General features: G+C 35.3%; 49 protein-coding genes and 4 pseudogenes. 38 read left to right on the forward strand and 15 right to left on the reverse strand.

All coding sequences use genetic code 11. The features are described 5' to 3' along the window. Positions 1–108 precede the first annotated feature (108 nt). On the forward strand, positions 109–489 hold the full coding sequence (locus DRF58_RS13200; RefSeq protein WP_317124866.1) for a site-specific integrase: 381 nt from the start codon (positions 109–111) through the stop codon (positions 487–489). A gap of 129 nt (positions 490–618) precedes the next feature. On the opposite strand, the gene DRF58_RS13205 is transcribed toward DRF58_RS13200, so the two are convergent. From DRF58_RS13205 to DRF58_RS13235, 8 genes and pseudogenes are all read right to left on the reverse strand, one after another. Further along, complete coding sequence (locus tag DRF58_RS13205; protein ID WP_116036131.1) at positions 619–1,266, reverse strand: MarR family winged helix-turn-helix transcriptional regulator; 648 nt, start codon at positions 1,264–1,266, stop codon at positions 619–621. Between the two features lie 40 nt (positions 1,267–1,306). Continuing rightward, the gene (locus DRF58_RS13210) at positions 1,307–2,005 is read right to left on the reverse strand and encodes an SDR family NAD(P)-dependent oxidoreductase (protein ID WP_116036133.1); all 699 of its coding nucleotides are present in this window, start codon (positions 2,003–2,005) and stop codon (positions 1,307–1,309) included. Between the two features lie 12 nt (positions 2,006–2,017). Beyond that, positions 2,018–2,299 carry a TIGR03643 family protein gene (locus DRF58_RS13215; protein ID WP_116036135.1) on the reverse strand — a complete coding sequence of 94 codons (282 nt, stop codon included), beginning with the start codon at positions 2,297–2,299 and terminating at the stop codon, positions 2,018–2,020. Positions 2,300–2,454: 155 nt separating this feature from the next. Continuing rightward, positions 2,455–3,171 carry an FAD-binding domain-containing protein gene (locus tag DRF58_RS19150; RefSeq protein WP_379883731.1) on the reverse strand — a complete coding sequence of 239 codons (717 nt, stop codon included), beginning with the start codon at positions 3,169–3,171 and terminating at the stop codon, positions 2,455–2,457. 12 nt (positions 3,172–3,183) lie between these two features. Further along, positions 3,184–3,776, reverse strand: a pseudogene (locus DRF58_RS19155) (cryptochrome/photolyase family protein); the annotation flags it as partial. 19 nt (positions 3,777–3,795) lie between these two features. Further along, positions 3,796–3,938: pseudogene (locus DRF58_RS13225) on the reverse strand (DUF2256 domain-containing protein). Next, a complete protein-coding gene (locus DRF58_RS13230) occupies positions 3,939–5,261 on the reverse strand; it encodes an ABC1 kinase family protein (protein WP_116036136.1) in 1,323 nt (440 codons plus the stop codon). It lies immediately after the preceding pseudogene. Between the two features lie 3 nt (positions 5,262–5,264). After that, positions 5,265–5,921 carry a TetR family transcriptional regulator C-terminal domain-containing protein gene (locus tag DRF58_RS13235; RefSeq protein ID WP_116036137.1) on the reverse strand — a complete coding sequence of 219 codons (657 nt, stop codon included), beginning with the start codon at positions 5,919–5,921 and terminating at the stop codon, positions 5,265–5,267. 97 nt (positions 5,922–6,018) lie between these two features. Between DRF58_RS13235 and ribA the strand changes: the two genes are divergently transcribed. From ribA to DRF58_RS13415, 35 genes are all read left to right on the forward strand, one after another. Beyond that, positions 6,019–6,609 (forward strand): GTP cyclohydrolase II, encoded by a 591-nt coding sequence (ribA, locus tag DRF58_RS13240; protein ID WP_116036139.1) that lies wholly within the window; start codon positions 6,019–6,021, stop codon positions 6,607–6,609. Positions 6,610–6,646: 37 nt separating this feature from the next. Further along, entirely contained in the window at positions 6,647–8,080 is a 1,434-nt protein-coding gene (locus DRF58_RS13245) for an SDR family oxidoreductase (protein WP_116036140.1), read from the forward strand. 664 nt (positions 8,081–8,744) lie between these two features. Then, entirely contained in the window at positions 8,745–9,323 is a 579-nt protein-coding gene (locus DRF58_RS13250) for a Crp/Fnr family transcriptional regulator (protein WP_116036142.1), read from the forward strand. A gap of 395 nt (positions 9,324–9,718) precedes the next feature. After that, positions 9,719–10,774, forward strand: coding sequence for an MFS transporter (locus DRF58_RS13255; RefSeq protein ID WP_116036207.1), 1,056 nt, complete (start codon positions 9,719–9,721; stop codon positions 10,772–10,774). A 13-nt stretch (positions 10,775–10,787) separates the two neighbouring features. Next, positions 10,788–13,019 carry a molybdopterin oxidoreductase family protein gene (locus tag DRF58_RS13260; RefSeq protein WP_116036144.1) on the forward strand — a complete coding sequence of 744 codons (2,232 nt, stop codon included), beginning with the start codon at positions 10,788–10,790 and terminating at the stop codon, positions 13,017–13,019. Between the two features lie 13 nt (positions 13,020–13,032). Beyond that, positions 13,033–13,608, forward strand: a complete 576-nt coding sequence (locus DRF58_RS13265; RefSeq protein ID WP_028122325.1) for a 4Fe-4S dicluster domain-containing protein — start codon at positions 13,033–13,035, stop codon at positions 13,606–13,608. Positions 13,609–13,618: 10 nt separating this feature from the next. Beyond that, positions 13,619–14,146: a QcrA and Rieske domain-containing protein gene (locus tag DRF58_RS13270; protein WP_116036145.1), complete on the forward strand. Its 528-nt coding sequence runs from the start codon at positions 13,619–13,621 to the stop codon at positions 14,144–14,146. Between the two features lie 154 nt (positions 14,147–14,300). Next, positions 14,301–14,585: a DUF6755 family protein gene (locus DRF58_RS13275; protein WP_028122323.1), complete on the forward strand. Its 285-nt coding sequence runs from the start codon at positions 14,301–14,303 to the stop codon at positions 14,583–14,585. Then, entirely contained in the window at positions 14,569–15,567 is a 999-nt protein-coding gene (gene moaA, locus DRF58_RS13280) for a GTP 3',8-cyclase MoaA (protein WP_034981160.1), read from the forward strand. The genes DRF58_RS13275 and moaA overlap by 17 nt, the downstream gene beginning before the upstream one ends. A gap of 70 nt (positions 15,568–15,637) precedes the next feature. After that, the gene (locus DRF58_RS13285) at positions 15,638–16,219 is read left to right on the forward strand and encodes a molybdopterin-dependent oxidoreductase (protein ID WP_116036147.1); all 582 of its coding nucleotides are present in this window, start codon (positions 15,638–15,640) and stop codon (positions 16,217–16,219) included. A gap of 91 nt (positions 16,220–16,310) precedes the next feature. Then, positions 16,311–17,507 (forward strand): molybdopterin molybdotransferase MoeA, encoded by a 1,197-nt coding sequence (locus tag DRF58_RS13290; protein WP_116036148.1) that lies wholly within the window; start codon positions 16,311–16,313, stop codon positions 17,505–17,507. Continuing rightward, complete coding sequence (locus DRF58_RS13295; protein ID WP_116036150.1) at positions 17,495–17,836, forward strand: winged helix-turn-helix domain-containing protein; 342 nt, start codon at positions 17,495–17,497, stop codon at positions 17,834–17,836. The genes DRF58_RS13290 and DRF58_RS13295 overlap by 13 nt, the downstream gene beginning before the upstream one ends. A 13-nt stretch (positions 17,837–17,849) precedes the next feature. Continuing rightward, positions 17,850–18,419 (forward strand): molybdenum cofactor guanylyltransferase, encoded by a 570-nt coding sequence (locus DRF58_RS13300; RefSeq protein ID WP_116036151.1) that lies wholly within the window; start codon positions 17,850–17,852, stop codon positions 18,417–18,419. Further along, on the forward strand, positions 18,416–18,940 hold the full coding sequence (locus DRF58_RS13305; protein WP_116036153.1) for a TonB-dependent receptor plug domain-containing protein: 525 nt from the start codon (positions 18,416–18,418) through the stop codon (positions 18,938–18,940). Before DRF58_RS13300 ends, DRF58_RS13305 begins: the two co-directional genes overlap by 4 nt. Next, complete coding sequence (locus DRF58_RS13310; protein WP_116036155.1) at positions 18,937–19,215, forward strand: hypothetical protein; 279 nt, start codon at positions 18,937–18,939, stop codon at positions 19,213–19,215. The genes DRF58_RS13305 and DRF58_RS13310 overlap by 4 nt, the downstream gene beginning before the upstream one ends. A gap of 153 nt (positions 19,216–19,368) precedes the next feature. Beyond that, complete coding sequence (locus tag DRF58_RS13320; RefSeq protein ID WP_034981158.1) at positions 19,369–19,602, forward strand: MoaD/ThiS family protein; 234 nt, start codon at positions 19,369–19,371, stop codon at positions 19,600–19,602. Between the two features lie 14 nt (positions 19,603–19,616). Then, positions 19,617–20,708 carry a HesA/MoeB/ThiF family protein gene (locus DRF58_RS13325; RefSeq protein WP_116036160.1) on the forward strand — a complete coding sequence of 364 codons (1,092 nt, stop codon included), beginning with the start codon at positions 19,617–19,619 and terminating at the stop codon, positions 20,706–20,708. Between the two features lie 80 nt (positions 20,709–20,788). Then, positions 20,789–21,226: a molybdenum cofactor biosynthesis protein MoaE gene (locus tag DRF58_RS13330; protein WP_116036163.1), complete on the forward strand. Its 438-nt coding sequence runs from the start codon at positions 20,789–20,791 to the stop codon at positions 21,224–21,226. 57 nt (positions 21,227–21,283) lie between these two features. Then, entirely contained in the window at positions 21,284–22,189 is a 906-nt protein-coding gene (gene moaCB, locus DRF58_RS13335) for a bifunctional molybdenum cofactor biosynthesis protein MoaC/MoaB (protein WP_116036165.1), read from the forward strand. A gap of 164 nt (positions 22,190–22,353) precedes the next feature. After that, positions 22,354–23,310, forward strand: a complete 957-nt coding sequence (locus DRF58_RS13340; protein ID WP_116036168.1) for a DUF438 domain-containing protein — start codon at positions 22,354–22,356, stop codon at positions 23,308–23,310. Positions 23,311–23,389: 79 nt separating this feature from the next. Next, positions 23,390–23,821: an RrF2 family transcriptional regulator gene (locus tag DRF58_RS13345; RefSeq protein ID WP_116036170.1), complete on the forward strand. Its 432-nt coding sequence runs from the start codon at positions 23,390–23,392 to the stop codon at positions 23,819–23,821. Between the two features lie 117 nt (positions 23,822–23,938). Beyond that, positions 23,939–24,973, forward strand: coding sequence for a copper-containing nitrite reductase (gene nirK, locus DRF58_RS13350; protein WP_116036173.1), 1,035 nt, complete (start codon positions 23,939–23,941; stop codon positions 24,971–24,973). Between the two features lie 372 nt (positions 24,974–25,345). Further along, complete coding sequence (locus tag DRF58_RS13355; RefSeq protein ID WP_245955456.1) at positions 25,346–26,038, forward strand: formylglycine-generating enzyme family protein; 693 nt, start codon at positions 25,346–25,348, stop codon at positions 26,036–26,038. A gap of 15 nt (positions 26,039–26,053) precedes the next feature. Beyond that, positions 26,054–26,617, forward strand: coding sequence for an SCO family protein (locus tag DRF58_RS13360; RefSeq protein WP_116036178.1), 564 nt, complete (start codon positions 26,054–26,056; stop codon positions 26,615–26,617). Positions 26,618–26,628: 11 nt separating this feature from the next. After that, entirely contained in the window at positions 26,629–27,054 is a 426-nt protein-coding gene (locus DRF58_RS13365) for a c-type cytochrome (RefSeq protein ID WP_116036181.1), read from the forward strand. Positions 27,055–27,268: 214 nt separating this feature from the next. Then, positions 27,269–27,994, forward strand: a complete 726-nt coding sequence (ric, locus tag DRF58_RS13370) for an iron-sulfur cluster repair di-iron protein (protein WP_116036183.1) — start codon at positions 27,269–27,271, stop codon at positions 27,992–27,994. A 13-nt stretch (positions 27,995–28,007) separates the two neighbouring features. Continuing rightward, a complete protein-coding gene (locus tag DRF58_RS13375; protein ID WP_116036185.1) occupies positions 28,008–30,254 on the forward strand; it encodes a nitric-oxide reductase large subunit in 2,247 nt (748 codons plus the stop codon). A gap of 153 nt (positions 30,255–30,407) precedes the next feature. Next, the gene (locus DRF58_RS13380) at positions 30,408–30,860 is read left to right on the forward strand and encodes a hemerythrin domain-containing protein (RefSeq protein WP_116036186.1); all 453 of its coding nucleotides are present in this window, start codon (positions 30,408–30,410) and stop codon (positions 30,858–30,860) included. A 32-nt stretch (positions 30,861–30,892) separates the two neighbouring features. Then, positions 30,893–31,117 carry a hypothetical protein gene (locus tag DRF58_RS13385; RefSeq protein WP_034981154.1) on the forward strand — a complete coding sequence of 75 codons (225 nt, stop codon included), beginning with the start codon at positions 30,893–30,895 and terminating at the stop codon, positions 31,115–31,117. A gap of 160 nt (positions 31,118–31,277) precedes the next feature. Next, on the forward strand, positions 31,278–32,024 hold the full coding sequence (gene modA / locus DRF58_RS13390) for a molybdate ABC transporter substrate-binding protein (protein WP_245955457.1): 747 nt from the start codon (positions 31,278–31,280) through the stop codon (positions 32,022–32,024). Continuing rightward, positions 32,025–32,708, forward strand: coding sequence for a molybdate ABC transporter permease subunit (gene modB / locus DRF58_RS13395; RefSeq protein WP_116036187.1), 684 nt, complete (start codon positions 32,025–32,027; stop codon positions 32,706–32,708). Beyond that, positions 32,705–33,328: an ATP-binding cassette domain-containing protein gene (locus DRF58_RS13400; protein ID WP_116036189.1), complete on the forward strand. Its 624-nt coding sequence runs from the start codon at positions 32,705–32,707 to the stop codon at positions 33,326–33,328. Before modB ends, DRF58_RS13400 begins: the two co-directional genes overlap by 4 nt. A gap of 54 nt (positions 33,329–33,382) precedes the next feature. Continuing rightward, entirely contained in the window at positions 33,383–33,547 is a 165-nt protein-coding gene (locus tag DRF58_RS13405) for a DUF2149 domain-containing protein (protein WP_206605223.1), read from the forward strand. Between the two features lie 30 nt (positions 33,548–33,577). Continuing rightward, the gene (locus tag DRF58_RS13410; RefSeq protein ID WP_116036192.1) at positions 33,578–34,783 is read left to right on the forward strand and encodes a hypothetical protein; all 1,206 of its coding nucleotides are present in this window, start codon (positions 33,578–33,580) and stop codon (positions 34,781–34,783) included. 250 nt (positions 34,784–35,033) lie between these two features. Continuing rightward, the gene (locus tag DRF58_RS13415) at positions 35,034–36,836 is read left to right on the forward strand and encodes a hypothetical protein (RefSeq protein WP_116036194.1); all 1,803 of its coding nucleotides are present in this window, start codon (positions 35,034–35,036) and stop codon (positions 36,834–36,836) included. Between the two features lie 9 nt (positions 36,837–36,845). On the opposite strand, the gene DRF58_RS13420 is transcribed toward DRF58_RS13415, so the two are convergent. The 6 genes from DRF58_RS13420 to DRF58_RS13445 all read right to left on the reverse strand — a co-directional run bounded on the left by DRF58_RS13420 (position 36,846) and on the right by DRF58_RS13445 (position 42,084). After that, positions 36,846–37,283, reverse strand: coding sequence for an RrF2 family transcriptional regulator (locus DRF58_RS13420; RefSeq protein ID WP_051259615.1), 438 nt, complete (start codon positions 37,281–37,283; stop codon positions 36,846–36,848). Between the two features lie 175 nt (positions 37,284–37,458). After that, positions 37,459–38,745 (reverse strand): alginate export family protein, encoded by a 1,287-nt coding sequence (locus DRF58_RS13425; RefSeq protein ID WP_116036196.1) that lies wholly within the window; start codon positions 38,743–38,745, stop codon positions 37,459–37,461. Between the two features lie 6 nt (positions 38,746–38,751). Next, positions 38,752–38,901 carry a cytochrome c gene (locus DRF58_RS13430; protein ID WP_116036197.1) on the reverse strand — a complete coding sequence of 50 codons (150 nt, stop codon included), beginning with the start codon at positions 38,899–38,901 and terminating at the stop codon, positions 38,752–38,754. Between the two features lie 66 nt (positions 38,902–38,967). Further along, entirely contained in the window at positions 38,968–39,216 is a 249-nt protein-coding gene (locus DRF58_RS13435; RefSeq protein WP_116036199.1) for a hypothetical protein, read from the reverse strand. Positions 39,217–39,237: 21 nt separating this feature from the next. Beyond that, positions 39,238–40,569: an MFS transporter gene (locus tag DRF58_RS13440; protein WP_116036201.1), complete on the reverse strand. Its 1,332-nt coding sequence runs from the start codon at positions 40,567–40,569 to the stop codon at positions 39,238–39,240. A 27-nt stretch (positions 40,570–40,596) separates the two neighbouring features. Then, positions 40,597–42,084: an MFS transporter gene (locus DRF58_RS13445; protein ID WP_116036204.1), complete on the reverse strand. Its 1,488-nt coding sequence runs from the start codon at positions 42,082–42,084 to the stop codon at positions 40,597–40,599. Between the two features lie 703 nt (positions 42,085–42,787). Between DRF58_RS13445 and DRF58_RS19260 the strand changes: the two are divergent. After that, a pseudogene (locus tag DRF58_RS19260) lies at positions 42,788–42,964 on the forward strand (IS982 family transposase); the annotation flags it as partial. Positions 42,965–43,230: 266 nt separating this feature from the next. Here the strand turns inward: DRF58_RS19260 and DRF58_RS19160 are convergent. Next, entirely contained in the window at positions 43,231–43,356 is a 126-nt protein-coding gene (locus DRF58_RS19160; RefSeq protein ID WP_379883732.1) for a hypothetical protein, read from the reverse strand. Here DRF58_RS19160 and DRF58_RS18760 point away from each other — a divergent pair. Beyond that, positions 43,298–43,801 (forward strand): annotated as a pseudogene (locus DRF58_RS18760) (IS982 family transposase); the annotation flags it as partial. The gene DRF58_RS19160 and the pseudogene DRF58_RS18760 overlap by 59 nt on opposite strands.

A 43,801-nucleotide genomic window follows, 5' to 3' on the forward strand; every position in this document is an offset into this window, starting at 1 on the left:
GGTTTTAAATGTTGGATCATAGATTTTTCTCTCTCGTTTCATAGGTTAAAAATAAGGTTTTATGCTTAACTTTAACTGGACGCTAAATTACTACATCCACTAATTAAAATTGAAAGAACTAAAACTAAACTCTTAGCGCGAATACCTTTACTTCCGACTGCTAAAGAAATATTAGACAAATATAAGTCTCATCCAAAATGTTGTGATACAGAAAAACTTTTACCTGTATACAGTAATCAGAAAATAAATGAATATTTGAAAGAAATTGGCGATATCTGTAATATAGATTTTGATATCACGTTTCATACAGCAAGACATACGTTTGCAACAACCATAACATTAAATAATGGTGTGCCAATAGAAACTGTAAGTAAAATGCTAGGACATAGTAATATTAGAATGACGCAACATTATGCTAAGATTCAAGAAGCAAAGATTTGTGAGGATATGCAACTTTTAAAAAAGGTTTTGGAAGAAAGAAAATTATAGATTGTTAATTTTTAAACACATAGTCCTGTTAAGTGAACTTGACAGGACTCTATACAAACCATTTGTTGGAAGATATAGATAATACTTTGAAGGTATTAAGTGATATCTAAGTATATTATTAACTAAAATTCATCCGAAAATTTTAACAATCATATTAATATCAGCGCTTTTATAGTCAGCATAGATATGCGAATGAAATTCATTTAGTTTTTTCAAAATCCTCAGAAGTTCATTCTTTTCATCTTTTTCAAGCTTTCCGGATAAAATTTTTGAAGTTAAATTCACATCTGATAACGAGGCGTGGAAAATTTCTTCGCCTTTTTTAGTCAAATTAAGTCGTTTGCTGCGCTTATCGTCTTTATCATTTTTCTCCTCCAAAAATCCTGCTTCCAAAAGTCTTTTGATGATTTGAGTTCCGGTCTGCTTCTCGTGACCGTTTTTTTCGATCAACTGAATTTTCGTTAAAAAAGGTTCGTCTTTCAATCGGTACAGATAAGTAAATTCTTCATTCGCTAACTCAGGAAAATCTCCCAAACCTTTTCTTATCAGTAATTTAGAATATCGTCCTAATAAGAGAACCTGTTTGCAAATTTCATTTTCGATAAATGAAACCTGATGTTTTTCATTCTTAAAAAGTTTGGTCGGACTCTCGTCGTAATATTTTTTATCATTCATCCAAATGCGGAAATCATCAACGGTAGAGTTGGGTTTGCAAGCATCAGAATTTTCAAATTCTTTGACTTGATGAAGTAATTCTATGATAAAATCAGTTTGCATCGCTGTAATTTATGGTAAAGATATTAGTTTTTGGGAATGGTTACAATTTGATGTTACCCATTCCGCCGTCAATACCGATGATCTGTCCTGTGATCCACGATGAATTTTCATCTAATAAAAACTCTACCATTTTTGCGATTTCGTCGGCAGTCCCCACTCTTTGCAACGGATGTCTCTTTCCGGATGCTTCCCGTTTTTGAGGTGTTGAAAGAAGTGTTGAAGCGAGATTGGTATCCGTTAAAGAAGGTGCAATTGCATTCACTCTTACTTTCTGAGCAGACAATTCTGCGGCCAGACTTTTCGTTAAGCCTTCAACAGCACTTTTACTTGCAGAAATCGAGGCGTGAAAAGGCATTCCCAGCTTTGCAGCCACTGAACTGAACAATACAACAGAAGCACTTTCCGACTTCTTCAAATTAGGCAACAGTTTCTGAATCGCTTTCACTGCACCCAAAACATTGACTTCGAAATCGTTCTCAAAATCTTCAATCGAAAGACGGTTAAATGGTTTTAAATTAATGCTTCCCGGCGCATAGACCAATCCGTCAATAACTTCAGGGAATATAATTTCATTCAGATTCCCCGAAAGGATATCCATTGGATGAAATTGAATATTTAAATTTTTAATTTCAGTATTTTCTGTTCTTGAAATGCCGATTACATTGTGATTTTCCGACAGTATTTTTGCAGCAGCAAACCCAATTCCCTGTCCGCAACCGATAATGACTATGTTTTTCATTTTTGTAATATTTTACCGTTTTGAAATCTTATTATGACTGATTGCCTTTTGTCTCGTACATTTAAACCTGCTAATCTCAGGATTTCTCTTCATCAAATGTTTCTGGCTAGTTCCCGAATTTACTCTCTTTCTCCAGAGCCGAAAACTTGATGGTTTCAGTTCTGTCCTCATCATTTCAATCACTTGAGATTCAGAAATACCAAACTGAAATTCTATCGCTTCAAACGGCGTTCGGTCTTCCCAAGCCATTTCAATGATACGGTCTGTCTGTATTAAATTAAATTCTTTCACCATTATTTTAAATTTTTAATCGTACGTTTCGCAATTTTAAAATATTCGGATTTTTTCTGATCCGTCATTTTGTCTAAAGTTCGCAACATCATTCCCAATCTCGGATTTGTTTTGAAAAATTCCTGTTTGTCATTCACAAAATTCCAAAAGAGGGCATCTCATTTTTCCGTCCAGTCGCCATCGGTGTAATCGCTCATTTTTTTAATGTAATTGCTTCCGCTGATGTACGGTTTTGTACTCATTTTTCCCCCGTCAGAAAAACTGCTCATTCCATAAACGTTCGGAACCATTACCCAATCGTAAGAATCGATGAACATTTCCATAAACCATTGATAAACGTCGTTGGGATTAAGATTCAACAAGCTCATAAAGTTGGCGAAAATCATTAAACGTTCGATGTGATGCGCATAACCGGTCTCCAAAACCTTTTTAATTGTGCTGTCAATCGGTTTAATTTCCGTCTTTCCAGTATAAAAAGATTCGGGGAGTGGATTATGATGTTTCCAATAATTTTTATTCCGCTGAAAAGTTCCCTGATAGAGATAAATTCCCCTCACGAACTCTCTCCAGCCCAAAATCTGCCGCACAAAACCTTCAAGAGAATTGACGGGAGTTTTATATTCTCCTGCATAATCAATCGCTTCTTTTAAAACGTTTTCGGCAGTCAAAAGTCCAATGTTTAACAGTGGAGAAAGCACGCTGTGATGCAGAAAATGTTCACGCTCCACGATGCTGTCTTCGTAGATTCCAAAATCAGCAAACCGCAGTTCCAGAAACTGATTCAGCCAGCTTTCTGCTTCTTCAAAAGTGACCGGATAAAGCTGATATGAAGTTAAATTACCATAATTTTCACTGAAGTTTTTCTCTGTATACATTTTCGCTTCCTCATCATATTTGCTATTTTCAGGAAAGTGAATCGACGGCGGTTTCTTATTTTTAGGATATTTTTTACGGTTTTCTGTATCGAAAGTCCATTTTCCACCGATAGGTTTTCCTGCTCTCATAAAAATATTTCGTGAAATTCTCTGCTGCTTGTAAAAATCAGTTTGATGATAAGATATTTTATTATCAAAATAGTCTTTCAATTCTTCACGAGTGTTTATGAATAAAGGAGTTTCAATAATTTCTAATTCCAGCTTCGTTTCCTTAATTCTCTTTTCAAGCCAATCGTCGCAAACATCCGTAATGAAGATTTTTTTAAATTTTTCTTTTTCTAAATGTTTAATTAAATTTCGTACATCAGAAAGTGGGGAAGTACTGTCAATATATTCAACCTTGAATTTTTTTTTTTCAAATATTCCTCATAAAATTTCATACTCGCCCTTTGCAAGGCAATTTTTTGTTTATGAAATTTGTATTGTTTAAAAAACAGAAACTCTTCCACCAGGAAAACCGGTTGATTTTTATCCAGATAATCTGTGTCTTTAAAAAGCTGGTGCGGAAATATCAATTGCGCCGTACTTACTTTTTTGGATGGCATATTTTTCAAATTTTTATATTTAATCTGAAGATTTTAAACATTTATTTCTTCGGCATTTTTCGCTGCAATATTTTACTTCGTCCCAGTTTTTTTCCATTTTTTTCGCCAGTTGAAGGGCAGTCCGCATACTTCACAAATCTTTGAAGGTAAGTTGGCTGGCATTTATTGGATGTAATTTTTATATTGATTAATCACGATATTTTTCGCTTTCAAATCGTGCATCATATTGTACAAACCAAAGAATGTACGGTTCAGATAAATAAAATGCTTCGAACCTCTGTTGGTATTCATCCCTTTAATATCACTGATTTTTGCATATTTCTGACCCAGATCTGCAATTTCCTGAAAGAAAGATTCATCAGAAAAATCAAAAATTTCTGCGTTAAAAGGTCTTGTGAACAATTCCAGCAGTTCGTAGAATAATTTGGTGAAAAATTCCTGTTCTTTAGCAGAATCATTAGAACTCAAAATCTCCAGATTGTATAATTTTTCTTTGTAAAATTCAGGATTATTAAGATTCTCAAGCTTAGCCAACTCAAAGTAGGGTCTATAAAAATCATTTGGAATTTCTTTAATACATCCGAAATCAATCACGAGCAGTTTTTTATCTTCTGAAACCAGGAAATTTCCTGGATGTGGATCTGCATGAACCAGTTTCAAAACGTGCATTTGGTACATATAGAAATTCCAAAGCGTTTGTCCTATTTTGTTTAAATCTTCCTGAGAATGACCCAATTTTGTGAATTCCGAGAAATGCTTTCCGTTCATCCAATCCATTGTGATGATTCTTTCACAAGAGAATTCCGGATAATATTTGGGGAACTGAAGATTCGGTAGATGGGCGCATTTTTCAGAGATTTCCTGACTTCTTTTTAGTTCGAGATTATAATCTGTTTCCTCAAACAATTTATTTTCCACTTCCTGAAAATAGGATTCTGAACCTTCTTTTTTGATGTTGAACATTTTCATCGCAATTGGTTTTACCATTTTCAAATCGCTGGAAATACTTTCTCTAACGCCGGGATATTGAATTTTTACGGCAAAATTCTGACCATCTTTCTTTGCTTTATGAACTTGCCCGATGCTTGCTGCGTTGACAGATTCATTCGTAAATTCATCAAATAGATCCTCAGGGTTTTTACCGAAATATTTTCTGAAAGTTTTCTTCACTAAAGCACCTGAAAGCGGCGGAACCGAAAACTGTGACAAAGAAAATTTCTCAACGTAAGCTTGCGGAAGAATGTTTTTCTCCATACTTAACATTTGGGCGACTTTCAGGGCTGAACCTTTCAGTTCTTTAAGAGAATCATAAATGTCTGTTGCGTTGTCTTCATTCAAAGTTTTTCTCGCTTCTTCTTCATCTTTTTCCTTCGTGATTTTATTTCCGTAGTATTTGATATAATTAACGCCCACTTTTGCGCCCGCTTTCAGCAAACTGCTGGTTCTTTCTAATTTTCCGGTTGGTATTTTACTGAGTGTTTTCATCTACTATTTTTTAAATTTTTCTTTGAACAAAAACTTTCCAAGATCAAGTACTTTTCTTAAAGGTTCGTTATCCATCAGTTCAAATACTGTATCAATTGTTTTTTCGATGAAGATATCTGTCTTTTCAAATGACGGCGAAGTGTCTTTTTTCCAAAAATCTATGGCGGAAACCAAATGAATCCATAAAGCTTCTTCACGAGCTTTTTCGTGGAAATTTTTCACATCATCTTTCGCTTTTTGAATCATTTCCCAATCGTTAAAATCAAGAGTTTTGATGAATTGACGATGTGCTTCTTTCAGGTGACTAAATATTTTTGCTGAATGTAATTTATTGTTTCCCAAAATCATAAGGACCAAAGAACGGTTCATCGTCATATTTTCAAAAAAGATAAAATAAACATTCAACAGTTTTTCTTTGGAAGTAATTTGATTTGAACTTTTAACTTCCGTAGCTAATTCAACAGATTTATTGAAAAGATAGACCAACATTGATTTTTCAATCTGTTCAAAGCTTGAAAAGTAATCATAGAAATCTTTTTCTTCAAACTCATTGTCTTTCACAAAGCGGTAAATATTTTTTGGCCTCTCGCCGTGATTTAAAATATAGTCGCCATACAATTCAAATATTTTTTCTTCTGTAATTATATTTTCTTGTTCCATTATTGATTTTATTTATCAACAAATTTAGTAATTAATTTTACTAATTAAATAAATAAAGTATAAATTTGTACTATAACAATGATTCAAAATATAAGTAATGATTAAAATACAGGCTCAATCTAATGTACCAACCGATTTTGGAATGTTTACCGTCTTTGCATTTTCTGAAAACGAAAATGACTGGAATCCGCATTTGGTTTGGGTTGCTGAAAAAACAGATTTTAATGAAGTTGTCAATGTACGCTTCCATTCGGAGTGCATAACTGGAGAAGTTTTTCATTCAAGGAAATGTGAATGTGGACAACAATTGGATGCCGCAATGAAATTTATGTCGGAAAACGGAGGAATGATTATCTATCTCAGACAGGAAGGCAGAAATATAGGAATCATCAATAAATTAAAAGCTTATGCTCTTCAGGAAGAAGGTTTTGATACGGTAGAAGCTAATTTGAGATTAGGCTTACCGGCGGACGGTAGAAATTTTGATGTCGCAATCGAGATGTTGAAAATTCTTAAAGTTACTGAAGTAAATTTGTTGACCAATAATCCAGAAAAACTGAAAGCTTTCTACAACAGCGGAATTTTGCTTAATAAAAGAATTCCTTTGGAAATTGAATCAAATCCTGTCAATTCGTCTTATCTTACGACAAAGAAAGATTATTTCGGGCATCTTTTAGAAAAGATTTAAAATTCAAAAAGATCTTTAACTGATTCAAATTAATCTCATGAAAAAAATTTTATTAACAGGAGCAACAGGTTATATCGGGAAAAGGATGGTCAGTGTGATTACAGAGCAAGGTTACAAAGTGCTCTGCTGCTGCCGTGACGTTAGCCGATTTTCTAAACCTGCAGGAATCAAAGATGATTTGATAGAAGTTATAGAAGTTGATTTCTTGAAAGAGGAATCTTTAAAGAATATTCCGGCGGATATTTCAGGGGCGTATTATCTAATCCATTCTATGAGTGCGAATGGTGATTACGAAGAATCAGAGAAAATCTGTGCTCAGAATTTTGTTTCAGCAATTGAAAAGACGGATTGCAAACACATTATATATCTATCAGGATTAGTCAATCAGAAAGAATTGTCAAAGCATTTGAATTCAAGATTTAATGTTGAAAAGATCTTAATTGAATCTAAAATTCCAACAACGGTTTTACGAGCTGGGATTATCATCGGTTCCGGAAGTGCATCATTTGAAATCATTAGAGATTTGGTTGAAAAACTACCGATAATGATTACGCCAAAATGGCTCAATACCAAATGTCAACCCATAGGAATTGCGAATGTTTTAGATTTTTTAATTTTTACTTTGTTCAAAAAAGAAACATACCGTAAAAGTTTTGATATTGGCTGTGATGATGTCTTGACTTACAAAGAAATATTGCTGGGTTTCGCGAAAATCCGAGGTTTGAAACGAACCATTATTACAATACCGGTAATGACCCCAAAATTATCTTCCTACTGGTTATATTTCATTACTTCAACCACTTACAGCTTGGCAAGTTCACTTGTTGGAAGTATGAAAATTGAGGTAGTCTGCAACAAAGAAAGTTTATCAGAGATTAAAAAAATAACCGGAATACAGCCATTTTCTTACACACAGGCTTTGGAGAGAACGATGGCAAAGATTCAGGCCAACGAAATTCGTTCCAGCTGGAAAGACAGTTTTATAAGCAGCAGAAATGATTCTTCCCTGAAGGAATTTATTGAAGTTCCACATTTGGGCTGTTTTAAAGACGTTCGAAGTGAAAAATATGACGACCGTGAAAAATGTCTCGACCGTGTTTTTGGTTTGGGCGGCAAAAACGGATGGTACGGACAAAATCTTTGGAAAATACAAGGTTATATGGATGTCTTGGTTGGTGGTCCTGGATTGAGAAGAGGAAGAACGCATCCGCTGCAACTTCACGAAGGTGACGCTTTGGATTTTTGGCGTGTGCTTTATGCCAATAGGCAAGAAGGTAAATTGATTCTTATTGCTGAAATGAAACTGCCCGGAGAAGCTTGGCTGATGTTCAAGCTATATAAGGGCAAACTCTGGCAGAAGGCAGTTTTTCGACCAAAAGGATTGTGGGGAAGGTTGTATTGGTTTTCTGTATTGCCTTTTCATGGATTGATCTTTGAAGGGATGGTGAGAAAATTGGCTGCTGATCATTAAATGAGTTTGGTTCATAAAAAAAACCTTTTGAACATAGGAAAAGTAGATTTCAGCAAAATCCTTTATGATAGTGTTATTGAAGGTAAATAATATTAGAAAGAGACCTTTAAAAATATCATCTATATGGTACATTTAATTGTATAGTTCGTTTTTTTTGATTTATACATCTAAATATATTACTGCCATTTCTTATTTCCTTAAAATGGATTTACTAAAACAATAAAAATTATGATTTGGCTTATTTTGGAATCAAAAGCAAACAAAATGGCTCAATTTGCATTAAATTGAAGCCATTTTGGGTGTTTGTGAACTTAACAGGACTCTATCGAAACCATTTATTAGCAGATATTGATAATATTTTGAAGGTGTTAAACGAAATATGAGCTATAATTTGATATGTAGAATCAATTAAAAATCTATAGTTGTATTTGAAATTCTTCTTGTTAAAAAGCAAAAGTATGTTTGAATTCGTCAAGAGTATTTATTCTAAAAGTTGTTTAAAATAGATTTGGATATTTAAGTATAATCTATAGAATCGCAGATAAATATGATTATTCTAAAATAACAACAAATCTTGATATTTGCTTAACTTGCTTGTAATTCAAAGCTGATAATCTAAATTTGCAAAAAAAACCTTAGTCTTCGATTATGAATAACAAATTAGATGATTACATCAAAAATTGTTTTTTTATATGAAAACACATTGCCTGAATGGTGGGATTTATTTCAAACAAAACAAACTATTATCAAAGTCAAAAAAGGACAAAAATTCATAGATGAAGGGACGGAAACTTTGGGTATTTATTTTATTCACAAAGGTTTTGTAAAAGTTCATAAACATTGGGGACAACGTGAAATGATTATGAGATTTGCAAAAGAAGGAGATATTGTTGGACATCGGGGAATTTCAGTCGGAAACTCTCTTTCTCCAATTTCTGCCACTTCGATGAAAGATTCTGTTCTTTGCTTTTTAGAACTCGATTTTTTTAAAACCCTGCTGAAAACCAATAATACTTTTGCTTATAGACTGATGATGTTTTATGCAGATGAACTTCATTGGTCGGAACAAAAGATGGGAAGTTTGGTTCATTTGTCTGTAAAAGAACGTTTCGTCGTTAATCTTTTATATCTTATCAATCATTTAGGGCTTGATAAAGAAAATGTTTTAAAAGCAGAGCTTACCAAAACAGATTTGGCCGCCTATGTAGGAACAACCTATGAGACTATTTATCGCGTAATTTAAGAAATGGAAAATGAAGATATCATCTCATTTACAGGTAAAAAAATTGAAATAGTAAACCTCAATAAATTAAAATCAATCAAGAAATAATATAAAATAATAGAAAAAGTTTTTAAGCACCTTTTAATAGGTATTTTTTTTTGGATTTTGATTGATGGATTGAATCTGAATAGGTGCGATTTGAAGAAATCAGTTAAATAAGATCGGTATGATGCAAATCATATTAATGATAAAGGTTTGTCATTCAGTTAACTAGTTTGTATTATTTAAACTATTTATTTTGAATCATTTTAAATAAGATAAATTAGTCTTATTTAAGAATCTATTGCTGTATATTTGTGAAAGAAAATAAACGTTCTTCTTTGATCGTAAGTGAGTTATCATTAAAATTCTTCAAAATGTTCAGCATTTTTACAAATATCAATAAAAAAGCATTCATCAACGCTATTATTGCAACCCTCGTTGTGATTGCTACCACGGTTATCGGCTCTGTCAATCTGCAGAATTTTGATGCGGCGCTCAGTATCTATTTCTTCGGAACCATTAGTATGACTTTCGGAGTGGTATATCATCACTCAGTCTGGAAACAGCGTCCTGCAACACAGAAATATTGGAAGCGCACCTGGGAATTCATTTTCAGCAAAGATTATCCTATTTATATGAAAGAGGTTGTTCGTCTTTCTATTCGTAATATTTTATTTCAAAAATTTATTATGCCAAGAGGAAGAATGCGATGGTTTGGGCATTTTCTCTTGGCTACAGGATGTTTGATTTCTTTTGCCGTAACATTTGGATTGACTTTCGGATGGATGCATTTTACCCTGAAAGAGGGCACAATCGATATGTACGAAACCCATCTGTTGGGTTTCACAGTGATGACTTTTCCTTTAAATACAGTAATGGCGACCATTCTTTTCCACATTTTGGTTTGGACGGCGATTATGGTCATCGTAGGTTGTTTAATTATGATGCACAGAAGGTTTGTAGATGAAGGATTAATCGCAACACAATGGTTTGAAAGAGACTGGCTTCCCTTGATTTTACTTGTAGCAGTTTCCGTCACTGGTTTGGGAATTTGGTTTGATTATTCTTATCTCGAAGGAAAGATGAGCCAGTTTATGGCAATTATTCACGCAATTACCGTTGCAATGTTTCTGATGTGGATTCCGTTCGGAAAATTTTTTCACATTTTTCAAAGACCGGCGCAAGTTGGCGCAAACATCTATAAAATTGAAGGAAAACGCCGTGGAATGCAAACTTGTCCGCACACCGGCGATGAATATACGACTTCAATGCACATAGAAGATTTAAAAGAAATAACCCAAGAAATGGGATTCGATTTAGAAAATGAAGAAGGGAAAAGCTACTTGGATTTTAGTCCGGAAGGAAAACGGGCAATGCTTGCAAAAGCGCATCTGAAAGCACGACAAGAATCTGGAACTTATTTTGGTTAAAATTTAAAATAAAATGGCAAAATTACCCGTAACAGCCGACGAAATTATCAATGTTTTCGGACCGCACAAACATTATCCAAACAAAGGTACCGTGAGGTCTAATCCTCAAAATCCTGATGCTTTGGTAAAAACGCATTGCTGTTTTTGTGGTTTGCAATGTGGCATTCAATTAAAAGTAAAAGACAAAAAAGTAGTAGGTTTTGAACCTTGGAATGAGTTTCCGTTTAATGAAGGCAGACTTTGCCCAAAAGGTGTACAGCGCTACATGCAGGACAATCATCCGGACCGTTTGCTTTCGCCGTACAAAAGGGTAGAAGGTAAAGGTTTTGTGCCGATAGAATGGGACGAAGCGTACGATGTTGTCATTAATGAAATCAAAAGAATACAGGAAAAATACGGGAAAAATTCCTTCGCAATGTTATCCGGCGTTTCTATTACGAACGAGAAAAGTTATATGGTCGGGAAATTTGCCAGAGTTGCCCTGAAAACTGCAAACCTCGACTATAACGGTCGTCTTTGTATGGTAAGTGCAGGTGCAGGAAACAAAAAAGCCTTCGGGATGGACAGGTCTTCCAACAGTTGGGCAGATTTGGCGCACGCAGAAGTCATCATCATTACCGGAGCAAATGTGAGCGAATGTTTTCCAGTTTTAACCCATAAAATCTGGGAAGCTCGTGATAACGGAGCCAAATTGATTGTCATCGACCCACGTCAGATTCCGATTGCCAGAACTGCCGATATTCATCTGCCATTGAGACCCGGAACCGATTCTGCGTTGACGAATACAATGTTGAAAGTTTTAATTGATAACAATTGGCTGGATAACGATTTTATTAATAATTACACTTCAGGATTTGAAGAAACTGCCGAAGCTGTAAAAGATTGCACTTTGGAATGGGGAGAAGAAGTAACCGGAATTCCGAAAGAATTAATTTATAAAGCCGCAGAAATGTGGGGTAAAGCCAAAACCAGTTTTCTGATGCACGCTCGTGGAATCGAACATCATTCTAAAGGCGTTCAAAATGTTTCAAGCTGTATCAATTTAGTTTTAGCAACCGGTAGAATCGGGAAACCTTATTGCGGTTACGGAACGATTACAGGGCAAGGGAACGGACAAGGCGGTCGTGAACACGGTCACAAATGCGACCAACTTCCAGGAAACAGAGACATCGAAAATCCCGAACATCGAAAATTTGTTGCCAATGTCTGGGGAATCAAAGAAGAAGATATGCCCGGAAAAGGTTTAAGTGCTTATGAAATTATTGAAGCTATCAACAGAGGCGAGATTAAAGGTTTACTTTCAATTTGTTTTAATCCTTTGGTTTCTTTGCCAAATAACAGTAACGTTCGTGCAGCATTAGAAAAATTAGAGTTTTACGCCGGAATTGATTTCTTTTTATCAGAAACTTTGCGCCACGCCAACATTATTCTCGCTGGTTCTTTGCAGGAAGAGGAAGAAGGAACAACAACTTCTGCGGAAGGTCGCGTCATCAGAATCCGTGCAGTGGTTGACCCACCGGGAAAAGCTAAGCGAGACAGCGAAATTTTAATGGAGCTCGCCAGAAGATTAGGCCAAGGTGATAAATTTAATTATAAAAACAGCGAAGAAACTTTTAATGAATTAAGAGTTGCATCCAGAGGAAGCGCCGCAGATTATTACGGAATTACCTACGAAAGAGTAGAAAAAAATCTCGGAATTTTCTGGCCTTGTCCAACCGAAGACCATCCCGGAACACCGAGACTTTGGGAAGACAAAGTTTTCAATACAAACGATAAAAAAGCGCATTTCAACCCAACGCCTTATAAAAAACCAACTGAAGAACCAGATGAAGATTATCCTATTGTGTTGACGACGGGTAGAGTTGTAAGCCAATATTTAAGCGGTTCACAAACCCGTAGAATTGGGAAATTGGTTGATTTGTATCCGGAACCTTTGCTGGAAATTCATCCAAAACTGGCAGCGAAATATGGCATCGAAGAAAATGATTTAATTAAAGTTTCTACAAGACGAGGAAGCGCATTATTTCCTGCAAATGTGGTGGAGACCATCAGACAAGACACTGTTTTCATTCCTTATCACTGGGGCGGAGTCAATTCTGCAAACCAATTAACGATCGATGCTTTGGACCCGGTTTCAAAGATTCCTGAGTTTAAAGTTTGTGCCTGCAAAGTGGAAAAAACAGGACGTAAAAAAGGAGAAAATTCAGAAGAATTTGCCAACCAAAGTAGAGATATTCAATATTAAATTTTAAAAAATTATGGCGGAGCAATTTGAAAAATTTAATGATATGGAGTTCTTCGTGGATATGCAGCGATGCATTGGCTGTCACGCGTGCGAGATGGCTTGTGCAGAGTGTGAAACCAACGGAGAAACCTCAATGATTCATATTCATTATGTTGACAGAGCAGAGACGATTCAGACTACAGTTCAGGTTTGTATGCACTGCGAAGACCCTATTTGCGCAAACGTTTGTCCGGCAGACGCAATCACAAAAGATGAATACGGAATCGTACACACGGCAGATACTTCCAAATGCATCGGTTGTGCCAATTGCGTCATCGGTTGTCCGTTCGGCGTTCCACAGATTCCGGACCAAAGCGCAATGCTGATGATGAAATGCAACATGTGCTACGACAGAACAAGTACTGGACTCAAGCCAATGTGTGCAACAGTTTGTCCGAGTGGCGCATTAACCTTTGATACCAGAGAAAATGTGGCGAAGAAAAGACCAAACAGTTCACCTGTCAACCGCTTTATTTTCGGGAAAGAAGTCGTGAATACCAAAGTGAATATCATGATGCCGAAAGGCAGCGAAGAATTAAAAGTTTTTTAATCATAATACAATGTCAGAAGATAATAAAAAAATCCCCGCCTGGAAAGCCGATTTTCCCATCAAAAAACGAGAAGCAGCCTACGTTTCCCGGAAAGAATTCATCAAACTCATCACCTTTTTCTCTGGGACTTTAGCATTGGCAAATGTTGCGATTCCGGTGTTCAATCATTTCAAAAAAGAGGAAAAACTCGGCGAATATTTCGTGGGATTGACCACCGACCTCAATGTTGGTGGTATGCGGACTTTCTACATCAACGAAGACCACAGAAATCCCTATATGCTCATCAGATTAGCCGAAGACAAATGGAAAGTTTTCGAGCAAAAATGCACGCATCTTTCGTGTTCTGTCCTATACAATCACGATGAAAAAGTAATAGAATGTCCTTGTCATCATGGTTTTTTCAATCCGGATGATGGTTCTGTCATTCAAGGTCCGCCACCAAGACCGCTTCCACAATTGACGGTTGTTATCAAAGAAGATGAAATTTTCGTGACAGATTTCATCAAAGAAGCCAAAGAAACAAACAGTCACGGATAAAACGATATTTAATTTGGCAACTATTTACGTCTGAAGTCCCCGTTTTTTTGCAAATTTCCCGAGGCTTTTCCCAAGTTAAAATTCACAAAAAGAGCTGGGTTCAAGCCGGGTTGCAATCATTCGAAGGTTCTAAATAAACTTTAAAAATAACAAAATGTCAATACGAAAGAAACCCATCAAAAAAGTAACCTTCCGCGTCAACGAAATGTTGGTTGCCATCATCAGCATTTACATATTGTTGGTCAGTATGCAGATGTGGCTTTTGTTTGGAACCATCAACAAAGCTTTAGACAAAGAACATATCGATTTTGCGTGGTATTCCGCAATCGGTTCTGTTGTGATATTTCTCTGTACCATTTTCTTTTTGAGATATGTACCCGATGTTCCGACCGGACAAATCAAAAATTCAGAAGCCGAAAACGATGACAAAGCCTACTGATTTACTCGATTCCTTCGGGCGAAAACACGATTATCTCCGACTCTCGATTACCGATAGTTGCAATTTCCGATGTCTGTATTGTATGCCCGATGAACCGTTCAAAAGTACACCTTCCATCGAGTTGATGAACAGTCAGGAAATTTTCGAAATTTCTAAAATTTTCGTTCAACAATTTAATATCAATAAAATCAGAATTACAGGTGGCGAACCTTTGGTAAGAACCGATTTTGAAACCATTATTCAACAAATTTCTACCTTGGATGCGCGTATTGGAATTACAACCAACGGCGTTTTGCTTCATAAATATTTTGATTTATTTGAGAAATGTGGCGTCAGAAATCTCAATATCAGCATCGATTCTCTTGATCGGGAAAAATTTAAATACATAACGAAAAGAGACCTTTTTCAAACGGTTTGGGACAATATCAAAGAAAGCATAAAACGTGGATTCAATGTAAAACTAAATGTTGTTGTGATGCGAGGTTTCAATGAGGACGAAATCCCTGAATTTATCGCACTCTCTCATCATTATCCCATAGAGTTGAGGTTTATAGAATTTATGCCATTTACAGGAAATTCTTGGGAGAAAAATAAAGTCATTCCCATTTCAGAAATGCTCACCTTGGTTTCAGAACATTTCACTTACGAAAAGGTGGCAGACGGCAAGAATGATACCTCCAGAAAATACAGAATTAATAAAGAAAGTAAAGGTGTCTTTGGTTTGATTTCTACAATGAGCAACTCCTTTTGCGCTGGTTGCAATCGAATCCGTATCACATCTGACGGAAAAATGAAAAACTGTTTGTTTGGTGCCGATGAATTCGATTTGTTAAAATCTTTTAGAAATAATGAAAATGTAACCGAACTCATCCAACTCGGAATCATCAAAAAACACAAAGAAAAAGGCGGACAATTCTCCGAAATGGAAAATGTAAACAACCAGAAAATCATCAACAGAAGTATGATAAAAATTGGCGGATAAAAATTTTGCCAACCGATAGGATAAAAAAAACATAACCATAAGATTTCAAACAATTCATTAGTAATTACCAATGAAAAAATTAACCAATTTGATTACGATTGTGATGATTGCAATCACAATGTTACAATGCAAAAAATCTGAAGCAACCAATACAGCGAACGATAATTCTGCGAAAACTTCTCAAAAACATTCTGAAGAAAAAGAAAACCACAAACACGACGAGAAAGATGATTTAAAATATGTGAGTAAACAAATAAAAGTAACGGGGGATGTCTTAACACCATTGACTTTAACGGTGGATTCTTTGAAAAAAATGAAAGTCGTAGAACTCAAAGATTTCAAAATTGTTTGCCAGAAAGGATTGACCAAAGACAGCGTAGAATCTACAAAAGGAGTTTTGCTAACCGACATTTTGGAAAAAGCAAAAATCGCACAACAAGAGCAAAAAGACCGCAATTTCTACATTGTTGCAAGAGCTTCAGACGATTACAAAGCCACATTTTCTTGGGCAGGATTATTCAACAATCCGACTGGCGAAAAAGTATTTGTATTATTTGAGCAAAACGGAAAACCGCTGAAAGAAAAAGGAGAAATAATTTTAGTAAGTATGACTGATGCCAAAACCGGTCCACGCCAGGTCAAATGGCTGTAAAGCATCGAAGTAACCCGCGTGAAATAATTCGAAATTGTGTAAGAAATGACCTTTAAGACTTCCATCATCAAACATTCAACACTCATCAAAAATGAACCATTTCATCTCCGTTTCCGAAGCTAAAAAAATAATAGAAACACAAATTTTCCGTACAGAAAAAGTGACGCTCCCAATTTTAGATGCACAAGGTTCTTACACCTCAGAACCGATTTTTGCACCAATAGATGTTCCGTCTTTCGACAATTCTGCGATGGATGGTTACGGATTTCGATTTGAGGATTTGGAAGATTTTTCAGAATTAAAAGTCACTGAAATCATTCCTGCTGGGATTTCCAAAAACGATTTTATTTTGAGTAGAGGAGAAGCGGTGCGCATTTTTACGGGAGCAAAAATTCCTAATGGTGTCGATACCGTGATTATGCAGGAAAAAACAAGCAGAATTGTCGACCGAATACAATTAAATGATGATGAAATTTCAAAAGAAAAAAATATTCGTTTGAAAGCTTCTCAAACCAAAATCGGAACAAAAATAATTGAAGAAAATACGTTGGTAAATCACGCAGTCATCGGGTTTTTAGCAGGATTTGGGATCGGAAAAATAGCCGTTCACAACAAATTAAAAATCGGATTTCTCTATACGGGAAATGAATTGGTGGAAATAGGGAAACCACTTCTGGAAGGGGAAATTTACAATTCTAACACCTACACGCTTCAATCGGCTTTGGCAGAAATTAATCATCAGTTTTCGTTCACTAATCACGTTGAAGATACGGAGGAAGCGACTTTTTCTGCTATAAAAAAAGGCTTAGAAACGGTGGATGTTTTATTAATTACAGGCGGAATTTCTGTAGGAGATTATGATTATGTGAAACCCGCTTTGGAAAAAATAGGTGTTTCAGAATTATTTTACAAAATCAAACAAAAACCCGGAAAACCTTTGTATTTCGGAAAAGTTGAAGAGAAATTTGTTTTTGCGTTGCCCGGAAATCCAGCTTCTGTTTTTTCCTGCTATCATCAATATGTGAAGCCGTTTTTGCTCGGTTGCATTGGACGAAAAGAGTTTGATGAAGAACAAGATTTGGGCATTTCAGAATCTTTTGCAAAGAAAAAAAACAAAGAGCAAACCCAGTTTCTGAAAGCTTTTTACGCAAAAGGAAAAGTACAAATTCTCAATGCGCAGGAATCTTATAAAATGGATTCTGTAGCACAAGCCAACTGTCTGGTGGAATTTGCTGAAGGCGAAACAGAAATCAACATCGGAGAAAAAGTCAAAATATGGAAAGTCTGAAAATCAAAGGCAGAATCTGGATTGAAACCGAATCCGGACTGAAAATCGGCATCGGAAGAGCTAGGCTTTTGGAGCAAATCGATGAGTTGGGTTCCATCACAGAAGCGTCAAAAATTTTGAAAATTCCGTATCGAAAAGCGTGGGGAATTGTGCGGGACATCAACGCCAATTCGTCCAAAGAAATCGTCATCAAAGAAGCGGGCGGGAAATCCGGCGGAAAAAGTTCACTCACAATATACGGAAAAAAAATTGTAAAAAAATTCAAAACAGCCGAGGAATGTTTTATGAAATTTTCTGAAGATGAGATGTTTGATGTTCCAAAATTTTAAATAAAATAAAAAAATGCAAGCCATCATTTTAGCAGGAGGCAAAAGCTCCAGAATGGGACAAGATAAAGCCTCGATGATTTTGGGCGGAAAAACCGTGATACAGCACGTTATCGATAATTTGTTTTTTGTTTTTGATGAGATTTTTATTTCAGGAAATCATAATAATTATCCAATTTCGAAGGGTATTATTAAAGATGTTACGACACAAAAAGGTCCCATTGGTGGAATTCGCTCCGCCTTAGAATTTTGCCAGGAAGATATTTTTGTTTGCAGTTGCGATATGCCCTTCGTTTCTTCAGATTTAATTAAAAATATTCTTCAAAAAAAAATAGAAAACAGAATCAATGTCGTGCGTTTTGGCGAAAAATTGTATCCGGTTTTAGGCATTTATCCTTTTTCTATTCTTACAGATTTAAAGAAAACCATCGAAAGCGGAAACCTCAGAATGATTAGCTTTCTGGAACAACAAAACGCTCATTACATCGATTTAGAAGACAGTTTTGAGCATCAGCTTTTAAATATAAATACGCCGGAAAACTTCCGGAATGCAGAAATTATATTCAACAACAATTTATACAAATGAATAAGAATTATGCAGTGGCAGGAGCAATTCTGCTATCATTAAACGTGTTCGCACAGGAAAAAACTAAGGTGGATTCCTTAAATAATTATTACGAAATCCAGGAAGTAAATATCTTGGGAGAAGAAAAAAATGAAGGCCCAATTCACAAGATTGATGCGCAGTTGATTAAGGATTTTAATAAAACGAATGTTGTAGATGCAGTCAATCTTTTACCCGGAGTGAGTATTACGCAAATAGGTGCTAGAAATGAGGGAAGTATTTTGGTAAGGGGATTCAACTCGCTAAGAACGCCTGTTTTTTTTGATGGAATTCCTATTTATACGCCTTACCATGGCAATTTTGATTTGAGCCGTTTTACGACTTTTGATATTAATAGTATTTCTGTGGAAAAAGGTTTGGTTTCTGTACAATATGAGCCAAGTACGATGGGTGGAGCTGTGAACATCGTCTCCAAAAAACCTATCAAAGCTTTGGATAGTGATGGTCAATCGGGCGTTGGTTTTGCGGACGAACGGGTGTGAATTCTTATTTCACGGCGCTCAACATCGGATCCAGACAAGATAAATTTTACATTATGGGTTCTGCTTCTTTTTTGAACGTTGATAATTATCTAAGTTCAAGAAAATTTGACAGAACTCCGCTACAACCTTCATTGGAAAGGGTAAATTTTAAATTTATGGATGTGAGATTGAGTGCGAAATTCGGTTACACGCCAAACAAAACAGACGAGTATTCATTCAGTATTATTTCCCAAAATGCGGATAAAGACATCGCCTCCGCAATTTACCTTGGTTAATGCAAAATTATCGGTAAATATTGTCAAAGGAGTCAACTTCGATTTGGGTGTTAGAAATTTATTTGACAAAAATTATTACCTTTCTTACGGCTATCCAAAAGAGGGCAGAAACTTCATCACAGCAGTGAATTATCATTTTTAAATTTAATTAAAATGAAACTAAAAATATTTGGAAAACTGACCGATATTTTCAACGGAAACGAATACGATTTGGATTCTGAAAACGTAAAGTCTGTTTCAGAATTAAAAGTAAAACTCTTCGAAAAATTCCCAGAATTGAAAGAATCAACTTTTTTAATTATCGTAAACGGCGTGAAAGCAAACGATAGCAAAATCATTTCCATACCATCAGAAATTGCTTTGTTACCGCCATATTCGGGAGGTTAAAATTTAAAATTAAGATGAATTTAGAAAGATACAACAGACAAATCATCCTTCCGGATTTTGGGATTTCTTCGCAAGATAAATTGTTGAATTCTTCTGTGTTGGTGGTTGGTTCGGGAGGTTTGGGTTGTCCTGCGCTTCAGGTTTTGGTTTCTTCGGGAATTGGGAAAATCGGGATTGTAGATTTTGATGTGGTTGAAATTCAAAATCTGCATCGCCAGTTTTTGTTTGATGAAAAAGATATTGGTTTCCCCAAAGTTATCGTTGCCGAAAAACATCTGAAAAACAGAAATTCCGAAGCCGAAATTGAAATTTTTAATGAGCGCATAACGACCGGAAATGTTATTCATTTAATTGAAAATTACGACATTATTGTAGATTGCACAGACAATTTTACAACCCGATATCTACTGAATGATGCTTGCTTTTTGATGAAAAAACCTTTGGTCTATGCATCGATTTTTCGGGATGAAGGTCAGATTTCGGTTTTTAATGTGGAAAAGGAAAATCAAGTGACCAATTATCGTGACCTTTTCCCGATTCCGCCCAATCAAAATGAAGTTCCGACTTGTAATGAGGCGGGAGTTTTGCCGTCGCATTCGGCTGTTATCGGGACTTTTCAGGCGAATGAAGTCATCAAATTAATAACCGGCTCTCCCGAAACTCTAATTCACCAATTATTGATTTTTAATACCAAAAATTATCAATCAATGACAATTAATTTTAATGAAAATCAAGAAAAATCGGGACCAAAAACTATTGAAGAATTTCAAAACTTTGATTATAACGAGTTTTGTAATCTTAATAAAAATGATGAAATAAATTCGTTTTCAGAGCTTCAATTGTTTTTAAATCAAGAGGATAGCATTTTGATTGATGTGAGAGAAGCCGATGAGCAACCGAGAATTTTATCATTAAAAATCTTAGAATTTCCTTTAGTTTCATTAGAAGAAAATTTAAATCAATTCAATTCCTATAAAAATCTCTGTTTCGTTTGCGCATCAGGAATCCGAAGCAAAAAAGCATTAGAAATCGCAAAAAATCATTTTCCGGAAAAGGAAATCAAGCATTTTCCAGCCGGAGCAAAATCAATTTTAAGTAGCTGTTAGCAAGTAGTTTTAATTATCGGCATTAAAATCAGAATTATAAAATTCAAAAATATATTATTAAATTATCGAAAGAAATTATAATGAAAAAAATTAAAAATATTTTTATTGAAGGTCCCATCAATCCAGCATTTGTTGCGGAAAGTATCACCAAACACACGGTGAAAACCAACATTGGCGGACACAGTATTTTCCTTGGTCAGATTCGTGAAGATGCGATTGATGACAAAAAAGTTCAGGCGATAGATTTTACAACTTACGAAGAAATGGCGCTCGAAAAAGCCCATGAAATCCGTGAAGAGATCATCACAAAATATGGGTTGACCTGCGCCCATATTTACCATTCCTTGGGAAAAATTAAGGTTGGGGAAATTTGTCTTTTCGTTTTCACTTCTGCGCCACATCGGAAAGAAGCCATCAATGCTTGCGACGAAATGGTGGATAGAATTAAGAGAGAAATTCCGCTTTGGGGAAAGGAAATTTTTGAAGACGATTCGCATTCTTGGAAAGAAAATAAGTAATTTTTTTCAATTTATATTTTTATCAAATTCATTAAAATAATTTAAAAATAGTAGATAATGGTTAATATTACTCATAAAAATAACACACTCAGAAAAGCAATTGCTGAAGCCGTTCTCAGCGTGAGTTCGCAGGAAACAATCGATGCGATTGTGAACAACAAAGTTCCTAAAGGAAATGTTTTCGAAATGTCAAAAACAGCTGGATTATTCGGAGCGAAAAAAACCAGCGACATCATTCCCGATTGTCATCCGCTTCCGATAGAATTCACATCGATTCAGTTTGAAATTAAAGATTTGGATGTTCATATTACTTCAGAAATCCACACGATTTACAAAACCGGAGTAGAAGTGGAAGCGATGCATTCGGTTTCTGTTGTAGCTTTGACGATGTACGATATGTTGAAACCCATCGACAAAAATATCGAAATCAAAAACATCAGATTGATTGAAAAGAAAGGTGGGAAATCTGACCTCAAAGATTCTGGAGAAAGAATTAATGCTTCTGTGATTGTTTGCTCAGACAGTATTTTTGCCGGAAAAAAAGAAGATAAGGCAGGGAAAGCCATTATTTCATCTTTAGAAAAGAATAGTGTAACAATAAACGATTATGTCATCATTCCTGATGAAATTTCTGAAATTCAAAACAAAATAAAATTTGACATCGAAAACGGAATTTCATTAATTATGATTACCGGCGGAACCGGACTTTCAAAACGTGATGTCACTCCGGAAGCTGTACGACCGCTGTTGGACAGAGAAATTCCTGGCGTTGCCGAAGCCATCAGAAGTTACGGGCAATTGCGTACACCATATTCTATGCTTTCCAGAAGCGTTGCAGGAATGATTGGCGAGACTTTGGTCATCGCACTTCCCGGTTCTACAAAAGGCGCGGAAGAATCGATGGATGCAGTGTTTCCCGGGATTTTGCATATTTATAAAATTTTGAATGGTGGGAAGCATTAACTTGAACTGATTAATATCAGATTAATAAAATACTAAAACATCTTTTATTTGAATTTCAAATCTTAAATTTGTCAATCTAAAAAGGAACAGAGAAAACCAAAACACTTTGGTTTTCTTTATTAAAATAAAAGACAAAAAGATATTAATATTTTATTAAAATTAGAATGGATAAAAATCAATTGAAGGCGGGGCATCCAGTTCATACGTATTTGGTGGAAGAGGAGCTGATTATTTCTTTGTTAGAAGAACTTACCAATACAAATCCTAACGAAGAATTTCAGAAATTTTATAATCTGTTTAATCATTTAGCGACGGTAGAAAGACGATTTGAAAGAAAAGAAAATCAGCTGTTTCCGTTTTTAGAACAAAAAGGCTGGACAGGACCTTCCAGAAATATGTGGTCTTTCCACGATACGATTCGGGATATTTTTAGAATTATCAGAAAGAATATTGATGAAAAAGATTTAGATTCCGCCAAACAAAATGTAGAATACGCTGGTCAGAATTTGAAAAACCTGATGGATGTTGAAAAACGGGTTTTGTTCCTAAATGCAATGGATATTCTTACAGACGAAGAATGGATAAAAATGCGTGAGGGCGAAGACGAAATCGGCTGGATGCTGAGCGAATCGCCTGCAAAATATCCCGAAGAAAGCCAGTATGTACATCCTTCGGAAGACACCACTATGAGAACTGACGTGGTTTATGATGAAAATGCATCACATTTTGACGAAGGTTATATGACGATTGAGCAAGTCAATCTTTTGTTTAGAACTTTGCCACTCGATTTGACCTATGTTGATGAAAATGACCGGGTTATTTTCTATAACCGAGGCGAAGAGCGCGTTTTCCCGAGAAGTGCAGGAATCATCGGTAGAGAAGTGCGTTTTTGCCATCCACCGAAAAGTGTAGATACCGTTTTGAAAATTTTGGAAGAATTTCGAAAAGGCACACAGAATGAAGCTTCGTTTTGGTTCAATTATCGGGATAAACTGATTTATGTGAGATATTTTGCAGTTCGGGATTCCGAAAAAAATTATCGAGGGGTGATTGAGATGTCTCAGGATATTTCCGAAACCAAAAAAATTGAAGGCGAAAGAAGACTTTTGGAGTGGGAGTGATAATTGTCATTTAAAATAAAATACTAATTTGTCTTTTATTTCAAATTAGATTTATATCTTTGCTATATAAAAATAACAAATGTTTTCTAAAACCTGCGAGTACGCCATCCGAGCTTTGATTTTCATCGCACAGAAGACCAAGGACGGAAGTAGAATAGGAATCAAAGATATTTCATCGGGGATAGATTCTCCGGAATATTTCATTGCGAAAATATTGCAGGATCTCAGCAGAAAGGGCTTTGTACAGTCAGCAAAAGGTCCGAACGGCGGTTTTTATATGGAAGGGAAAAATCTTCAGCAATCTGTTGCAGATATTGTGAGAGAAATAGATGGAGACAAGCTTTTTACAGGTTGTGGTCTTGGTCTCAAAGAATGTTCAGAAGACCATCCTTGTCCTATTCATAACGATTTTAAGCATATTCGACAGGAAATAAAAGATATGCTGGAAAATTCTAAAATCGAAATGTTTGTCAAGAATTTAGATTTAAAACTCACATTTCTAAAAAAATAAAATCAATATTATTGAATTAAAATATTTGAAAACAATAAAATTTCATTAAAATATAATACCTTTATTACAATATTTTTGAAATTAAAACCAACTATAAATCGTAAAAATTCTGAAAAAATGAAAAAATCACTCTTCCTTGCAGCTGTTTTGTCTGCGTTCATCGGGTTGAATTCCTGCAAACAAAACGAATCTGCTTCCTCAGAAAATAAACAGGATGCAGAACAAATCAAAACCGACGGAACCACCGAAGAACACAAGTTTGCAGTTGCACCAAATGTTCCCGCACCCATCGGAAATCGTTCCGCAAAAAAGGTTATCGTTAGATTAGAAACCATTGAAAAAGTGGGCGAGTTGGCAGACGGAACTCAATATAATTTCTGGACATTCAACGGAACGGTTCCCGGAAGTTTCATCCGAGCGAGAGTGGGCGATGACATCGAACTTCATCTTAAAAATAACGAAAATTCTACCTTTCCTCACAACATCGATTTACACGCTGTAAACGGTCCTGGAGGCGGAGCAGAAGCCACTTTCGTAGCGCCGGGAAAAGAAAAAGTTTTCACTTTTAAGGCGACAAACCCAGGTTTGTACGTTTACCATTGCGCCACCGCACCGGTTGGGATGCACATTGCCAACGGAATGTACGGTCTCATTTTGATTGAGCCAGAAGGCGGACTGCCAAAAGTGGACAAAGAATACTACATTATGCAAGGTGATTTCTACACCAAAGGGAAATTTGGAGACAAAGGTCTTCAAGAATTTGATATGGATAAAGCCATCGCCGAACATCCAGATTATGTAGTATTCAACGGCAATACAGGCGCTTTGTTGGGAGAAAATGAACTTCAGGCAAAAGTCGGTGAAACCGTAAGATTTTTTGTCGGAAATGGTGGACCAAATTTGACATCATCATTCCACGTTATCGGCGAAATTTTCGATAAAGTGTATATGGAAGCTGGAAGTAAAATTAATGAGAATGTACAAACAACGGTAATTCCTCCAGGCGGAGCTTCAATCGTAGAGTTTAAAGCGACAGTTCCGGGCGAATATGTGATTGTTGACCACGCGATTTTCCGGGCATTCAACAAAGGTGCTTTAGGCAAAATCAAAATTACAGGAGCTGATAATCCAGCCGTTTACAAAAAGAATTAAAACTTAGAAATAATTAAAAATCCATTTTATTTGGGCAGCTTTTCCGCCCTCCATTCCCGCTTTTTTGCTCCTCGTGCCTAGTTACAAAAAGAACTCCGTTCAGGTCAGGTTTCGATAAACTGATGAACCAGATTCATCGATCCAAATTAAAGGTAATTAGTAGAAGATATATTCGCCGGAATAAAATGTTAGAAAAGAAAAAGTTTTACTTGTGGTTACATTGAGGTTTTAAAATGAGAAGTAATGAGATTTTGGGTTAGTATATTTTTAGCAATTGCGGTAACGCTGTTATCCTGTTCCGGATCTTCCGAAATGCCAGAAACGGAAACCCGGATTCAAGGCCGTTTAAAATTAATCTCCAACTCAAAAAAAATGGTCAAAATAAGTGGTGGAACCTACGAAGCTTTTATCGGAAAAGATTCCGGCAGAATTGTAAAAGTTCCAACCTTCTATCTGGATGACAGTCCCATTACCAATGCAGAGTATCTCCAGTTTCTCAAAGCAAATCCTCAATGGGCCAAAAGTAAAGTAAAACGATTGTACGCAGACAGCACCTACCTTCAACATTGGAAAAGCGATTTCGAAATTCCCGAAAACCTTAGTCCAAATGCGCCAGTGACCAATGTTTCCTGGTTTGCAGCAAAGGAATATGCGAAAAGTGTCGGGAAAAGATTGCCCACAATTGATGAATGGGAATTTGTAGCATTGGCAGACCGGAAAACCAAAAATGCCTCAAAAAAACCAGAATTCACAGATTTTATTTTAAAATCGTATCAGAAAAAAGACAAAGCAAAACAAGTAGTAGCGCAAGATTCGGCCAATTACTACGGCGTTCACAATATGTACGGAATGGTTTGGGAATGGACGTTCGATTTTAATTCGGTGATGATGAGCGGAGAATCCAGAAAAGACAATGCCATAAACGACAATCTTTTCTGCGCCGGAGCAGCGGTCACTTCTTCAGATCTTCGGAATTACGCCGCATTCGTAAGATATGCACTGCGAGGAAGTCTGAAAGCTGATTATTGTCTGAATAACCTGGGTTTCCGATGTGCAAAAGATTAATTTAAAACTAAAGAAATGAAAGAATTACTATACTTTTTGATTGCATTGATTTTATTTTCCTGCAGTCAAAAAGTCGAACAGCTGAAACCAGATTCCATTTTCAACGTCAATTCTGAATGGGAAAAGCAAGATGGAAGCAAGATTTCATTAACAGATTTCAAAGGAAAAGTGATAGTGACAGCAATGATTTTCACTTCCTGCAAAACCGCTTGTCCACGGCTCACCTCCGAGATGCGAAATATTTCTAAAAAAGTAGGGAAAGTAAATCCAGATGAAATTCAATATGTGTTAATCTCCATCGATCCTGAAACTGATACACCGGAAGTGATGAAAGCTTATCTCAAAACCAACCAATTTGACGAGAAAGAATGGACTTTCATCCGAAGCAGTGAAGAAGATACGAGAGAACTCGCCAACATAATGGCAATTAAATACAAAGAGATTTCTCCGATGGAATTTTCGCATTCCAACATCATCAGTGTTTATGCAAAAGACGGAACGCTCGCATTCCAAAAAGAAGGTTTAGATGAAAACATTGAAGTCACCGCCAACGAAATTAGAAAACAAATAGAATTATAAAATCAGAAATTATGAAACGATTATTTTTAGCAACATTAATGTTGTCCTTAGCCCAAATTTCCTGTTCCAAAAAAGAGGAAGCTCCAAAAGAAAAACCTCCAGTTGCAGATAATACATCTTATGAGCCGGATGCTTTTCCCACAGTGAAACCTGCCAATCCGGATGAACCGGTTGCAACAGACGATATTTCTGTAGGCAAGTCTTTAGTGGAAGGCGCTGACTGTCTCGGTTGTCACAAGATCGATGCAAAACTAGTAGGTCCTTCTTATCAAGATGTTGCTGCAAAATATACCGATGCAGATATTGATCATCTTGCTACAAAAATAATAGATGGTGGAAAAGGTGTTTGGGGCGAGGTTCCGATGACGCCACACGCAGGATTGAGCAAAGAAAATGCAAAGAAAATGGTAAAATATATTCTGTCTCTGAAAAAGTAGGGTAGAAGATGATAACCAAATGGGAACGTAAATTTTTTATGTCTTCAGTTCCCGCTTTTTTACAGCATTGCGAGTTTTAATTGTAGTTAGTTTTTAGTAGTTTATCCTTTCGCAATGCTGTAAAAGAGTATTAATTGTAATCCATTTCATTTAGAATTTGACATTAAAAAAACAAAAATTTTTAAAATAATAAAAGATAAAAAAGTATTAAATTATGAATACACAAACAGATTTTATAGGAGACATCGTAGCAGCAGATTTCAGAACCGCAGCAATCTTTAAAAAATACGGCATTGATTTTTGCTGTAAAGGCGGAAGAACAATAGAGGAAGCTTGTAGTCCGAAGAGTTTGGATAAAGATCAAATCTACTCAGACATAGAAAATCTTCCGAAAACGGATGGAAATTCTATCGATTTCAACAGTTGGCCCTTGGATCTTTTGGCAGATTATGTGGAGAAAACACATCACCGTTATGTGGAAGAAAAAACGCCAGTTCTACAACAGTTTTTAGATAAATTATGCAAAGTTCACGGTGGCGCACATCCGGAGTTATTCGAAATTAGAGATTTGTTTTTTGCGTCTGCACAGGATTTGGCAGCACACATGAAAAAAGAAGAATTGATTCTTTTCCCTTTTGTGAAAAATATGGTGAAGGCGAAAATTTCTAATGAAGCCATTCAGCAACCTCATTTCGGAACAGTAGAAAATCCAGTAAATATGATGAAGCACGAGCATACAGTAGAAGGTGAAAGATTAAGAAAAATCGCAGATCTTACCAACGAATATACACCGCCTGCAGACGCTTGTAATACCTACAAAGTGACATTTGCTATGCTTCAGGACTTTGAAAACGATCTTCATAAACATATTCATTTAGAAAATAATATTCTTTTCCCTAAAGCAATTCAATTAGAAAAAGAATTTTCTGTACAACATTAAGATAAAGAGGATTATGACAACTAAAAAATTATGGACCTGGCTCGCCGCCGTCATCATCGGTTCATTTGCCGTTTTGATTTTTTATGGTGTAGATATTTACAGAAAAATTCCGCCCGTTCCTGACAAAGTAGTTACTACGGACGGAACAATTGTAACTACCGGACAAGACATCAAAGATGGTCAGAATGTTTGGCAATCGATTGGCGGACAAACCGTTGGAAGTATTTGGGGACACGGCGCCTATATCGCACCAGATTGGAGCGCAGATTATCTTCACCGTGAAGCGTTACTTTTGTTAGATGAACTCGCTAAAAAAGATGGAAAAATTTATAAAGATCTTCCCGATGACGAGCAGGCAAAATACAATGTACTTCTCAAAAAAGAGGTTCGTGTAAATACTTTAGATCAAGCTACAAATACGATTGTCATTTCTCCCGAGAGAGCAAAAGTTCAGGCAGAATTAGCCAAATACTATGCTAAAATCTTTATGAATGATGCCGAGATGGATCAGCTTCGAGATCATTACGCCATCCCGAAAAATACGGTGAAAACAGATGAAAGAATGGCAAAAATGAATGCATTCTTTGCTTGGGCAGCTTGGGTTTGTATAACAGATCGACCTGGAGACACGGGAATTACTTACACCAACAACTGGCCTCACGACGAATTAATCGGAAACATTCCGCCACCATCGCTGCATTTGTGGTCTGGTTTAAGTGTTTTGATGTTGCTCGGCTGTGTAGGATTACTCGTTTTTTATCACGCTAAAAATAAGGAAGAAGAAATCAGTGAAGAACTTCCTTTAGAAGATCCATTGCGAAATATGAAACCTACACCATCTATGCGTGCGACTTTAAAGTACATTTGGGTGGTAGCATTATTGATTTTGGTTCAAATGTTTGCGGGCGTTATCACAGCACATTACGGGGTGGAAGGAAGCGCATTTTACGGCTTTCCGTTAGATGAATATTTGCCTCAATCGGTATCTCGAAGTTGGCACGTTCAGCTCGCTATATTTTGGATTGCAACTTCTTGGTTAGCAACAGGATTGTACATCGCACCCGCAGTTTCGGGTTACGAACCGAAGTATCAGGTTTTAGGTGTCAATATTTTATTCGGCGCTTTATTAATCGTGGTTTTCGGTTCTTTAGCAGGACAATGGTTGGGCGTGATGCAAAAGTTAGGTTATGTTGACAATTTCCTTTGGGGACATTCCGGTTACGAGTATGTAGAATTGGGAAGAATCTGGCAGATTTTATTGTTAGTTGGATTAATTCTTTGGTTAATTCTTATGGTAAGAGCACTTCTTCCAGCCTTGAAAAAGAAAGATGGCGACCGACATTTACTGTTATTGTTCACGCTTTCCGCAGTAGCAATTGCACTATTCTACGGAGCCGGATTGATGTACGGAAGACAAACCCATATGGCCATTGCAGAGTACTGGAGATGGTGGGTGGTTCACCTTTGGGTAGAAGGATTCTTCGAAGTTTTTGCAACCGTTGTAGCAGCATTCTTGTTCACAAGACTGGGATTGTTAAGATTAAAAGCCGCAACTCACGCAGTTTTATTTTCAACCATTATTTTCCTTTCGGGCGGTATTTTGGGAACTTTCCATCACTTGTATTTCAGTGCGACACCAACAGCAGTTTTGGCTTTGGGAGCGACATTCAGCGCATTAGAAATTGTTCCTTTGGTGTTAATTGGGTTTGAAGCTTATCAAAATTATCAAATCAGTAAATCTACAAAATGGATCAAAGCGTACAAATGGCCTATCTACTGTTTTATCGCCATGTGTTTCTGGAATTTCTTAGGTGCCGGTATTTTTGGATTTGCCATCAATCCGCCGATTGCTTTGTATTATATTCAAGGATTAAATACGACTGCAGTTCACGGTCACGCCGCACTTTTCGGAGTTTACGGAATCTTAGGAATTGGTTTGATGATGTTTATGCTGAGAGGTTTATATCCACACAGAGAATGGAACGACAAACTCATCGGTTGGGCGTTTTGGCTAACCAATATCGGATTGTTGGTGATGGTTACCATCAGTTTGTTGCCAATTGGAATTTTGCAATCTGTAGCCTCCATCAAAGAAGGATATTGGTACGCACGTTCCGCCGAATTTATGCAAACCGATATGATGAATACTTTGCGTTGGCTACGTGTTCCAGGTGATATTTTATTGGCAGTAGGAGAGATGCTGTTGGTGATTTTCATCATCGGACTAAAAACCGGATGGTCACTGAAAGAAAAAAGATAGTTAATTGTTAAATCTTTAGAACTGTCACTATTATTGTAGTGGCGGTTCTTTTTAATTTAAAATATGAAATCACCATTACATTATTTATATTACAAAATACCAATGAGAAAATGGCGATAACATAAGACCATTAAAAACTATAAAAATCTACTTATGAAAAGAAATGAAAATCTTATCCCACTATCCCGAGATCACCATTTTGGATTGCTTTGCAGTTGGAAAATCCGTCAGGGAATTAAAAAAGATATTTCTTATGACAGAATCAAAAATTACATCAACCATTATTGGGAAGAAAATCTGAGCCGACATTTCGAAATTGAAGACATCGTTCTGCCAGAAACGGAAAACAGCAGCCTTCATATTCAAATGGAAAAAGAACATATTGAAATTAAAAAATTATTGAAAAGCATTAATAATTCTAATGACAAAAAACTTTTAGGAGATTTTGCGAATGCTTTAAGCAATCATATTCGTTTTGAGGAGCGAATGTATTTTCCACATTTGGAAGAATATTTATCCGATGAAAAAATGAATGAAATAGGAAATCAGCTCAACCAGATTCATCAGAAAGAGGAAGATAGTTATGATGATGAATTTTGGAAATAAATAATCGATTATTATTAAATTAAATCAAAAAAATGAGCATCAACATTCAATCAAAATTAGGAGATTATTTATATTTGGCGATGGGCGATTGCAACGGTCACAAAGTGGTGATGGCAGTTGGTTACACCTACGATTACGCGGACAAAAAAGCGAAACAATTTGAGAAAGCAAGCCTCGGAACAGTAAAATATATTGATATTTCCGTTGTAAAATCTGGGGATAAAGAAAAATGTAAAACTTTGGAAAAACTGGCTTAAATCCACATATTTAATCAATTTCTTTTTGAATTTTCAATGGATAACCTTATCTTTGAAAAGGATAAGGAAGTCTTATTTTAAATCTTTCTTTTTCGTATGATTTATGAAAAATTGGATTTATGTAAGACTTTCTTTTTGCTTATTTTTAATGTCACTTTTGATGTTAAACTGCAAAAAAACGGAATCTGATTTCACCCAAAAATCGAAACAAAATTCTACAATTTCAGTTGCCGCCGCAGCAAACCTTCGGGATGTTTTGGAAGAATTGAAGCAGATTTATATGAATGAAAATCCAGATAAAAAAGTCGAGATTACTTTTGGTTCATCGGGTTTGCTGGTTCAGCAGATTTTAAACGGAGCATCTTTCGATTTGTTTCTATCAGCCGATTCTACTTTTCCAGATATGCTAAAAAGTAAAAATAAAACTTCCGGAAATTCTGAAATTTACACCTACGGAAAAGTCGCTTTGTGGAGTTCAAAAGCCAATGTTTCCGAAGGTGTAAAATTGGTTTTAAATCCTGAAATAAAAAAAATCGCCATCGCAAATCCAGACCTCGCACCTTATGGAAAAAACACGGTCGAAGCTTTGAAAAAATCAGGATTATATTCCAAAATTGAAAATAAAATTGTTTGGGCAGAAAACATCAATCAGTCTGCACAATTTGCTTCAACAGGAAATGCCGATGTCGCATTCATCGCACTTTCCAATGCTAAAAATAAAGAAATGATGAAACGGGGAAATTTCTACGAATTATCAGCAAGCGAATGTTCGCCAATCCCCCAAAGTGGAATTGTTTTGAAAAGTAAAAATCAAACCGAAGCAAAAGATTTTTTTGATTTTATTACAAGTAAAAAAGCCAGCCAAACTTGGGAAAAGTACGGCTATCAAACAGAAATTTCAAACTAAATGCTCGATCAGGATTTTGTTTACACCTTATTGCTCACCGGAAAATTAGCGTTGGTAACAACAACGATTCTAATATTCATCGGTGTTCCGGTTGCGTATTGGCTCACTTATTCAAGGTTTAAACTGAAATTTATCGCCGAAACTTTAATTTGTATGCCAATGGTTTTGCCACCAACAGTGATGGGATATTACTTGTTAGTCGCATTCAGTCCCGAAAATGCGTTCGGAAATTTTTTGCAGGAATACTTTGATGTCCGACTCGCTTTTTCCTTCAACGGAATTGTGGTTGCGAGCGTTATCGCGAATCTTCCGTTTATGATTCAGCCTTTGCAGAACGGCTTTTCCGCATTGAGTGATGATTTGCGACAAATATCTTACACAATGGGAAAATCTAAAATTACAACTTTATTTAAAGTTTTGATTCCGAATATTAAAACGTCTTTCATCACGGGAATTGCACTCACTTTTGCCCATTGCATCGGCGAATTTGGAATCGTAATTATGGTTGGCGGAAATATTCCAAAAGAAACACGAATCGCTTCTGTCGCAATTTACGATCAGGTTCAGGCACTTAATTTTGAAGCTGCAAACCGTTATGCATTCGTACTTTTCATAGTTTCGTTTTTGATTATATTATTGATTTACGGCATTAATCGAAAAATTAATTTTACCACCTTCCGATGATTGAATTGAATATAAAACATCAGATTTTCACTTCTTCCGGAAGCAAATTTCTAGAGGTTAGTGAAATGATTGAAAAGGGAAGTTTTATTCACATTTCGGGCGATTCCGGAATTGGAAAAACGACTTTTTTCAAGATTTTAGCAGGAATTATTACCCCAGATTTTGGTTTTATTAAAGTCAATAACTCCATTTTATTAGATACCGAAAACCGAATTTTTCTGCCAGCTCAAAAAAGAAATATTTCGATAATGTTTCAGAATTACGCTTTGTTTCCAAATATGACTGTAAAGCAAAATATCGCTTTTGCACAAAAAGACAAGAATCCAGAAATAATCGATTATTATTTAGAAAAATTTAATCTAAAAATTCTGGAAAATGTTTTTCCATCGAAACTTTCTGGTGGACAACAGCAAAGAGTTGCTTTAGCCAGAACTTTGGTTCAGAATGCCGAAATTATTTTGCTTGATGAACCACTTTCCGCCGTTGATGCATCTTTACGACAATCGATGATGGAAGAAATTTTGAAAATTAATCAAAATCAAGGTTCGACGATTTTTATGATTAGTCATAACGAAAAGGAATTTCAAAATGTTAGTTTAAATAATTTGATAATCAGCTAATTTTAAGTTTTAGTCTCCCGAATTTATTCATTTATTAGCTTTGAATTATTTCTGGTGAAAAATCCGGGTAAAGATAATATGGAAATTATCACAAAAGAAGGCGGAAAAATTAATAAATATACACCTTCGGAAGACAAAAAATCGTCTGACAAAAAAGGCAAAAAAATCGGAATTGCGTATGAACTGGAAAATGGTGAAATTATTTATGTTCCGGAGTAATTTTTGAGTTTGAGAAATATTGAATAAGAAATGAAAAACTTTAAATTTTGGTTAAAAATCTGCGTTTTCAATTTCTTCGTTGTATCGGTTGTCGGTGTGGCGATGCGCTACAATATGTCTTTTTCGTTGCCTGGATTTAATCATAAATTTATGCAGGAATCGCATTCTCATTTTGCATTTTACGGTTGGGTTTCGGCGGGAATTTTTCTATTCGTGACGAAATATTTAAGTGAAAATTACCCAAAAATCAATCTTAAGAAATATCAATATTTAATGATTTCCAATCAAATTGGTTCCTACGGAATGTTGTTCACATTTCTTTATGGAGGCTATTTTTGGTTGTCGATTGTTTTGTCGTCGATTGCTTTGTTTACTGGGTTTGCGTATTTTATTTTTTTGTTGATTGATACAAAATCGAATAAAAATCCTGAAATTATGTGGTTAAAATCAGGCGCTTTTTTTGCCACATTTTCCGCTATCGGGATTTTCGGATTGGCGTATTTTTCCAGCAAGAAAGAAGAGTTTGATGTTCTTTTTAGGGCTTCCACTTATTTTTATTTGCATTATCAATACAACGGATTTTTCATATTTTCCTGCATTGGGTTATTGTTGATTTCATTAAAAAAATACGGAATCCAAATCTCAGAAAAGTTGAATAAAACTATATTTTTCCTTTTATTCATCGGATGTTTCTTTGGGTACGGACTTTCAATTTTATGGACAGAAATTCCTGATTTGTTGTATGGATTTTTCACAATAATCTCACTCATCCAACTTTTCGGAGCGTGGAAACTTTGGAATTTTGTTTGGGAAAACCGAATGAAATTATCAGGAAATGATTTCATTCAAAAATTATTATTGGCAGTTGTCGGATTTTCTTTTTTAATGAAATTTACCCTACAAACTGCTTCTGCAATCCCGTCTTTAGGCGTTTATGCGTTCAACAGCATCAATATCGTGATTGCATATTTGCATTTGGTTTTGTTAATGGGAATCAGTCTATTTTTAATTTGGAAAATATTACAACTGGTAGAAATTGAATTTAATAAATTGTTGAAATTCAGTATTCTATTGCTGGTTTTTGGAATTGTTTGTAATGAAATTGTATTGGCTTTATCAGGAATATTTTCGATATTTTATATTCCGTTTTTAAGTGCAAAATATTGGTTGCTCTTTGTATCGGTTGTGATTATGATTTCTATTGGAATTTTTATCAAATCTTTGAAATTAAACTGATATTTTATATTTGCTTGGTTTTCATAAGTGTTATCATCAAATTTCTCATATTGTTTTTATCGAATTAACAATGATTTTTGCGATAAAATTATGATGATATAAATCGTTTTTTCTTAGTATAAAAACAGATCCTATTCTTGACATAATAATGCTGAAATTCTTAAATTTGATAGGACTTTCAAGCGGTTATTTTCTCACATAACAACTGCGAAATCAAGGAACTGAATCAATTAAATCAATATTATAAATAATGAACAAAAAACCTGCACACAATTTTCATATTCCTGTAATGGGATTGGCTTACACGATAGACAGTCCAATCCGCGTTGCCCAATTTGGGATTTCATCGGTAGTTTCAATTATCGATGACGAAATCATAGAAAGAATGCGAGATTTTTACAGCAAAAAATTCAATTTCGATTACACTGCAATTTCAATAAAATCCGAAGATCACCGAGCGGAGAGAATCACGGCTTATCTGGATATGATGGATGATATTGTAACCAAAAAATTTAAGAATTTCAAAGAAGAAATTTCCAAAAATACAGAAACTCTCAAACAGTTTATCGGAATGTTGCCAAGCACTTCCGGCTTGAAAGATGGTTTGCAAAATATCCTCAACAAAAAAGATAATCTGACAGAAAGTATTAGAAATTTCATCGATCATAATTTTAATCCAGGTGAAATAGATGTGAATATTATGACGAAAGTAGACAAGGATAATTTTGTGAATAATGTTCAGCTTCCAACGATTTATAATGATGCACACGCGTCTTTGAGAGGTTTTGCCAATAGCAAATTATCTTCCTCCGTTATTTTTTCTGCCGGAATGAACCCGAGACTTTACAGTTATCTGGAAGAGTTTGAAGATTTTTTTCCTAATGAAAATGGTGAATTGAAAAAGAAAATTATTCTAAAAGTCAGCGATTTTCGCTCTGCGATGATTCAGGGAAATTTTTTGGCTAAAAAAGGACTTTGGGTTTCAGAATACAGAATCGAATCTGGCTTAAATTGCGGTGGACACGCCTTCGCAACCGACGGACTTTTGATGGGACCAATCATGGAAGAATTCAAACAAAAGAAAAACGAGCTTCAAACTTCGGCTTTTACCCTTTGGAAATCGGCTTTGGAACTTAAAGGAAAAACTACAACTTCTGAACCGTTGGAAATCAAAATTTCTGTTCAAGGTGGCGTTGGAACTTCCGAAGAACACGATTTTCTTTTGTCTAATTATAATGCAGACAGCGTGGGTTGGGGTTCGCCATTTTTACTTGTTCCGGAAGCAACTTCTTTAGATCAAGAAACTAGAAACCTCCTGACAAAGGCAAAAGAGGAAGATTATTATCTGAGCAATATGTCGCCTTTGGGCGTTCCGTTCAACACAATCAGAGGAACGAGCAATGATGAAATCAAGGATGTTAATATTTCAAATCAAAAATTTGGAAGTTCTTGTCCAAAGAAATTTTTGGCGCTTAGCAAAGAATTTACACCAAAAGGAACTTGTACGGCTTCCAAAAAATATCAGGATATTAAACTGAATGAATTGGAAATCAATAAATTAAATTTAACTAACAAACAATACGAGAAAAGTAAGAAAAACATAACTGACAAATCTTGTCTTTGTGTTGGACTTGCGAATTCTGCATATCTAGAGCAAGGATTGCTGATAAAAGGGGAGAAGCAGGGCGTGGTCGTTTGTCCTGGACCGAATCTTAGTTTTTTTGATAAAGAAGTTTCGCTTTCGGAGATGGTGCGTCACATTTATGGCTACGACAATGTTTTGCCAGATGATCGTCGTCCGCATTTGTTCATCAATGAATTGAAATTGTATGTCGATTATTTTAAAAATGAAATAGTGGAATTTTCAGAAGAAATTACCAAATCTCAGGTGAAAAAATGGGAAAGTTTTAAAGGAAATTTGCTGAAAGGAATTGCTTATTATGAAGAACTTTTTGCAGAAACTAATCATTTCAAACCGAAATTAGATTCTATTTTTTCTGACTTGAAATCTTTCAAATTGAAATTGGAAAAAATCAAAATTCCTCAATTATAATTATTGAATTTACAAATCACTTGGCACAGCCATCATCTGCATCACGCTTCCAAGATCTTTCAAATCTTTGATTTTATATTGGAACATAATTAGAACATTTTCTCTAACAGCGATCGCCAGATGGTGGATGGGACAAGGATTTTCTCCACTGCACTGTTTCAGTCCCAAGAGGCAAGACGTTAGAACTTCTTTGCCTTCAAAATTTTCATAAATGCCTTTAATAGTAAGGCTTTCAAACTGTTCATCACTCAAATAAAATCCGCCGCCTTTTCCTTTTCCGGAAGAGATCAATTGTTTTTTTGTCAATTGTTGAAGGATTTTGGATGTGAAAGCGGTTGGTGTCCCAATGACTTCGGAAATATCAATAATTCCAACTTTTCTTTTTTCTGTTGCCAGTACAATGCAGGCTTTGATTGCGTATTGACAAGTATGTGAAAATATAAGCATTTGTGCAATTTATAGTCGGCAAAGATAGCGACTTTATTAGTTTTTATTAATATTCAATTTTGATACCTAAATTGCTGAAAACGATTATTTATTTTACTATGATAATGATTTATAAAAATGATTAATGAAATTAAAAATGTCCTTAGTTTCCATTAGAAAAACTAAGGACATTTTTTTATTTAATTTTAAAATTCGGAGCGATTCTAAAAGCAATCCACGACCAAGTTTGCAGGTTTTTTGGTTCAGGAACATTCTTCAGATATTCCATGCTTTTTCCTGAAAACATAAAAGAATGACCAAGATTTGCAGTAATTGATTTTCCGATTTTATGAGTGAAAACTAAATCTAATTCTGTTCCCAAATAAGAAGGGATTTTTTCTCCAGAAGTGTCAAATCCCAATTTTCCATTTGAAGTAAAAGCGTGCAAATTTGCTTGTAGAATAGAGTTGGGGCTGAATTTTAAATTTGATTTTAAATAATAATCATTCAAACCAAAACTGTTGAAATGACTGTTTCCAAAGTAAAAATAATCCATAAAACCATTGTGCAAATGATTGGTTCCGTACATCGGACTGAACGATTTGTTTTCACCGGAATCTGTGTCAAAATTTCTGCCGGAAAGCCATTCTGTTCCCAAAATTACATTGAATTTTGAATGAATTAGAAAATCAACGTTTGCAGAAAATTGATAAGCATTTTTACTTTGCGCAAGCGTATTTTTCCCGGTTTGGTAATAAGCAGAACCGAAGAATCCAATGTTTTCTAAATATTTTTTTGAGTTAATTCCAACCGTCAAGAGGTCATAATGCGCTCCTGATGGATTTTGCAAAACCTGATTCATCGCAATCGCAGAAAACTGAAATTTATTTTTACCCGAATAATCATAATGAATTATTTGTAAAGATTTTGTTATTTCTCCTGCTTCTGCAATGCTGTAAATTTCTTTTTCGGGCAAATCATTCAAATCATTGTCATCGTTATTATACGTTACAACGGCTTCTAATTTAGAGTTTGGATTAAATTTATAAATACCTTTCAAAGCATCAAAACTACGTCCTTGCATCGCCCAGTCAAGTGATCCGACTAATCTTTCGTTATCATAAGAAAGAATTTGCCTACCTAATTTTAAACCCAATTTTTCTGAAACTTGATATTTTGCCCAAGCCTCATTGAGTATAAAATTTTGATTTTTATTGGCGGCAGAAGTGGTTTCACCCCAGGTTCTTGCATCCTGAGCAGAGAAATAAATTTCCAGATTTTTGTAGTAATAATCAACCCCGAATCTTGCTCTGGAAACAACTGTCGTTTCAGCAGATTTTCCTTTGGAAATCAATGTTCTTGCGCCATTGTCGAGTTCTGCACGTGTTCGTAGATCGAGATTCATTTTCAGGCTGTCGATTTGTGCATTAATGTTTCCATAAATAAAAAAAAGAGAAGCTGCGGTTATTAATTTTTTTACCATAACGAGTTATTTTTCAACAGAAATTTTATAGGTTTTATGACAGGCAACGCAATTATTCAACAGCTGATTGAGTTTTTCCTGAGTTTGTTGTCGATCGTAATTTTCTTTAGCCATTTTTGCCATCACATCAAAAAGTTCGTGGGTTTTGAATCCCATTTCTTTAAAGCCAAATGGGAGCGATTTAATCAAACCTTTCGGAACGCCGTCAACTTTGCAAGAGCCCTATTCTTGCCTTACTTTTTCAATTATTTTAGGATCATTTTTAGCAATTCCCTCATTTATTTTCTGAACACTTTCAAGAAACCCTCGCATTTCTGCCATCACATATTCTCGGTTTTCTGGAGTCATTTTGATTTCACTTCTACCGTCTTTAGCCAAACTCACTGTTTCTCCTGCATAGAAAAATTTGTAAATTAATCCAACATTTAGAAAAACGGAAAGGAGTAAAAAGAATGGAATGATTTTTTTCATTGAGACTTTATTTTTATAAATTTAACAAGGTCTTGCGCAACCTTTTCTTGTGTAGAAATACCAGTTAACCGCAGTTGCCATCACACATCCTACTACCAAAAACCAAAAGAATAATCTTGCGTCTCCGGAAATTGCTCGGGATTGGGTAATCAAAACATTGAAAACGAATGGTCCGAAAGCGGCTACTGCAGCCGTCCAACCGATAACTCCGGCTGCTTTTCTTGGAGATTCTGAGAAAATTACTGGGAATTGCTTGAAAGTTGCTGCATTTCCGATTCCTGTAAAGAAGAAAATGGCTAAGACGATTACTAAAAATCCTTGAAACTGATCGGGTGAAGTTGGTGTCAAATAACCTCCCAAAATCAATCTTGAAATTAAAATAATCAACGCTATTCCTGTGATGTGAGTCAAAATTGCGCCTCCAGTTTTATCGGCAATTTTTCCGAAAATAACTCTAGATGCCGAACCGATTAATGGTCCGTAAAATGCAAATTGCAAAGGATCAATAGTTTTGTCGAGTGGAGCATAAAGATTTTTTATCATTAATGGAAATGCAGCTGAAAATCCTGCGAAAATCCCAAAAGTCATAATGTATGTCATTGTACAATATAAAGTATGACGGTCTTTGAAAATATCTAACTGTTCTTTGAACGAAGCTTTTACGGGAATACTTTTTAGAGAAAACCAAGCCCAAATTCCGACAATAAATAATGGAATAACGTAGATGAATGCGATGTTTTCGAGATAAATGGTTTTTCCGGTTTCAACGATGATTTGTCCCCCTCCTAAAAATGAAAATAATGTTAGACTCATAATCAAAGGTGAAAGAAGCTGTACTAAACTTACGCCGAAATTTCCAACTCCTGCTTGAATGCCGAGTGCTGTTCCGGCTGCTTTTTTAGGAAAAAATAATGATGTTGAAGGCATAAATGAAGAAAAATCTCCGCCACCAATTCCTAACAAAAATCCGATAATCATAAAATAAGTGAATGAAGTTTGAGGATTCATCACCGCAAAACCAAGCATCAGCAGAGGAATGATTTTGATTAAAGTACTGATAGAAATGATTTTTCTAGTTCCGTAAATTGGGATTAAAAAAGTGTTTACAATTCTCAAAAGTCCGCCTGCAAGTCCGGGCATTGCTGCCATCCAGAAAAGTTGATCGTCGGTAAATTGAAATCCGATCTGGGGAAGTTTGATAACGATAACGCTGTATAGGAACCACGTTGCGAAAGAAAAGGTGAGTGCCGCAGTGGTAATTGTAAGGGTTTTCCAGGCGATTTTTTTGCCTTTTTTGTTCCAAAATTCTTCGTTGGACGGGTCGTAGTCGGTTAACCAATGTGAGTTGTTCATATTTTCAGTTGTTTATTCTTTTAAAATTTAATCTTTGTTGTTGTTCACGTGTTCGATTTTATCTTTGAGGTGAGGTGCTTCGTTGTGCATCATTTTTTTAATTACTGTATTCATCCAAAACAAGGAAATGGCGGAAACGATGAAGACGAAAATCCACGAACTCGTCCATAATCCCGAAAAATCCAGAAGATATCCAAACAAAATAGGACCTATGAAACCTCCCAAACCACCGATTAATCCTACCATTCCGCCAACAACACCGACTTCATTCGGAAAATATTCTGGGATATGTTTGTAAACCGCAGCTTTCCCGATTCCCCACATAATTCCGATGAGAATCACGAGGATGGAGAAAACCCAGATGTGCGCTTCAAATTTGATTAAGGTTACGCCTTGAGCGAGAAGTTGCTTTTTCTGAACTTGCTCGTTTTGTTTTACTAATACTTCCTGCCACGAAAAAGATTCGGGGAAAACAGAAGTTTGTTGGGGAATTTCTGGCTTTGAAGTGATTTCAAATTCGCCTGTATTTAATGTGATTTTTTCTTTTTCGATGGCGGTTACAATTCCGGCTTTCTTAGCAGTGATGCCTTTTCCCGGTGTTAATATTTCCATTTTTGGAAGCATTAATAATCCACTTAATATTAATGATGAATATAAAACCCAATACATCACTTTTCTTGCCCCGAATTTATCTGACAAATAACCGCCAAATGCTCTGATAATGCCACTCGGTAAACTGAAAGCTGAAGCCAAAAGTCCGCCCAAAACCAATGAAGTTTTGTAAACACTCACGTAATACGGCATCAACCATTGAGAAAAAGCGACAAACAGCCCGAAAACCAAAAAGTAATACAATCCAAAGCGCCAAACACGCACATTAGAAAGTGGCGCTAAAAGTTGTTTTGTGGATTTATTTTGAACCGCTGCTTTTCTATTTTGAACAAAAAATAGAAATATCAAACCAATGATCACCAATGTGATTCCGTAGATGATTGGAAGTAATCTCCAACCATTTTCCGGATCGTTTTCTGAGAAATAATTGAGTAGAGTAGGTGCGAAAAAAGTGGTGAGAGCCGCTCCCGCATTTCCCATCCCGAAAATTCCTAACGCACGACCTTGCCATTCTTTCGGGTACCAGGCTGATGTAAAGGCAATCCCGACTGCGAAACCGGTTCCTACCATTCCGAATAATGCGCTTAAAAGAAAATAAACCCAATAAGAATCTGCAAAATAAAGCAGAAATAAAGGAATGCTACACAACAAAAGTAAGATTGAAAATACAGGTTTTCCACCATATTTATCGGTCAGAATTCCCAAAGGCAATCTCATAATAGAACCCGTAAGAATAGGAATCCCAAGAAGCCAACCAGTTTCTACAACCGACCAGTTAAAGATATTATTATCAACCAGATAGGTGACGAGAACGCCATTCAAAGTCCAGCAAGAAAAGCAGATTGTAAATGCCAATGTGTTCAGAAACAGCATTTTGTGGGCAGAAGAAAGATTGGGATTCATTATAGTAGTTCTAGTAGTTTTTGTTCATCTCTTTTTCCGAATACAAAGATATTATAAATAAGATATTTTTGTCTTATTTTGTTTTTTTATTTCTACTTTTGTGTTATAAATCATATCAACCATTTTATTTATAAAAGATGTTGTTGACAAATTGATACTATTAAAAATCACTTTGCTTATTAATAATGAACTCAATAATGGAAGTTGAGTAACTTTTTTTGATCTACGATAGAAAATTCCAAGTAAAAGACACAGTTTTTAAATCATATATGATTTTGATTGATGTAAAAAAACTTCAACTCAAATCTTTATAAATAATTTATTGGAAAAATAAAATCTATGAAATTTCATCGGTAGCTTCATAATTGTGCAATTTTTCAGTGTGTTTAAGTCAATAATAATAAAATCGGTTTTGGTTCTTTTGATTATTACATCAAATTTAATTTGGTGTCAAAAATCTGATGTAACTGAACAAAAAATGAATGACTATCTAAAAAAAACAAATAATCTTTTATATAATAACTGGGAAGAAGCGCAAAAAAATATCAATCTCGCAGATGAGATTTCTTAAAAATCAAATGATGAAAGCATCAGGAATTCTTTTTACAAAGAAGCCGCAAATATCTATTACAACAGAGATATTTTTGATTTGGCTTTGAAATATAGTTTGGAAGCAAAGGCTTTTAAATAATATTGGAACTCCAAAACAGCTATATCACAACTAAGCGGGCAATTTTTACTACACATCAATTTAGCAAAAACTTTTGAAGGATTGGCAACCAGAATTACCTCTAAAATCACTTCTTTTACAATGATACAATATCTTAATTTCTTTATATTCAAAAGAAATTTAAACAAAATAAAAATTAATTTATGCTAAATGCACAACGGGTACAATATCTTAATTTCTTTATACTTAAAAGAAGTTTAAACAAAATAAAAATTAATTTATGCTAAATGAACAACGGGTTATTAAGAAATAATAATTAATTCACTAATATTTGAAATAATTTTAAGCAATAATATATATGAATATATCGAATCATAAAATACTATTTATTTACTTCGATCTTGCTATCCATAGAGAAGTAAAATTGATTTTTAATTGTAAAAACAAGTCCGCTAAATTTAAGATAAACCAAATTTTTATAACATCCTAACTCTAGGAATCTGAATCTCATCTTCTTGAGGATAGGGCTCTCTGGAAGTCTTGCTTACATCTTCGCGAAGACTTAAACCAAAATTATCAGATTTAGAACTTATAGCAATCAATATTTCTGCAGAATATCTGTCAATTGATCCTGAATATCAATTATTTAGATATTTATCAAATTCAAAATTGGATGGGTTGATTGAAAGAAGTGTTTATAATCGGCGAAAAAGAAAACTTTTTTATCATATGGAAAATGTAAGAAAACTTATGGTTGCAAAATTTAATGACGTAGAAACTACATTCATAGTGGATTCTATACCTTTAGAAATTTGTAAAAACGCAAGAGCAAATCGTTAAAAAATCTGTAAAGAAAATGAATTTTCATTTCCAAGCAGGGGTTATTGTGCCTAGCAATCGAGTTATTATTATGGTTATAAATTACACGCAGTTTGTTCTGTTTCCGAGGTTTTCCAAAGTTTTGATATTTCTACAGCAAGCATTCATGATATTCATTTTTTGCAAGATATCAAGCATCAAATGAACAATTGTACGTTGATTGGAGAC

Source organism: Epilithonimonas hispanica, from assembly GCF_003385395.1.
GTDB lineage: Bacteria > Bacteroidota > Bacteroidia > Flavobacteriales > Weeksellaceae > Epilithonimonas > Epilithonimonas hispanica.

Bases quoted from the DNA above. Each gene is read 5' to 3' on its own strand.
- DRF58_RS13320 (WP_034981158.1), top strand. From the start codon at position 19,369: ATGAAACTAAAAATATTTGGAAAACTGACCGATATTTTCAACGGAAAC.
- modB (WP_116036187.1), top strand. From the start codon at position 32,025: ATGCTCGATCAGGATTTTGTTTACACCTTATTGCTCACCGGAAAATTA.
- DRF58_RS13440 (WP_116036201.1), bottom strand. From the start codon at position 40,569: ATGAACAACTCACATTGGTTAACCGACTACGACCCGTCCAACGAAGAA.
- moaCB (WP_116036165.1), top strand. From the start codon at position 21,284: ATGGTTAATATTACTCATAAAAATAACACACTCAGAAAAGCAATTGCT.
- DRF58_RS19150 (WP_379883731.1), bottom strand. From the start codon at position 3,171: ATGTATACAGAGAAAAACTTCAGTGAAAATTATGGTAATTTAACTTCA.
- DRF58_RS13245 (WP_116036140.1), top strand. From the start codon at position 6,647: ATGAAAAAAATTTTATTAACAGGAGCAACAGGTTATATCGGGAAAAGG.
- DRF58_RS13295 (WP_116036150.1), top strand. From the start codon at position 17,495: ATGGAAAGTCTGAAAATCAAAGGCAGAATCTGGATTGAAACCGAATCC.
- DRF58_RS13290 (WP_116036148.1), top strand. From the start codon at position 16,311: ATGAACCATTTCATCTCCGTTTCCGAAGCTAAAAAAATAATAGAAACA.
- DRF58_RS13235 (WP_116036137.1), bottom strand. From the start codon at position 5,921: ATGGAACAAGAAAATATAATTACAGAAGAAAAAATATTTGAATTGTAT.
- DRF58_RS13215 (WP_116036135.1), bottom strand. From the start codon at position 2,299: ATGGTGAAAGAATTTAATTTAATACAGACAGACCGTATCATTGAAATG.
- DRF58_RS13260 (WP_116036144.1), top strand. From the start codon at position 10,788: ATGGCAAAATTACCCGTAACAGCCGACGAAATTATCAATGTTTTCGGA.
- DRF58_RS13445 (WP_116036204.1), bottom strand. From the start codon at position 42,084: ATGAATCCCAATCTTTCTTCTGCCCACAAAATGCTGTTTCTGAACACA.
- DRF58_RS13340 (WP_116036168.1), top strand. From the start codon at position 22,354: ATGGATAAAAATCAATTGAAGGCGGGGCATCCAGTTCATACGTATTTG.
- DRF58_RS13250 (WP_116036142.1), top strand. From the start codon at position 8,745: ATGATTACATCAAAAATTGTTTTTTTATATGAAAACACATTGCCTGAA.
- DRF58_RS13305 (WP_116036153.1), top strand. From the start codon at position 18,416: ATGAATAAGAATTATGCAGTGGCAGGAGCAATTCTGCTATCATTAAAC.
- DRF58_RS13415 (WP_116036194.1), top strand. From the start codon at position 35,034: ATGAACAAAAAACCTGCACACAATTTTCATATTCCTGTAATGGGATTG.
- ribA (WP_116036139.1), top strand. From the start codon at position 6,019: ATGATTAAAATACAGGCTCAATCTAATGTACCAACCGATTTTGGAATG.
- DRF58_RS13360 (WP_116036178.1), top strand. From the start codon at position 26,054: ATGAAAGAATTACTATACTTTTTGATTGCATTGATTTTATTTTCCTGC.
- DRF58_RS13210 (WP_116036133.1), bottom strand. From the start codon at position 2,005: ATGAAAAACATAGTCATTATCGGTTGCGGACAGGGAATTGGGTTTGCT.
- DRF58_RS13345 (WP_116036170.1), top strand. From the start codon at position 23,390: ATGTTTTCTAAAACCTGCGAGTACGCCATCCGAGCTTTGATTTTCATC.
- DRF58_RS13325 (WP_116036160.1), top strand. From the start codon at position 19,617: ATGAATTTAGAAAGATACAACAGACAAATCATCCTTCCGGATTTTGGG.
- DRF58_RS13265 (WP_028122325.1), top strand. From the start codon at position 13,033: ATGGCGGAGCAATTTGAAAAATTTAATGATATGGAGTTCTTCGTGGAT.
- DRF58_RS13365 (WP_116036181.1), top strand. From the start codon at position 26,629: ATGAAACGATTATTTTTAGCAACATTAATGTTGTCCTTAGCCCAAATT.
- DRF58_RS13425 (WP_116036196.1), bottom strand. From the start codon at position 38,745: ATGGTAAAAAAATTAATAACCGCAGCTTCTCTTTTTTTTATTTATGGA.
- DRF58_RS13270 (WP_116036145.1), top strand. From the start codon at position 13,619: ATGTCAGAAGATAATAAAAAAATCCCCGCCTGGAAAGCCGATTTTCCC.
- DRF58_RS13430 (WP_116036197.1), bottom strand. From the start codon at position 38,901: ATGGGATTCAAAACCCACGAACTTTTTGATGTGATGGCAAAAATGGCT.
- DRF58_RS13380 (WP_116036186.1), top strand. From the start codon at position 30,408: ATGAAAAGAAATGAAAATCTTATCCCACTATCCCGAGATCACCATTTT.
- DRF58_RS13300 (WP_116036151.1), top strand. From the start codon at position 17,850: ATGCAAGCCATCATTTTAGCAGGAGGCAAAAGCTCCAGAATGGGACAA.
- DRF58_RS13400 (WP_116036189.1), top strand. From the start codon at position 32,705: ATGATTGAATTGAATATAAAACATCAGATTTTCACTTCTTCCGGAAGC.
- DRF58_RS13330 (WP_116036163.1), top strand. From the start codon at position 20,789: ATGAAAAAAATTAAAAATATTTTTATTGAAGGTCCCATCAATCCAGCA.
- DRF58_RS13285 (WP_116036147.1), top strand. From the start codon at position 15,638: ATGAAAAAATTAACCAATTTGATTACGATTGTGATGATTGCAATCACA.
- DRF58_RS13375 (WP_116036185.1), top strand. From the start codon at position 28,008: ATGACAACTAAAAAATTATGGACCTGGCTCGCCGCCGTCATCATCGGT.
- DRF58_RS13205 (WP_116036131.1), bottom strand. From the start codon at position 1,266: ATGCAAACTGATTTTATCATAGAATTACTTCATCAAGTCAAAGAATTT.
- DRF58_RS13275 (WP_028122323.1), top strand. From the start codon at position 14,301: ATGTCAATACGAAAGAAACCCATCAAAAAAGTAACCTTCCGCGTCAAC.
- DRF58_RS13355 (WP_245955456.1), top strand. From the start codon at position 25,346: ATGGTCAAAATAAGTGGTGGAACCTACGAAGCTTTTATCGGAAAAGAT.
- DRF58_RS13410 (WP_116036192.1), top strand. From the start codon at position 33,578: ATGAAAAACTTTAAATTTTGGTTAAAAATCTGCGTTTTCAATTTCTTC.
- DRF58_RS13385 (WP_034981154.1), top strand. From the start codon at position 30,893: ATGAGCATCAACATTCAATCAAAATTAGGAGATTATTTATATTTGGCG.
- DRF58_RS13255 (WP_116036207.1), top strand. From the start codon at position 9,719: ATGTTCAGCATTTTTACAAATATCAATAAAAAAGCATTCATCAACGCT.
- DRF58_RS13435 (WP_116036199.1), bottom strand. From the start codon at position 39,216: ATGAAAAAAATCATTCCATTCTTTTTACTCCTTTCCGTTTTTCTAAAT.
- ric (WP_116036183.1), top strand. From the start codon at position 27,269: ATGAATACACAAACAGATTTTATAGGAGACATCGTAGCAGCAGATTTC.
- moaA (WP_034981160.1), top strand. From the start codon at position 14,569: ATGACAAAGCCTACTGATTTACTCGATTCCTTCGGGCGAAAACACGAT.
- DRF58_RS13420 (WP_051259615.1), bottom strand. From the start codon at position 37,283: ATGCTTATATTTTCACATACTTGTCAATACGCAATCAAAGCCTGCATT.
- modA (WP_245955457.1), top strand. From the start codon at position 31,278: ATGTTAAACTGCAAAAAAACGGAATCTGATTTCACCCAAAAATCGAAA.
- nirK (WP_116036173.1), top strand. From the start codon at position 23,939: ATGAAAAAATCACTCTTCCTTGCAGCTGTTTTGTCTGCGTTCATCGGG.
- DRF58_RS13230 (WP_116036136.1), bottom strand. From the start codon at position 5,261: ATGAAAACACTCAGTAAAATACCAACCGGAAAATTAGAAAGAACCAGC.